Source organism: Rummeliibacillus pycnus (assembly GCF_044359855.1).
GTDB classification, from domain to species: Bacteria; Bacillota; Bacilli; order Bacillales_A; family Planococcaceae; genus Rummeliibacillus; species Rummeliibacillus pycnus_A.
This window is the reverse complement of the sequence record NZ_CP132291.1, coordinates 2,364,533-2,422,203: the sequence shown is the minus strand read 5'-3', so window position 1 is coordinate 2,422,203 and position 57,671 is coordinate 2,364,533. Positions and strand designations below refer to the sequence as shown.

Genomic DNA, 57,671 nt, shown 5'->3' with positions numbered 1-57,671 from the left:
AGAAGAAGAACAGGCTAGATTGATATCCGCCATGTCCAAATCAGTTAGTTACATGGCAAAACGACGAATTGGCGCGCTTATTTCAATCGAAAGAGAAACAGGTTTAAATGATTATATTGAAACAGGTATTCCTATGTTCTCTGAAATCTCATCAGAGTTAATTATCAATATTTTCATACCAAATACGCCGCTTCATGATGGAGCAGTAATTGTACAAAAAAATAAAGTAGCAGCTGCTGCCTGTTATTTGCCTCTCTCAGAAAGTCCATTTATTTCAAAGGAACTTGGAACACGTCATCGTGCAGCAATTGGTATTAGTGAAGTAACGGATGCTGTAACGATTATAGTGTCAGAGGAAACAGGCGCTATTAGTTTAACCATTAATGGTGATTTGCATCGTGATTTATCTATTGAAGAATTTGAGTCACGTTTACAGCGTGCATGGTTTGGCGAACCTACAGCTGCAGTCAGTACCTCCAAATGGAACTGGAGGGGGGATAAAAAGTGATGGATAAACTAGTTGATAGTCCTTGGTTTTTACGAATTACCGCACTCGTATTGGCATTGTTAATGTTCTTTACAGTGAGATCTGAAACAAGTCCAGGCAATAATACAACAACAACTTCTGACCGCCAAACTGAAGTAATTCATAACGTTCCTGTAAAAGTGCTTTATGATGACAAAAACTTAATTGTTACGGGTGTACCACAGACGGTTGATGTTTCCGTAAAGGGGCCATTAGCACTTGTATTACAAACGAAGGCGCTTAAGGATTATGAAGTTTACTTAGATCTAAGTAAAGAAACAATCGGAAAACACAAGGTTAAATTTAAATATAAGGGTTTTTCAGATAAGCTCCAAATTCAAATTGAACCATCTACAATAGATGTATCTATAGAAGAAAAAGTCACACGGACCTTTAAAGTAGATCCTGACTTTAACCAAAGTCAATTAGCACCTGATTATTTTGTAAAAACAATGACAGCGAATCCTAATGAAGTCACAGTTACGGGCGCTAAAAGTGTAGTCGACAGTATAGCTTATGTAAAAGCAATGTTATCAGGTGAATCCAGAGTGACAGAGTCCTTTACTAAGGAAGCACCTGTAAAAGTGCTAGATCGTGATATGAATAAATTAGATATTACAATTAGCCCTTCTACTGTGCAAGTAAAAGTTGACATTGGGGAGTATAATAAGGAAGTGCCAATTTCCTTAAATGTAAAGGGTAATCCAAAAGATAATTTAAAGGTAAAATCGTTGAAAGCTGATGCGAGCCATATTACGCTATTTGGACCAAAAGATGAACTTGAAAGAATAAGTTCATTACCTGTTGATGTAGATGTTTCGAAATTAAAGAAATCTGATGATGTCACAGTTAATTTGTCCAAGCCATCCGGCGTGACAAAGCTATCAACTAATCAATTAAAAGTCCATGTTACACTAGACGATTCATTAAGTAGCAACAAAAATGTATATGATGAAACAACTAATAATCAAGAAACTACTAGTGCGACGACATCTACAGCTATTGTTGATAATGTTAAAGTAAGTGTAAAAAATCTAGATAAAGAACAATTCGCCATTGATAATGAAACAAGTTATTATGTATCAGTATTTGTAACTGGCGATGACCAAGAGATTGCGAACATAACAGCATCGGATATTCAATTATATGTAGATGCAAAAGATGTGAAAGAAGGAACAAATACCTTGAAGATATTAGGTAGTAGTCCTACAGGAACAACATGGAAGGCCACTCCAAGTTCTATAAAATTAAAAATTAGTCAACTTTCATAAAAAGTTCGTCAAAAAATTGCAAACAGTTTTGAAGGAGAGAATGACAAAATGGGTAAATATTTCGGAACAGACGGCGTCCGCGGAGTCGCCAATAGTGAGCTAACGCCTGAGTTAGCGTTTAAATTGGGACGTTTTGGTGGATACGTTTTAACGAAAGAAACCACAGATCGTCCGAAAGTATTAATAGGACGAGATACTCGTATTTCTGGTGAAATGTTAGAAGGTGCACTTGTTGCAGGCCTATTATCAGTAGGAGCAGAAGTAATGCGTTTAGGTGTTATTAGTACACCAGGGGTTGCTTATTTAACAAGAGTAATGAGTGCTCAAGCAGGTGTGATGATTTCAGCATCTCACAATCCTGTAGCAGACAACGGCATTAAATTCTTTGGTCCAGATGGTTTTAAACTTTCAGATGCACAAGAAGAAGAAATTGAAGCTTTACTAGACCAAGAACATGATGATCTACCACGACCTACTGGAGCAGATTTAGGTTCGGTTAGCGATTACTTTGAAGGTGGCCAAAAATACATTCAATATTTAAAACAAACTGTATATGAAGATTTTACAGATATCCATATTGCATTAGACTGTGCTCATGGTGCAACATCATCATTGGCTACACATTTATTTGCAGATTTAGAGGCAGACTTATCAACAATGGGATCTTCTCCAAACGGTTTGAATATTAATGATGGTGTTGGTTCTACACATCCTGAAAAATTAGCAAATCTTGTAGTGGAAAAAGGTGCTAATGTAGGGTTAGCATTTGATGGCGATGGTGATCGTTTAATCGCAGTTGATGAAAATGGGCAAATTGTTGATGGCGACCAAATTATGTACATTTGTGCTAAGCATCTACACGAAAAAGGTATGCTCAAACAAGATACAGTCGTATCAACAGTTATGAGTAATATGGGTTTCTACAAAGGTTTAGAAGAACATGGCATGCATAGCGTGCAAACTAAAGTTGGCGATCGTTATGTAGTAGAAGCTATGCGTGAAGGTAATTATAACGTTGGTGGCGAACAATCAGGCCATATCGTATTTTTAGACTATAACACAACAGGTGATGGTTTACTTACAGGTTTACAGTTAGTCAATACGATGAAAGAGACAGGCAAAAAATTATCAGAACTTGCTTCTGAAATGACAATTTTCCCACAAAAACTAATTAACGTTCGAGTTACTGATAAATATACTGTGAAAGAAAATGAAAAAGTAGCTGCAATCATTGCACAAGTTGAACAAGAAATGAATGGCGATGGACGAGTATTAGTTAGACCTTCAGGTACAGAACCATTAGTTCGAGTTATGGTGGAAGCACCATCAAGTGAACTTTGCGAAACTTATTGCACACGAATTGCGGATGTCGTTCGTGAAGAAATGGAATTAAAGGATTAATTCATTCACAACAAGGAATAGAAATCACAAATGAACGATTCCTTGCATTAACATAGTTAAGGAGATATTCTCAAAGAACTTTTGAGGATATCTCTTTTTATGTTTGGCGCTTTTAAATTTGATTATTGGTATTTGAAAGGAATAGTTATTGTGCGCTTAGCGCGCTGGCACTGTGCAAAAAAGATTTTAACATAGATTTATGTTTAATAATTCTTTCTTGCGGAAAGATATAAAATGTGGGATAAAAATGAACTGAAACCGCAAAGGACTTATTTAATAGTAGATTAAGTAGGAATAGTAAAAAGGAATCTTTTTTATAAAAAGTGCAACAAAATTGGAATTTGTTGCGTATTATATAATGATTAATTATTTTTTGAAATTGTAAACCTTTTCAATGCATGTTTGTAATTGACTATGAATAGTGTTTTCAGTATGATGAAATTGCTGATGAATTTAAAAGGTCTAACCTTTTCATTCGATTAGTAAAATGCTAAGGAGGATCGTATCGAAGCATAAAATCGGAAAACAGTTATAGCGCCAGTACTGAAGAAATAGAGCGTACAATCTTCAGTAGACGAGGTGGAGGAGTATCGAAAATTTCGGCGGATGCCTCCCGATCGCCAATGCCCGATCGTTATCTTACTTTTAAATTACCTCAAGCAATTGAGTAGACAAAGGAGTAAGAAGGCAAAATAGCAGCTACAATATACGTGTACTTCGCCTATTAAGGGGAAGTGGATTTCTTGTGGCTAATTTTGCAAAGCTCGGAGGAAAAATATATGTGTGGAATTGTTGGATATAATGGCTTACTTGATGCCAAAGAAATTTTATTAAAAGGTTTAGAAAAACTAGAGTATCGCGGGTATGATTCTGCTGGTATTGCGTTAAGTAATGCTGAAGGTGTATCCGTTTTTAAAGAAAAAGGTCGTATTGCAGATTTACGTAAAGTAGTGGATCCTACAGTAGAAGCAACTGTTGGGATTGGACATACACGTTGGGCAACTCATGGTGTACCAAATCGTCGCAATGCTCACCCTCATCAAAGTGCTTCAGGTCGTTTCACTTTAGTACACAATGGGGTATTAGAAAATTATCACCTATTACAAGACGAATTTTTGCAAGGCGTTGAGATGCAATCTGAAACAGATACAGAAGTGCTAGTACAACTTGTAGAAAAATTTGTGAAAGACGGCATGACTACTGAAGATGCTTTCCGTCACACATTATCGCTTGTTCACGGTTCTTATGCACTTGCATTATTGGACGCAGAAGATCCAGAAACAATCTTTGTAGCAAAAAATAAAAGCCCATTACTTGTGGGTGTAGGTGAAGGCTTTAATGTTGTCGCATCAGATGCAATGGCAATGTTACAAGTCACAAACCAATTCATCGAACTAAATGACAAAGAAGTTGTTATCGTAACGAAAGAATCTGTAACGATTAAAAAACTAGATGGCACTGTAGTAGAACGTGCTCCATTTACAGCTGAATTAGATATGAGCGATATTGAAAAAGGCACATATCCTCACTACATGCTAAAAGAAATCGACGAACAACCGGTTGTTGTACGTAAAATTATCCAAGCTTATCAAAATGAAGAAGGTGAATTATCTATCCCTTCTGAAATTGCGAAAGCATTACATGAAGCAGATCGTTTATATATTATTGCAGCAGGCACAAGCTATCATGCTGGTCTTGTTGGGAAACAATATTTTGAAAAAATCGCAGGCATTCCTGTAGAAGTTCATATTTCAAGTGAATTTGGCTACAACATGCCACTTTTATCGAAAAAACCATTCTTCATCTTCATCTCACAATCAGGTGAAACTGCAGACAGTCGCCAAGTGCTAGTGAAGATTAAAGAACTTGGCTACCCAGCATTAACAATTACAAACGTACCTGGCTCTACTTTATCTCGTGAAGCAGATTACACATTGCTATTACATGCAGGTCCTGAAATTGCCGTAGCATCAACAAAGGCTTACGTAGCCCAAGTAGCAGTCCTTGCAATTGTTGCCTATGTAGAAGCACAATCACAAGGCAAACAACTAGACTTTGATCTGAAAGCGGAACTTGCAATTGTTGCAAATGGTATTCAATCAATGGTTGATGACAAGGATGGATTGAAAAAGATTTCAGATTCATTCTTAGCTACAACACGAAATGCATTCTTTATCGGTCGTATCGTAGACTTCTACGTAAGCCTTGAAGGTGCATTAAAACTAAAAGAAATCTCTTACATCCAAGCAGAAGGATTTGCAGGTGGCGAACTAAAACACGGTACAATCGCGCTAATTGAAGATGGTACGCCAGTATTCGCTCTAATCACTCAAAAAGACGTGAGCCTGAACCTTCGCGGAAACGTCAAAGAAGTAGTAGCACGTGGCGCCAACCCATGTATTATCTCAATGGAAGGTATGGAAGAAGCAGGCGACACAATCGTCCTACCACAAGTACACCAACTTCTAACACCACTTGTATCCGTAGTAGCCCTACAATTAATTAGCTACTATGCAGCACTATACCGTGGTTGCGATGTTGATAAACCACGTAACTTGGCTAAATCCGTTACTGTTGAGTAGTTTGGATTTTAAAGCTGAATTTTGAGTTATACCTAATACTGTCACTACTTATAATTATGTTTGTCATATAAATATAAGTTGTTGTGACACATAGATTCACCTTGATACCGCGGTAAACCACCCTGTATCAAGGTTTTCTATTTTTTATCTCCAATAGTATTTTGTAAGTGTAATTCACTAAAAATAATTAAAGTAACAGTTAAGGTTTATAATTTATATTGGCATTATTCTATTCGTCTTGGGTTTTGATAACTATATAGTGTCAGATACGATAAAAGATTCATTTCCAACAAAGGATAATAATAAACGATTTAATCCCCCGAATTGCTCCTCCTTGTATAGCATCAATTCAAGATTAGAACGTACACCTTCAAAATATGAAGATATTATCAATGAATTAGAAATGGTAATCAATAAAGTTGTAGCTACAAGTTACAACGAACAATTAATAATGTTTAGACGTCAAAATATCGTCAATATAATAAATAACAACCGTTTGCTAGGAAAAACAAAAGTTAACAATATAAATTTTAGAACATGTTTAATCCTGAACATGTTCTTTTTATTTGTAATTAAATTGAATTAAGGAAAAAACAGATTAGGTATTTCTATCTTTTTAACTGAGTAACAGGAGTGTTATTCTATTATTATCATCAATTAAAAAGGATCTTCATACGAAAGATCCCATCAATCTTATTCCTAACAATCCATGTCCTGATTGTTATTAGTAAAGTTACCCTATAATCATTAGGTAGTGTAAGGATTCTAATTATTTTAGTGTTCCTGATAAAAGTAAAATTAGTTGAGCTAAGTTTAAAAGGAGTTGGGTATTATGAATGCAAAGTATAAATTAAATAAATCTATTTCTCCATCCTTTAAAATATCCAAGTACAATAATCAAAAGTTGGCAAAATTTAAATTTCAAAAAGAAAAATTTACTAATTATTTAGAGAAAAAATATGCAATGCAACGAAATACGCTCGAAACACCAGCTATCAGAAGTATAAGAAGGCACGATAGATTGATAAATAACATTTTGGGCAGTACAAATAAGCAAATGGAAAAGTTACATGCCACAGAAAAACAATTGAACTATGCACAAAGTACTGTAGGTTTAGCGAGTATGCAAACGGAAAGCCTACGAGCAATAGAAGATAAATGGAAAATAGGACAACGTGCAACAGGCTTAGCAGGTATGAACACAGAAAGCCTACGAGCAATAGAAGATAAATGGCATTTTGAAAAAAGTGCAGCTGGGTTAGCAAGTAAGCAAATAGATGCTATGCGTGTCATACAAAATCATTGGAGTGGATCTTTTAAGACACTCCTTGTAGATTTGGATGATAAATCTGAAGCTTATCGTACAATGCAGTATGAACTTTTATCTAAAGCACAAGAAAACCAATGGTTTTTAGATGAAGAACTAGTAGACATATGCCTAGAAGATAAGATAGATGAAGAAGATACAGCATTTTAGGTTTCTGTTTTTTTAGATGATTGTTTAGTTACAGTAGATATTAATATGACAGGGAGTTCGATATTGAACAATCAAAAGTAAGTTAAACAGCAAGGAAAAAAGAAATTTGAGCGTAATTGTAAAGCAATCTTAGGATCATGTACTTATGAAACAATAGAGCAATTGAAAAAATCATGTACCCATAGAAAAGTTAGGCACTGCCTAACTTTTCACAGCAGCCGCTTTTTTTTTGCCGAAAAAATAAGGTTCGCTCTAAAAAAAACATAATTATAACCGATAGAAATAATTGTAAACAAAGAAAGTGTGTTATATTAAATGAAAAAATTGTTAATTACTGTTTTTAGCATGTTATGTTTCTTTTTATTATCATCAATTACATCTTCTGCTGATACATTACCGGAAAATGTAATTGATATTGAAAGAAATGATAGTACTAATTTCTCCACTCCGCTTAAATCTTATTACTCTGTTGTTGAAAATGAATCAGATATTAAAACTTATAAAATCTTTTTAGGTCAAAATGCTTCCGAAAAACTAACTTTAATGACATCTGATTTGAGTGGAACAAATCCTAAAAAAACATATGATGTTGAAATTACGGATGAAGAAGGAACTTTAATATCTGCCAAAAATGGTATGGGACGTTATCCCGAATATGATCCTAAAACAGTTTCAGTTGTATATACTCCTGGCGTGAGTCAACTACAGTTTAAAACTGAAACTGCTGGATATTATTATGTCCACGTTAAACCTTCTAATGATGGTAAAACACAATATCCTTATAACGTTCGCATTCTTGTGGGAGAACCTTTCTATTTGAATGCTAGTAAACCTTATGATGTTAAGTTAAACTCTATTTATTTAACTCAATCAGCTTCATCAAGTACTCAATCTTTCGATTTATCAAATACTTCTGCTATACCAGCAGACGCTATATTAACAGATTTTACTGTTTATGGAACAGAAACAAATAGAGTGATTGTTTCAAACCTCTATGGTATTACAAGAAGTTTAAAACCAAATTCTCAACTTTCATGGATCAATACATCTTATCCGTTTTATTCAACTAATGGTGTATTATGGGATCAGCCAAAAAATGCGCAAATTAAAATGCGCCAACCATTTACTTTTAAAAAATCTGCGCCAATTTTAGGTTCTGGAACGTATTCATTAACTAATGCTTATATTTCAATGAGTTATAAACATGAATTAAAATAAATGTGAAAAAGGGTGGTATCAGTTGATTAACAAAATGGGATTGATATCTTCTAATACATTAGGTGCCATAAATAGAAGTGGAATTGTAAAAAATAATATGCCAACGATGCCCAATACAAGTATAAAAAGTGCTGGTGTACAAGAAATTAATATGAGTAATTCAACCAATGGAAATCGATTATATGTAGATTCTAACTATAATTTATCCCTTGAAAATGGTCAGGTTTACAGTGTGCAAACAATCTATGGACTTACAAATTACAAATTCCATGCAGCAACAGCTACTACAGATGATTATGTACAGTTATTGTATTTTGACAACCATATATCAGATCAGAAACGAGTTGCTTTAGAACGGACGAGACAATTCTTGCAGGACTTACAAACTTTTGCAGAAACCGGTAATGCGGCTTATTTGGACACAGCACGAGACAATAGCGAAGTATTAGCTATGTTTGAAACATTTGGTATAACACCTGATACACCATTCACACTTAATGGGAATCCTCATCGATATCGAATTGATGATGCTGGGTTAATGCATGATGTAGATACAGAAACAAATATCGTAAAAGAGAAAGACTGGCGTAAATATGGTCATAATGAAGACACAATTTTTGTCGCAGATGGCGTAGAGTATCGAATGGACGAAAATGGAAAGCTTCCATTACCAGATGATTTTATCTACAAATATGAAAAGTTTAAGATTATTAAGCCTTCAAAATAATTCTGTATACTCATACATTCAAAACTAAAAATAGGCTCCAAAATGGCTGTTTGGGAGACGAACAAAAAGAAAAGCGACAAACCTAATAACAACAAGGTTTGTCGTTTTTTTCTGATGGCGTTTATGCACAATATTATTCATGTAACATAAAGTTGTGACTGCCAAAGGGGATACAGTGCTGAAAGTGTAAAATTTAATGAAAAATCATCTCGCAATTACTGTAGTATGATTATTGAGCCTCTGGGAATAATAGCGAAACATTTTAATTAAATGAAATAGTTGTAGAAGAGCCAACTCAAATTATCTGAATATCTCTTCGTAGATATACTGTTTCGTTTCCAACTTTATTCGCATTACTTTTTTTACCATTTTATTTTTTTTATTTGTACGTTTCCAACTTTTTTTGTACTATACATCTTTTGTTGAATGACAACAAAGTAGGATACTGACACGTTCGACCAAATTTAATAATCATGGGCACGATTCAATTTTATTGGATCGTGCTTTTTATTAGTTTGATAACAAATAATTGGAATTTTTAGTAAATACTTTTGGGATTGTTGGAGGTGAAAATAAGAGACTCCCCGTATTTTGATCAATCTGTAGCGTGCTTTTAATCAAAGTTTATTCCAAACCTACAATTTAGACAGGGAATTACTAGCCCTTTCAAGGTAAAGTCTAGTATAGTTATATCGATATTAAAATTACGTGTATTTCAAATGAATATTGTTACTTAATGCAACTAGTGAGTTTAATATACATGAAAAAGTGGTGATTTTATTTTGAATGAGAAGTATTCTAAAATAATCGGATTACTTGTTTATGGTTTAATTCTAAGTGGGATAATCGGTTGTATATCTTCTGTTTTTTTAATTTTAGTTAATGGCTTGGCAGATTTTTTATGGACTGATATATCCAATGAATTAAAAGTACCTGCTATTTATACATTATTATTATGTATTTTTGGAGGTGTTTTAGTAGGTGTTAGCAGGTATAAGTGGGGGAACCTACCTAAAACAGCTAATGATGCTATTGTTGAATTAAAAACAACTCAAAGAATGGACTATTCAAATATATATATCAATTTTTTAATTGCTTTTTTAATTTTAATCTTTGGTGCAAGTGTAGGTCCTGCAGCAGCCGTATTAAGTTCTGTTATTGCGTTATCGGTATGGCAGGGAGATAAAATGCGTTACTTTTATTTTTCCTACAACGAATTGAAAAAGGAATCTTGGTTAATTAGACTAAAAAAATTAGCTTTACCTCATAAATACCTTATTCCCTATAATCCTGATCAGGCTCCTAAAGAGAAAAAACTACTCTTATTTAAGAAATTATTCTATATGTTGTTTATCGTTAACGGTATAGTGACCTTTATGTTTTTTATAAAAATATCAGATCAACCCCCTTTTGTAACAAAGTTAGGGGAAACTAATTGGGGTTTGGATGAATTGTATCTTTTTATTCCTTTAGTTTTGATTGGTATTTTGTTTAGTAAACTTTATAAACTAATGGAAATAGCGATGAATAAACTCTTTTCTAAAATAAACAATAAAATTATTTTAAGTGCTGTTATCGGTGGTATTGGTATTGGTTTAATGTCTTTAATCGCTCCTAAACTACTTTTTTCGGGCCAACTTTCTATGCAAGATTTACCTAGTTTAGTACCGACACTTTCAGTTGCTACTTTAATTTTAGGTTCTGTTTTAAAATTGATTTTTATGGAGTTTTGTTTAAAGTCAGGTTGGATTGGTGGAAATGTTTTACCAGTTATATTTGCTTCCATTTTACAGGGCTACGCTATCGCGACTTTTTTCCCACAACTAGATATGCTCTTTATCGTAGCTGTTATAGGTTGTAGTGCTTCGATTGCTATTTTAAAGACACCATTACTAGTAGGAGTGGCTCTGATGCTATTTTTCCCGAAAGAGTTAGCCCCGGTTATATTAATCATTGTGGCTTTATTTATTTGGTTAAGTAGAATGAGAAAAAAATTTCCGCAAAAAGTAACTGCTTAATTTTAGTTGGAGATGCTGTTTTGAAAAATTAAAGAGGGGTGTTCCTTGATGACAAATAGTAGAATGAATCCTAAGGTTGATGAGTATTTAAGTAAATCAAAAAAGTGGAAAGAAGAATATGAGAAGTTGAGAAATATTGTTCTTGACTGTGAGCTGACCGAAGAATTTAAGTGGATGCACCCTTGTTATACGTTTGAGAATAAAAACATAGTGTTAATACATGGATTTAAAGAGTATTGTGCGTTTCTGTTTCACAAAGGTGCTTTGTTAAAGGATCCCAATGGAATTCTAATCCAACAAACGGAGAATGTGCAGGCAGCTCGCCAGATTCGCTTCACCAATGTGCAAGAAATAGTCGAGATGGAACCCATTTTAAAAGCCTATATTAATGAAGCTATTGAAATTGAAAAAGCAGGGTTGAAAGTGAATATGAACACAGATATCATAATCCCAGAAGAACTTCAAACTAAATTTGAGGAAATTCCTGAATTGAAAACTGCTTTTGAAGCATTGACGCCAGGACGACAACGAGCATACGTTTTTTATTTTTCGGGGGCCAAGCAAGCCAAAACTCGAGCGTCAAGGGTTGAAAAATATATTCAGCAAATCCTCGATGGAAAGGGATTAAATGATTAGATATTTTCTTTGAATAGGGGATTCCAAATTTAATCAATCTTTACTGACTTTGTACTCAAATAATAAAATAATTTAAAACATAATAAAGTCCATAGAAATTAAGAGCCGACACTGTAATAAATATAGTGTCGGCTTTTTTTATAAATGCACAAATGAATTAGAAACTCATAACATAATAACTGTTACGGCAGATTCTAAATGCGAAATGGTAAAAAGCTCCTTTTTGAATTCATTCAAATGAAAAGATGATCCATGAATAAGCTGTTACATTTAGTTGAAAAGGTTCTATATACAATATAAATAAAAATAAAATTACAAATTTGTTTTATTTTTATTTATATTGTATACAAAATGAAATCTTTGTAATATAATTGTAACATAAATAAGGGAATTATTTATCTAACTTAAAAAATAAGGTGGAATTTCAATGAATAATTTAACTAAAACAAAAAAAGTATTAATCGCTACTACACTTTCTGTAGCGCTGTTAAATGGAGTAAGTAATGTAAGTTTTGCATCTGCTGTTGATCATAAAACTACTAATTCTAATCATCAGACTAAAGCGTCTAAACAAGCAGCTAGTTTGAAACAAGTAATGAAACTAGCAAAAAAAGGTGAAAATAAAAACGATAAAGATGTGCTTGCAATTCGTTTAAACACAGTAAAAGCGACTCTAGGAAAACCAGCAAAAGAAATTGAATATAAGGGAGCACATTTTGTTACATATAAAGCTGGGAATTATGAACTGAATTTTGAATTCCCTAGTGTATACAGTTATACGAATGATAAAAATCCGAAAGTAACAAGTTACAATGTCCATCAAACTAAAGCATCTAAACAAGCAGCTAGTTTGAAACAAGTAATGAAACTAGCAAAAAAAGGTGAAAATAAAAACGATAAAGCTGTACTTGATATTCGTTTAAACACTGTAAAAGCGACTCTAGGAAAACCAGCAAAAGAAGTTGAATATAAGGGAGCGCATTTTGTTACTTATAAAGCAGGAAAGTATGAACTAAATTTTGAATTCCCTAGTGTATACAGCTATACGAATGATAAAAATCCGAAAGTAACAAGTTACAATGTCCATCAAACTAAAGCATCTAAACAAGCAACTAGTTTACAACAAGTAATGAAACTAGCAAAAAAAGGTGAAAATAAAAACGATAAAGCTATACTTGCAATTCGTTTAAACACTGTAAAAGCGACTCTAGGAAAACCAGCAAAAGAAATTGAATATAAAGGAGCGCATCTTGTTACATATAAAGCAGGGAATTATAAACTAACATTTGAATTCCCTAGTATATACAATGATGCCAATGACAAAAATCCAAAAGTAGATAGTTACAATGTTTATTAGTATTATTGAAATAAAGTTATGATGGATTCTCTCCCCTTTAGATAACCTTATCTAAAGGGGTTTTTATGTTTAACAGAAAAGAATTTTAAAAGGAGATACTAGGTTTTAAGTAGTATCTCCTTTGTGTTTTTGAGTGAAGAATTATCTTTTTTTCAAATTGGTTGTTTTTCTTCTATAACAAATGTATTTTGATTGTGGAAAATTAGGATAAAGTTAGGATGTTTCTATTAAATTAAAGGAGATAATGACAATAGAGTGGAATATAAAGGTGATGCGAAGTCGAAAGGTGGAATGAAATTGAACTTATTAAATAGGTTGATAGAACAAGCTAAGAATCCAAATGGAATCATAGGTTCATTTATGTTAAATATAATGAATACTGCTCATACTGAAATGAACAAATGGGCTTTCGAGAAGATGAAAATTAGTGGAAATGCGGTAATGTTGGACATAGGTTGTGGAGGAGGTAAAGCAATACAATTAATGTCCAAAATTAATACATACGGTAAAATATACGGTATAGATTATTCTGAACAGGCAGTAAAAGATTCAATAAGAGCAAATAAAACAGATGTAGCTACAGGTAAAGTATACGTTCAGCAAGCTAGTGTGACTGACATCCCATTTCCCGAAAATGAATTTGATATAATTACTGCATTTCAAACACATTACTTTTGGTCTGATTTAGAAAATGGTATAAAAGAAGTTTTTAGAGTATTGAAATCAGAAGGTAGTTTCTTAATCATTGCTGAGAAATATAAAATTAACTATCACATGAAATCCTATAAAACCAAGGAAGAATTAGAGCAATTGTTTAAAAAATCTGGGTTTAATAAAGTAGAATTTTATGAAAATGTAAATAAAAAGTGGATTTGTATGAAAGGATTTAAAATTGATAAAGTTTAGACATCGTTTAGTAATTTATATTTCATTAAGTAGCAGGGGAATCTCTTGATTTATTGTGACATAAAAATAAACCACGACACAGTTCTTACACCTGTAGCATGGTTTTTTGTTTTTTCTTAGCCCATTTATTATCGATACTCTTACGTTTTACCTAAAAATAATGAGAATAAACTTTATAATAAACAATAATATGCCAAATATCATTCCTGATATGATACCTAATTCCATTTCTTCTGCTCCTTAATTCATCTATTAATCAATTCCATCGTAACAAAAGTATCCAATGCAAGTTCTTTGATGAAAGGATCCGGATTCTTTACTTAATTTAAATCCATACGGTCAACATTCCGAATAGCTAACACAACAATACCAAGAGCAATTAATGCCAAGGCAAGAGGGATATAAATAATATTGGCTAATGAGAAATTCGGACCCATTGATTGGCATGTCACACCAACGATTAAAAGTGAAGAAACAATCGTTGCTGGTGTAGAATATTTTTTCATCCCGAAATAGAGAGGTACAAGTGCCGCTATTGCAGTCGTTAAGCTAAACATGATTACTTTTATGAATTCGGCCAAAAAATCACTTGAAGATAAACTTATTGCAGAAATAAAATGAAAAATTTGATTCAATCCAATAAAACCAGTAATTACTACTGTATGTGAAATTGTCATTGCAATGAATGTGATAAAAACGATAATAATCAATTTTGCGCTAAGGATTGTTTTTCGATTGATTGGATAGGAAAACATAATGAGAATTGTTCGATTCTTATACTCACTAATAATCATTTTTGAAATAAGAACAGCGGCAAATACTATAAAAACACCTCTAACCATTGCTCCACTTACCGTAAAAATTCCTGTCATATCTTTTAACATTTCAGTACCTTCACTTTTTTCAAGTACAGAAATCATACATAAACAAAACAGAATGAGTATAGTTGCAAGAATGGCACCTTTGATAAACCATCCTAATTTAAACTTTTTTGACTCAAGTCTTATTAATTGAAACAAAATGATCGGCTCCTTAACTTTTAATATGTTACTCCATTGTCCTATTCTCTTTGTAGAAAAGTTAACTCACTACCTGATCTAACTCAACTTTTTTTATGAAATACTCTTCTAATGTTGTCTGTTTTTTATCAATAGACTCAATGTCGATATCTTCAAGTATTAGTGTCTTAGAAATAGTCGATTGAGGCACTTCTGCTGCATAGATTCGAATGGTTTGATCATCAACGACCTTCAAGTTATTAATACCGAGTTTATCATGCAGAACCATGGTTGCCTTCCGCTGATTACTTGTCACTAACTCAATATAGTCTGTATTTCTCGCCTTTATCGCATCCATTGATGCCTCTTCAATCAGTTTGCCACTTTTAATGACACCGATCGTGTCTGCGATTTGCTCAATCTCACCAATAATGTGACTGGAGACGAGCAAGGTCATACCGTATTCTTGATTAAGCATCTTAAATAATTTTCTCATTGCCTTAATTCCAGCTGGATCTAGACCATTAATCGGCTCATCTAGAATCAAGAATTCTGGTTTTGTGATAATGGCTCTGGCGACACAAAGACGCTGTCTCATCCCTAGTGAAAAATCTTTAGGTAGCTTATTCTCCACATTTTCAAGTCCCACACGATCCAAAGCATCGCGAATTGCCTGCTTATTATGGTATCCCATATAAGTACAATGCATTTCTAAGTTTTCCCGTGCAGTCATTTTCTCATAAAAAATAGGGTATTCTATCATACTGCCTATTCTCTTCAAGTAATCGAAAGAATCATGTTTGAGTGGTTTTCCGAAGATTGTAATCTCGCCATGTGAAGGCTTAATCACATTGGTTAGCATCTTCATAATGGTCGATTTACCAGCACCATTCGGGCCAAGAAATCCGTAAATCTCACCTTGTCTAATATTCATTGTTACATCGGACACAACATCATGCCCTTGGAAAGTTTTTGTTAAATTTCTTGTCTGTACAACATAGTCCATGATGACCCTCCTCGTTTTCTACCTGTTTTCATTCTAGCAAGCGTCCCTTGCTTTTTTCTGTCTTAATTCTTACGAAAATCTTAAGAAACCAGATGGCTAAATATTCAGACGCTTCAATGAAAATGTAAATGATGTCTTTTCAAATGGTATGGATTGTATTGAAATGTTTCCTTGCATTTCTTCAACCAGTCTTTTTGTAATGGTTAAACCTAGACCACTGCCTTGGAAGGCTTTATTTCTTGATTCTTCAAGTGTGAACATACGTTCAAATACACGCTCCTGCTCCGTTTCATTAATTCCTTTTCCTTTATCAGAAACTTCGACATAGACTCTCGTTTCATCATAGAACACCCTTAAACCGATCATCTTGCCATCAGCACCATAGCGAAGACCATTTGAAATTAAGTTATTTAATATACGGTTTAATGCTTCTTCATTACCGAGAGCAAAAACGGGCTTTTCGGGTATCTCAATGATCACTTCTAATCCTTTTATTTGGATCCATTCATAGAACAATAGCATATTATTTTTACAAATTTCAGTTAGATTTACTTTTTCAAGCGGAATATCTTTATCACCGGATTCTAACATAGCCAAGTCGAAGAATGTGTTCATTAACGTAATGAGTTCTAATGTTTTACCTTGTACTTGTTCTAGTAAACGCACTCTTTCTTGTTCATTCATTTGAGGTTGGTTCTGAAGCATTTCAATATAGCCTGCGATCACTGTAAGTGGCGTTTTAAGATCATGAGAGACATTCGCCAACATCCGTTTCATGGAGGCTTCCATTTTTTTATACTGACGTACATTTTCTTGATAATCGTCGACAATTTGATTTAACATATCTAGCATCTCTATGAGGTGCTTATCATCCGTTACAATGAGAACTCTCTCATTTGATTGTGAGGCTTTCATCTGTTCAACTTTAGTTGTTATATAAGCGAGATTCTTGTTTCTTACCTTCTTAGATTGATATTGATAGCCTATAAAAATAAGAAGGACCACTATGACACAGCTTAATATAGTAATCATTTAAAATTCTCCCAGCTTGTACCCGATCCCCCATACTGTTTTGATATAGGTTTGTTTCGATGGGGTATCCTCGATTTTTTCTCTAAGTCGGCTTATGTGAACATTAATAATATTTTCATCACCAAAGTAGTCGTCCTCCCAAACGGAACGATAAATCTGTTCTTTTGTAAAAACCTTTTTTTGATTTTCAAAAAACAAACAAAGAATCTTCCATTCTTTAGATGTTAAGTTGATTTCAATGCCGTTCTTTGTCGCACTATGATTCTCCGTATCCAATTCAATCTCATGTACTTTGATTATTGATGTATTTCGTTCTATTTGAGGAACTATGTACTGTGTGGATCTTCTTATGGCAGCTTTCACTCTTGCTGCAAGCTCGACCATTGAAAACGGCTTAGTGATATAATCATCTGCTCCTAAACCAAGACCTAATGCTTTATCCACTTCGCTATCTTTTGCTGACATAATAATTACGGGAATGTAACTCTTAGTTCGCACCATTTGAAGAAAGTCCATACCATTTAACTTTGGCAACATTAAGTCTAATAAAACCAAATCATAATGCTCATGCTTAAAGGTATTCATGGCTTCCTCTCCATCAAAGGCACATGTAACATTAAAGGCCTCGTTAGTTAAATATGTTTTTACCATATTACTAATAGCCGGATCATCTTCAACAAGTAAAATAGTTTTTGTTTTCTGCATCAAAAACCAACGCCTTTCCTGTAATACTTACAATTACATTTATTTTCTAGTATTTATTTTCACATAATACAGAAAACTTTCAACTAAATTTAAAATTTTAAAAAATAAACAACTATATTTTCAACTATCAACCTTAATTGTAAAAGAAAAGATAATGGCATAAGGAAAAATCCAAATAGGTTATTCGTCTCCTTCTATTCAATTGGAAAAATCCGGCTATTATTATGAATGACTTTCCTTTTAAAAGATGAGGAAAAGAAACGTCAGGAGTAGAGAAAGAACCGTCTTTGGAATGTCTATGTGTTTAGACTTTGGAGGTGATGGAGAATGGAAAGAAGGTATTAAGTTAGAAATTCGTAAATCATTCAAAAAAATGTTGAATGAAAAAAGCCTGAAACTGGCACATTCAATTGGGAAATTAAAAGTAAAGCACGACTCAATTTTTATTGAATCGTGCTTTTTTGTGGGATAAAGGATTTTGCCCAGCTATTTTATTTGAACTTTAAGAAAATCGAGTTCCTGACTTTTACTTTTATAATGTGAAGAAGCGGGGGTGCAAGTTTGAAAGTATCTCAGCACCAAACTTTTTGTTTTAAAATATTTGTTATTTCACGTTTCTATTTAATCACAATGCTACCATCTTCCGTTTCAGTAGAAAGTATATTAGTGCCATCGCCAATAATATGTGTTTTCTTATCATATTTTGGTAGCTTAATCTTAATATCACCCGCACCTGAATTCTTTAGTTGAAGTGAAGTTGGTGTTTTTTTATATTGGATTCCAATGTCTCCTGAAACGCTTTTTACATGTAAACTTGGTTGTTCTGTAGCATCTGTCATTTTGATTTGGCCATCAACCGTTTGGATCGATTGGGTTGAGCCAGTACTCTCTTTTATAGCAACATCACCGGAACTTGTTGTAATCGATAAGTTTTCGATTGCACTTTTAACGATTGTCGCATTGCCATCTTTCATATGAAATTCAGCATTCGTTATATCTGTGTTTTTTAGATTGGCAGAGCCTGAAGACATTTCCGCTTGTACCTTATCCAATCTCAAATTTTGAATAGTGAAATCACCATCAGCATTGTTAAGTGTAAGTGTTTTACTTTGAGCTTTGGGTAATTGCACGACAATAGTTGGTGTTGGACGAAAGTGAATATAGTCTTTCCATTTTTTCTTATGTTGTGGTTCTTTAATGGAGAATTTATTGTTTTCTTCGGTGATTATCACCATTTTTTTATTTAATTTAGGTCCTTTTAATTGAACGTGTATTTTATCATCAGGTGAGTCGGCAATATCGATATTTAACTCATTAAGTGTCACATCAATATTTGGCATTGCTTCATACTTACCAATAGTTATTGTCTCAGTAGATTGTTTCATAAAAAGAATAGCAACTGTACTCATTATGACAAGTAACAATAGTATAAATAGCTTTTTCTGCATCACTATCCCACATCCTTTATATCGATATTGCGGAATGATAAATAGGCAATGGCAATTCCAAACAGTGATAAGATAATTGGAATAAATACAACATTCGTTAAGCTGAATGTCTCACTGCCATTTGAAACCGTTGAGTTAATTAAAAAGGCGATAATGACAGCAGAAGTAATAGTAGTAGCTGTCGATTTTTTTCGCATTCCGAAAATTAATGGAATTAAAGAAATTGCGCCCATCATTAGTGAGTTAGTTATCGTTGTTGGCAATGTAGCAAATAAATCTTGTAGTGTTACTGTCCCTTCAAATAATCCAAGTGAAGGCTGTAAAAAGTATGTAATAATTTGCATGATCCAAATGTTAGCAAATAAACTCCCTACAGTAAAAAGGTAAGCGAGTATTAACTTAGCAAATAAAAGCTTTTTACGTTGTATAGGGTAGGTAAACATTACTTGCATCGTTTTCGTACGAAATTCCGAAATGATCAGGCGAGATAATATAACACTACCAAAAATTATAAAAGTAATATTTGATATAATGTTAAATAGTGACATAAATTCTTGGAATGAGCTCATTGCCCCATCTACATCATTTTTTGAGCCGAGAGAAATTAAAGCCATAAAGGCATAAATGCCAATAATACAGAAGAGAAAGCTTTTAAAATAACGTGCCATATGATGCTTTTGCCATTCAAGTTTTAATAGATTAAGCATTTTGTTTACCTCCATTAATACGATTTACAAAGTATTCTTCTAGAGATTGATGCAAAGTTTCAACCTCATTTACATCAACACCATTTAGTACTAAATGTTTTGTTAATGTTGCCGGCTTTTCATATACTTTTTGAATATGCAGGGTTGTGGCGTCAATGATCTGAACATTAGCGTTGAACTCTTCTTCCAATAATTGTTTAGCTTTTGTAGTATCACTGACGACCATTTCAACCGTTGAGTGTGTTTTATTACGTAGGGAATGCATAGGAATTTCCTCAATCAGTTCACCGTGATTTAAAACCCCTATCGTATCTGCAATGGATTCGATTTCTGAGACGATATGGCTCGAAATTAAAATTGTCATACCATATTGTTGTTTTAGCATAACAAGTAGCTCCCTCACTTCTTTAATACCAATTGGGTCTAGACCATTAATGGGCTCATCTAAAATTAAAATTTTTGGTTTAGTAACAATGGCACGTGCAATAGCAAGACGTTGACGCATACCAAGAGAAAATTCTTGTACCTTTTTCTTTTTACTTTGTTGTAAACCTACAATATCTAACACTTTCTTTATATGATTCATGTCTTTATAACCCATATAAGAACAGTGCATTTGCAAATTTTTATATGCAGTAAGTTCTTCATAAAAAATCGGATATTCAATGAGACTGCCAATGCCTTTTAAATATTCGTATGAAGTAGCTATAATTGATTGATTTTGAATTTTTATTTCACCAGATGTTGGTTTTATTAAATTTAATAGCATTTTCATAATCGTAGTTTTACCAGCACCATTTGGCCCAAGAAAGCCATAAATTTCACCGGCTTTAATATTCATACTTACTTGGTTAATAACAGGTTCGAGTGTAAAGCGTTTTGTTAATTGATGTGTTTGAATAATATATTCCATAAAAAAGCCTCCCGTTTATATTGCTTAATTACATCGTAAAAGATGAAAGTAAAAATAAAGTAAAGAGACAGGAAAATGAAAATAATTTTTGCTTGGAAGATAGTATTACTTAGAAAATTAGATAAGATAGAAGGAGAAAAGAGGGAATAAAATGACATATGATGAAAGAATTTTAATTGTGGATGATGAAGTTGGCATTTTAAAAATGCTTGAAATCACATTGCAAAAAGAGCATTTTACATATATTGAAACTGCGTCGACGAAAACGGAAGCACTTCAGGCTTTAGGGAAGAAGGAGTTTGATATTATTTTATTGGATGTTATGTTGCCAGATGGTGATGGATTTGAGTTATGTTCATCTATCCGTCAACAAACAACAGCGCCAATTTTATTTATTAGTGCACGTTCTAGTGATTTTGATAAATTAACTGGCCTAAGTGTGGGGGGCGATGATTATATTACAAAGCCATTTAATCCACTTGAAGTTGTAGCAAGAATACGAGCAATTATACGACGCCAACGAGTGTATGAAAAAAAGTCAGTACATTCTGAAAGAAAGACATATACATATGACACGTTCGCATTTTCACCAGATGAGGCTTTATTAACTGTTCATGGGGAAGTAGTTCAAGCTACCGCAAAAGAATTAGAATTACTGCATTTCTTTTTCAAAAATCCAAACCGCGTATTTACGACTTCACAAATTTATGAGCTTGTTTGGGGAGAAGATTTGTTTGGCGAGGAAAAAACCGTAACAATTTATATTGCAAAGTTGCGTAAAAAATTGAGGGATAATACGAGAAAGCCAACAATTATTGTGAACTTACGAGGTATTGGCTATAAATTTATTCCGCCGACAGGTGATGCTAAATGAAAATTCAACAACGATTTATTCTGCATCTATTATTAGGCTTTATCGTTTGGCTATTACTTTTAACGTTTACAGTGCCACTTGTGATGGAGGGGATTTTGCCGAAGCTTGGGTTAAATGGTGAGCGCTATCAATGGTTTGTAATGATTATCATTGGTTTGGATACAATCTTATGCATTATATGGTTTGGCTGGTATTTTGGCAGCCCCTTATTACTTATAATGAAGTGGATTGATCAATTAGTGAATGAAGATTTTTCGCCGCTTAAAGACTGCGAAAAAATTTATTCACGTAAAGGGAAATTAAAAATGCGTTATCGTTTATATCAAGAAGTTATCACACATCTTGATCGTATGCGGGAACAATTGCAAAAGGCAAAGGTTGAGCGTGCCGAACTAGAGAAGGCAAAGCGTGATTGGATAGCTGGAATTTCACACGATTTAAAAACACCATTAACGTATATTAAAGGTTATTCAACATTATTATTAAATCCTGATTATGATTGGTCAAAAGAGGAACAGCGTAATTTTGTTCAAGAAATTGATGATAAGGGGACCCATATGGAGCAACTTGTACAAGACTTGAATTTAGCGTTGCGCCTTGAAGATTCACAGTCTCTACCCATTCGTAAAACAACTCAAAATATTGTAACGTTTGTCCAACAAGTTTTAGCTGATGTTAGCAATGATTTACGTGCACAAAAGCACCACTTTGAATTGCATGCGGAAGTAGATGATTTAGCTTTAGTGTTTGACCCGTATTTACTTAAACGATCACTGCAAAATATCTATATGAATGCAGTGATCTATAATGATATACCTGTTATGATTACAACCACACTCGAGATACAACAAAATTTTTTAACGATCATTATCCAAGACAATGGGATAGGTATGACAGAGGAAACACAACAAAATTTGTTTAATCGTTATTATCGAGGTACAACAACCGAACAAAAATCTGAAGGAACAGGCTTGGGTATGGCAATTGTGAAAAGTTTAATAGAGGCCCATGAAGGAATAATTACAGTAGAGAGTGCATTAAGGCAAGGAACAAAATTCACCATAACCTTACCTCTTTTAAAGTAGTTGCCAATATCATTCTTTCTTCAATGTAGGTAAACAGAAAAAACGCCACAATTTCAGAGGTTAATCAGGCTTCGGGAGGGAGCTTTTGCTTTAAGAATATGCAACGCGCTTTTATACGTATTCTTAAAGCTAGCAAAAAGACTTAGATAGTGAATTTTAGAAATTACTATATAATCTAGCTAGAATATTAAAGGTGGTATTAAATCGGAATTTAATGCCATCTTTTCTTTTTGTCTCATACAATTATAGTGATGATATTTTCTGATGTTTTTAGTTAAGAAAATAGCAGAAAATAATATAAGTAAAATAAGCTTTGGGGAGGAAAACATACTTTCCTAGAGAAGGTATATAATTCTTCGCCATTGTAGAAGAGATAAAAATTTTAATATAAAATGGAAAATGAAGGTTTATATGTATTAAAATAGAATGTTATAAGGTGTAAGAATTAAATTTTTGATAAAAAGGAGAATTTAATTGAGGAAAAAAACAAAAAATGTATTGGCTGTATTTGGAATTGGATGTTTATCTACAACTATTCTTCTCATCAGCTTAGTTTTCCTTGGCATAAACGTAGTAAAAGATCGCTTTGGATCTTCCGATAGAGAATTGATTCATTATGTGAAAGATAGATATGGTGTTAATGTGGAGATTGTCAGCAATACTGGGAGAATACCAGGCAGTGGTGGGCTGATGTTTGAAGATGCCCGTGTTCGTACATTGGATAAAGATCAACTGGAATTTGATATACATATTAACTTAACTAACATGATTACTGGTGATACATATAAACAAGTGAAGAAAAAACATGATTTATACGAAAAGTATCGAAGCTCTGATATTTTTCAAAAGTTAAAAACAATAGGTTTTAAAGATATCGAATTTGGAATTGAGGCAGATGATCCGCCCTTATCTCTATCCTTACCAGATGGAATGGATTTGGCTGATACTCGAAATTTTGCCATGCTGTTTGAGGCTTTACCTTTACTAAAACAGCTCAAAGAAGAAACAGCAAAAGAAGAAAATTATGTTTTGAATAGGGTATCAATTGATGCAGCTATATTGGATTTGAATAAGCAGTATAAATCATCGGAAGATTTAGGAAACCAATTAGCTGTTTCCAATGTTGAAGAATTTTCCTATCAATTTGATGGCATATCGGAACAAGAATTGAAGAAAATTAAGCCTCAATTATTGAACTATGGTTTTAGTAAAAACGGGATGCTTGAGTGCTATAAAATGGTTAATTATCATGATTGCCATTCCTATGCACTAACAGTACAAGCAAATAGTGAAGATGATTCTATTAGTTCTTTGCGCTATGACCGTGTCAAAGATAAGAAAATAATCCTTAAAGCGATTCATCAAGCAAGAGAACTTAAAATTCCAGTAAAGAAGATCATTATTAATAGTATTTACGTACCGAATAAACCTGAATATCAATATGAGTCAGAAAGTAAACTAAAAGAACAATATGAAGATGTGCATTTTTATTATACAAAAGTTGAGATAAGGGATTTAGACACGATTGATAAAATCGAGGATATTAAGTTTTTCTATTGAAATACTGAATATAGTACTGAATGGAGTATAGGTGCATTAATTGAATTGCAAAAAAAGGAATATATAAAATTAAGGCACCATTTCAAAAAGAATGGTGCCTTCCTAATTGTCTTAAGCGTTTTCCTTAATATAAGTTTTCACAGATGGTGGCTCATATGTAGATAATTGATCGAGCAGTTCCTTTGGCTCTTCATTTACAAGTGCCATTGAACGGTATTGTTCATGCAAAAATTTCTCATCAGCCATATGATTAAATAACGTGATAAGCGGATCATAATAGTGATTAATATTTAAGAGACCACATGGTTTACGATGAAGTCCTAATTGAGCCCAAGTAAAAACTTCAAAGAACTCTTCTAAAGTTCCTGGACCACCAGGCAAAGCTACGAATCCATCTGCCAAATCAGCCATTTTTGCTTTTCTCTCATGCATAGAATCTACGACGATCAACTCTGACAAGTTCTTATGAGATATCTCTCTCTTTTCCAAAAAACTGGGCATAACACCAATTACATATCCGCCTTCTTCTAAAACGGAATTTGCAACAGCGCCCATAACGCCAACATTAGCACCACCATAAACAAGCGCAATATTTCGTTTAGCTATTTCTTTACCAAGTTTTTTAGCACCTTCTATATAGGCATCTGATGCGCCATTACTTGATCCACAAAATACAGCTAACTTTTTCATAACATCGCCTCCTAAAAATACCAGACAATATTATACAAAACTTTCAGTACTTTGTTAAACTAATAATTGAATTGGGAGGTTAGATAAAAATGAATGTAACTGAATTTCAGCAATGGGTAAAGAGTTATTATGAAAGTAGAGGCTGGTCTGAGTTAGACATTTTTATTCGTATAGGCTTTTTAGCAGAAGAAACGGGTGAGGTTGCACGAGCAATAAGAGCTCTTGAGATAGGTAGGGATAGACCTGATGAAGTAAGTGGAACTTATGAGGAAAATCGACAGGAGTTAACTGAAGAGTTAGGTGATGTATTAGGTAATCTAATTGTGATTGCAAACAAGTACGATATTCCTCTAGAAGAAGTATTTCATTCACATAAAAAGAAACTATCAGAACGTTATTCTGATTGATAGATAAAGTTATGTATTTAAAAACTAGAAATGGATAGAGATTATCAATTGTTTAACTTAAACTAAAAGAGCGAATCTTTTTATATTAAATAATATAAGAGTTTTCTTATAAGAGTGAAAAATTAAAATATACTACACAATTAACTGTCTTATGTGGACAGTTTCTTTTTTTGCTCTTGTAGGGTTGTCGATTCGTAGAAATATTGATAAGATACTAAAATTACTATATAAAATAAAAAATTTAGGTAATAAGGAGTTATAGCCATGACATCGAAGATACCTTTTTCAACATATGCGGTAATTGGAACAATGCTTTTTGGAATGTTCTTTGGAGCAGGTAATTTAATTTTCCCAATCCAACTTGGTCAGTTATCGGGTACTCATTTTTGGCCAGCACTTATCGGTTTCTTAGTTACGGCAATCGGTCTACCATTTATGGGTATTCTAGCAATTGGTTTATCAGGTAGTAATGGTCTACGCGATTTGGGTAGTCGTGTTCATCCAGTGTTTGGGCTTGTTTTTTCATTAGCACTTTATTTAACAATTGGGCCATTCTTTGCGATTCCTCGTACAGCTACAGTACCATTTGCGGTTGGTATTGAACCCTATTTATCATCAGATCAGGTCACATTAACTCTCGGATTATTTAGCTTGGTGTTCTTTGCAATCGTGTATTACTTCTCGTTAAATCCAGCGAAAATTATGGATTATATAGGAAAATATTTAACACCTGCATTTTTAGTATTCTTATTTATTTTGATTATCACAAGTATTATATTCCCTATGGGTAGCTTCAAAAATCCGGTAGGCAATTATGTTGATCAAGCATTTATGACAGGTTTTAAAGAAGGGTACAATACCATGGATGCTCTTGCATCATTAGCTTTTGGTATTGTCGTGATTAATGCCATCAAGAGTAAGGGTATTACAAGTACGAAGGAAATTGCGAAGGCAACTTGGAAATCCGGAATCTTCGCTATGGTACTTATGATGCTTATTTATGGATTTATCACATTTATGGGCGCAACAAGTGTCCAAGCTGTTGGATCATTTGAAAACGGTGGCTTAATCTTTGCAGCTGTTGCGAAGCATTACTTCGGTTCATTTGGCGGTATTCTATTAGCAATTATTATTGTATTAGCATGTTTAAAAACAAGTATTGGTTTGATTACTGCATGTAGTGAATTCTTCCATGAAGTGTTTCCAAAAGTAAGTTATAAATGGTTTGTATTCATCCTATGTTTCGTATCATTTGTTATTGCAAACTTTGGTTTAGATAATATTATTAAATTTGCCGTTCCAGTCTTAATGTTCTTATATCCATTAGCAATCGTCATTATATTATTAACATTAATTGCACCTTTATTTAAAGCGCGCCGTAGTGTATATGCAGTTTCAATGTTCTTAACATTCTTTGTTAGTCTGATTGACGGGTATAACGCATTAGTAGCAAAGTTACCAGAAGCGCAAGTTGGCTTTTTAGATTCAATTGAAAAGTTTTATGCAAGTGTGTTGCCATTTTATGAAATTGGCTTAGGTTGGTTAATTCCTGCGATTGTCGGGGCGTTAATTGGATATATCTATGCACTTATAAAGAGAGCATAAATATGCAAACACCTTTTATATCGTTTCCTGTTGAAATTCTAAATGATGATCGTGAGATAAACTATTGATATTGAAAAAATAATAGGAACATAGAAAAAGCCTCTTGGAATGTACTTCTAAGAGGCTTTTCTTTTAGATTGCAAATACAAATCAAATATTCCTGCATTCTCTTCAAAGAATTAATCAAATTCAATCTTGTGTAACTGTTGATCTGCGAATTCACGGTACAAATTATGTGATTGATATAGTTCTTGATGAGTTCCGCTGCCCGTAATTTGACCCTTTTCGAGGAAAATAATTTGGTCTGAATCTATTACAGTTGATAAGCGATGAGCAATAACAATTGTCGTGCGACCTTCCATTAATTCATCTAATGCTTGTTGAACTACTTTTTCAGATTTACTATCAAGGCTTGAAGTTGCTTCATCAAGCATTAGTATTTTGGGATTTCTCAAAAATGCTCGAGCAATCGCTATTCTTTGTCGCTGTCCACCAGATAGTTTCATACCTCTTTCGCCAACTTCTGTGTCGTACCCATTTGGTAGGTCAGCGATAAATTGATCTGCATACGCCATTTTCGAAACGGTATTGATCTCTTCATCTGTTACTTCACGGTTCATACCATAGCATATATTATCTCGAATTGTTCCAGAAACGATAGGGCTCTCTTGTGAAACATAGCCAATTTGACTTCTCCAAGAAAACAGGGAGAAATCGTTGATTGATTTGCCACCGATTGAAATCTCCCCAGTATTAGGTCTGTAGAAGCGTTCAAATAGTGAAAATAGAGTCGTTTTACCACTACCGCTTGGCCCAACAATTGCAGTAACTTTACCCGCCTCAATGTTAAAGTTAATGTCTTTTAATATTGGATCTTTTGTATTATAGCTGTAGTTTACATGTTCCACTTTAATGGATTCGTTCATATGTTGCACTTCTTCAGTTGCATCTAGTTCCTGTTCAGATTCCAAAATAGAAATGATGCGTTCAGTTGCACCTGTTGCTTTTTGGAACTGAGTGAAGAAAGAAGCCATTTGTGCCATTGGCATAATGATTTGAAATAAATACATGATAAAAGCCACTAAAGAACCAGCAGTTAAAGCGCCAGACGAAACACGCATACCACCATAACCTAATAATAAAACAAGGAGTGTCATCATAACTAGGCTCATGATAGGACCAATCAATGACTGAACTTTCGCTTCTCTTAAACCAAAGTGAAATAGATTTGTAATACCTCGTCTCCCATTGTTGTACTCAATTTCTTCGGCATTAGAAGATTTAACAAGGCGAATTTCGGACAACACTTGTTGAAGTATAGCAGTAAACTTTGCCGCTTCATCTTGTGTACCTTTTGAGATTTTGTACATTGTTTTCCCAAGCGGTACTAAGATTAATGCCGCTATAGGAATAGCGATGAACATCATTAATGTCATCTTCCAGTCAAGAATGAATAATACAATAATCGAACCAATTATTGAAATAATTCCTGAAACAAAGGTAGCTAAATGCTCTGATATTAATTCTTTTACGACAGAAGTATCATTTGTCATACGACTAACCGTTTCACCTGAAGGATGTTCGTCAAAATAACTAACCGGTAATACAAGTAACTTCTTCCAAAGCCTATCGCGAATACCTGCGACAACTGATTGACCGATTCGATTTAATAAATAAATTGAGAATCCACTCGCCAATGCTTGTGCAAGAATCGCAATGACTAAAATCGAAATGCTTTTAGCGTTTATTGCACTCATAGAAAAACCATTAACGAGGTCTTTAGTAAAAAGTGGCACTAATAAACCAACGCCTGTGGTAGCTAAGCTCAATAGTAGAGCGATTCCTATCATTAATTTGGAAGGTTTCGTTTGCTTGACTAATTGCAAAAACTGGCGCCACCCTTTTTGCGCTTTATCTTGTTTCATAGTTATATACTTCCTTTCTAACTCTGTTATAAATAGTATACAAAAAAGTTATGAACTGAATATGAATTGGTAAATATTTTAATTTTTTACTTTATTGCAGATCTCATTTATTAGAAAATGATGAAAGAGAAGGATTATGTATAATTAGTAAAGTGAGACACAAATCATATGATATCGGGATGGTGAATTATTCATGATTAAACGATGCACGTGGGCAAAAACAAAAGAACCATTATATATTGAGTATCATGATAAAGAATGGGGAGTCCCTGTTTATGATGATCGGGTATTGTTTGAAATGTTATGCCTTGAAGGGGCACAAGCAGGACTTAGTTGGTGGACGATCTTACAAAAAAGAGAAAATTATCGAAATGCCTTTGATCAATTTGAAGCAGAAAAAATTGTAATGTATACAGAAGAAAAATTACAATCATTGGTGGAAAATAAGGGGATTGTCCGTAACAAAATGAAAATCCGAAGCGTGGTAACAAATGCACAGGCATTTTTGAAAATCCAAGAAGAGTACGGTTCATTTTCTAATTATATTTGGAGCTTTGTAGATAACAAGCCAATTATAAATAATTGGGAAACAGAAAAAAACGTACCTACTTCAAATGAAATAAGTGATAAAATGAGCAAACAGTTAAAAAAAGATGGATTTAAGTTTGTTGGAAGTACAATTTGCTATTCCTATATGCAAGCTGTTGGAATGATAAATGATCACACAGTTGAATGTTACTGTCATCCATCTTCTCGTTCAAAAGAAAATAACCCAGCTATTTGAAAAAAATCTATTTAACAATGAAAAAAGCAGAATGAAGAGAAAATCTTCGTTCTGCTTTCTAATATAATAATCATAAGTATTGAAGCTGTTCCAAAGGTATTCTTGCAACGATTTCATAGCCATTTCCCTTTCCAAGAGGTTTTACAACAACAGTTCCCATATAGGGGATATTACCTAAACCAACGCCTTTTGGAAAACTATGTGCAATAATAACTTTATTTTTCCCCATGCTTGGTGGTATTTCTAGTACTGATTGAAGATTGTTTAAAATCCTTTCTTGGTCCCACCAGTTTAAATGACCGCCTAATTGATTAATTTCATAACCTATTGGATCTAGTTGGACATTCATTCCACCAAAGGCTAGTGAAGCCGTTTCACTTGTTCTACACAAAGGGCTGGCATGGACGGGATACTCAATGGGTATTTGCAAACGCCGTATTGCATCCCCATAAAGTATTGCTTGTCTCCTTCCTGTATCACTCAGATTTCTTTGCGTGTAGCAATTATTGAGATCTAGGTATGGTTGATCCATGCCTACGTTAGCTTCACCGTGTCTGGCATACAAAATATATCCACCTTGTTGGAGAGAATTCAGTAACGAATGTTCTCCGCCTACATATTGTGGGTAGTTCAATTTTAGTTCTCCCTCCGATTAAATGCATATCATAATATATTACCTTCGCCCCGATTTGTTCATTATGAATGCCTATTTAGGAAGTTTTCTCGCTAATAAAAGGAGCTACTTACATAAGAACACGTTATAATGGCTTATATATTAATTGAAGCTTTAAGGAAGTGTATGAAATGTTTAATGCAATACTATTATTTATTTTAGCTGGTCTAGCAGAAATAGGTGGAGGCTACTTAATCTGGCTATCGTTAAGAGAAGGAAAGCCTTTATCTTGGGGACTTTTAGGAGGAATTATTTTAGCCATATACGGAATCATCGCTACATTTCAAAGTTTCCCATCTTTCGGCAGAGTTTACGCCGCATATGGAGGGGTATTTATTGTTCTATCTATTTTGTGGGGATGGGGAATTGATCGAAAAACGCCTGATCTATATGACTGGGTTGGAGCTGCTATCTGTTTAATTGGTGCTACTGTTATATTATTTGCACCGCGTCATTAAAAATTTTTAGGCTAAAAAAGAGGGTACATTTCATATGCCAGAAACACCAGAGAATAAGAAATCTGACTCTAAAAAAGATAAGGTAAATAACAATATAAAAGATTTGCTAAGCAGTATTGGTGAATCAATATTAAGCGATTTTATTTTCAATTTATTGATGTTCATCCCAAGAATGATTGGTAAATTGTTAAAGGTGATATTTTCATAAATATATATTTCATTAAATTCGAAAGTCGACACGCAAATAAGTAGTGTCGACTTTTTATTACTTAAGTTACAATAATAGGTAGATAAATATTTCTCTAAGAAAAATATTATTTAATACCCTTGATGACGAACAGAAATAATAATGAGTAAGAAAAAACACATAACAATATGATGTGAAAAGTGAATCTTGTTAAACAGGATTTTCCCGTTGAATATTCTAGATGTTATTATCAGAATTATTAAAATAAATAAGGGCGAAGAAGTATTCTTGTGTAAGATTGTTATAGCTAAAAATAGACAATGTACGATTACAAAATAAGAAATAGCAACAAGCTTAATAATAGTCAATTTTGAGATCTTTTGTTGATAACAGTAAACAAAAATTGAAACTATGCTTATACAGCAATAAGTAAGAATTATGAAAGTACTAATCATGATATATCCCCCTTAGACCTTGTTTTAGACAGCATAAAGTATGGGGTTAGCCCCACAGCAATAAGAAAAGGAGAATTTCATGAAAATAAGTGAATTTATCGAGAGGGTAAGTACTACAAAAGATACTGTTCGTTATTATGAAGAGCTAGAAATACTTAGACCATCCTGGAAAGATCATAGAAGAAACTATACCGAACAAGATGTCACTGACTTTGAAGTGATAAAGGAAATGAAGTGTTTAGGATTATCAATGATGGATATTCAAATGATATTTAAAATAAAACGAGAAACTGCGTGTAACTCTAAAGAATTAACATCTAGTATCTTACTAAAACTAAATTCTAGTAAGGAATTTTTTGAAGCGGAAGTATTAGATATTCAAAACAAGCTTCAAATGATTGAAGAGTTAATTGCTCAAATTAAGAAATTAACAAATGCTTAGTTAGGAAGATGCAAATCGCAGTATTAACCTACAATTCAGACGAAAAGGAGATTTTTTTCTATGATTATTCGTAATTATGAAGATAGAGATGAAGAAGGCTGGGTTCGATGTAGAACGTTATCATTTTTGCATACTGCTTATTTTGATGATGTATTTAATAAGAAAGAGCACTATGCAAATCCGGCAATCGAGTTAGTTGCAGAAATGAATAACCAAATTGTTGGTCTCGTTGATGTGGAATATGAAAGGCAAGAGAAGACAGTTTGTTCAAGGGGCGAAGGTTTAGGCGGGATGATTTGGCATATCGCCGTCCATCCAGATTTCTATCGACAAGGAATTGGGGAACAATTACTGAAAAACGCTGAAATACTTGCAAAAAATCTAGGATTAAATCGTTTTGAAGCATGGACGAGAGATGACCAGTGGGTACAAAACTGGTATGAAAAAATGAATTTTCAAAAGGTTGATTCCTATTATCATATTTATTTCGAAGAAAATGAAATGAAGGGGAAAATCAAAGGAGAAGTTCCTAATTTATATCCTGTAAAAAGTTTTGCTCATTATGAAGGAAAGAACATAGAGCAATTCCGCGGTAATCAGCGTGTTCATGAATGTGTGTGCTATGAAAAATATTTTGAATAGTGGTATTTATATTAAATAACTTTGTTCATCTAAAAAGTATAGGAGAATGATAGATGCGCTCTAAAATAGATCGAGCAGTTTTAAATAATATTGCTTGGTGTCAAATTGTATGTGTTACACATGGGATTGTTGGGATTTCAAAAGAAAACATCTGGGGGCTTCATTCAAAAGCTCCAACGTTTTACCCTGAAGTCATTATTTCAGATAAACGTGCAACAATTGAAGAAGTAAAGTACTTTATTGAAAATGGAAAGGTATCAAGCATTAAAGATAGCTATGCAAATCTTAATTTAACACTATTAGGTTTTGATATTTTATTTGATGCCGAATGGATTGTTCATGAACCGGTTTTGGATTTCGAACCTATTCAAAAAAACTGGAGAATAATTGCATCAGAAAAGGATTTTAAAAAATGGACTGATGCAAGTGGATTAGAAAATGTTATTAAATCCGAGCTATTAAAGCAACCGGATGTGAAGATTTTTATATGTGAGACAAAGGCTGGGATTTCAGGATTTATCGCTAATTTAAGTGAAAGTGTTGTAGGAATATCAAATGTATTTTCAGTGGGTGATGAAGAGAAAAAACTATGGAAGGACATTCCTAATATCATATCAAAAGAATTTCCAAAGCTATTAATGGTAGGGTATGAGCACAATAGCAGTCTAATAGTAGCCAAATCTTCAGGGTGGGAAGCAATAGGTCCATTACGTGTATGGATAAATTAGATAAATGATTTAAAAGGGGAAGATTATTTTGGAGCAAGCTTTACTTGTAATTGACGCACAACAAGAGTTAATGGATGGTGGGTTAGAACACCAAGGCGTTTTTGAAAAAGATAAAGTCATCCATAATATCAATGTTGTAATTGAGAAGGCATTAAAGGAAAAAGCGTATATTGTTTTTATTAGAGACAAAGATGTTTCAAACGGAAAAGGTAGCGGATTTCAAGTACACAAGGATATTAAAGTACCTTCTGATGCTGTAATCTTTGATAAACTAGCAACAAATTCTTTTTATGGTACACCGTTACTTGAATATTTAAAAGATAAGAATATAGAACATCTTGTGATTATGGGATGTCAGACCGAATATTGTATTGATACGGCAGTTAGGACTGCAACTATTAATGGTTTTGATGTGACATTAGTTAGTGACGGACATTCCACAACAGACTCGAAGATATTATCCGCAGAGCAAATCATTCGTCATCACAATGCAACACTACATGGGCATTATAATGTAGATCATTTTTCGATTGTTAGAAATGCTATGGAAGACTTGTTTGAACCTACTCATGATGGCTACCGATAAGAAGCAACCACTTTAATAATTGGAGGACTCTTAATGAAAATTAAAGTAGATGATTTGTCTAGTGTGGAAGTGGCAGAATTAATAGGAGGACATCTTCAAAATATGGCATTACATTCTCCTCTTGAAAGTATTCATGCTTTAGGTCTTGAGGAATTGAAGAAACCTGAAATCACATTTTGGAGTGCGTGGGAACAAGATGAATTAGTTGGGTGCGGTGCATTGAAAGAATTGGATTCTAGTCATGGGGAAATCAAATCAATGAAAACCTCTCCACTTCATTTAAGAAAAGGTGTTGCCAAGAAAATCCTGCAACACATTATAGAAGAAGCTAAAATGCGTAGTTATGAACGATTAAGTTTGGAAACAGGTTCAATGGCAACATTTGATCCTGCTAGACATCTATATGAGAAATTTGAATTTCAGTATTGTAAACCCTTTGCCGATTACAAGGAAGACCCTAATAGTGTATTTATGACAAAAGAATTATAAGGTAATGTTGATTAGTAATTTAAAAAACTCGGGTAGAAAATTTTCTACCCGAGTTTTTTGAATCTATTCAATTTCTTTTTTGTTAATCCTTAACGATAAATGGTTCAATACTCTCTTTGGTGTGCGAAGATAACACGATATTAGTAGATGGAGTACCATATGGCATCGATGCATCGATAAATTGTTCTAATGTCTCAACAGAATGTGTTGCCAATTTTACGATATAACTTATTTCTCCTGCGACACGGTAACATTCCAATACATCAGGATGGTTATAGCAAAATGCAGCTAATCCTTTACAATCTTTTGACTCAAATAAAATAAGTGCACAAATCGGACGATCTATTTTGTTCAAGTTTAGATGAGCATGATAACCTTCAATCACCTGTTGCTCTTCAAGTTTGCGTACTCGTTCAATGACGGCTGGAGAAGATAAGTGGACTTTTTCAGCTAATTCCTTCATTGAAACTTTAGCGTTTAACTGTAACTCTTTAACAATTTGTTTATCAATTTGATCCATATTTATCAACGCCTTTTTTTATTAATTAGATTAAATAAATTTCTTTATAATTTAAAGTGGAATTAGGAAATATTCTTTTTCAGCTTATGTAATAATCCTTAATACTTTAATAAAATGATGCATAAGGAGGGATTGAACAATGAAAAAAATATTATTACTTCTAGTGGATGGCTTTGAAGCAGTAGAAGCTAGCGTTTTTACAGATGTACTTGGATGGAACAAATGGGAAGGTGATGGTTCAACGGAGGTCGTGACAGTTGGACTACGAGACAAATTAACTTGTACATGGAATTTCACAGTAGTACCAGAAAAAACAATAGATGATATTCAATTAGAGGAATTTGATGCTCTTGCTATTCCTGGAGGGTTTGAAGAAGCTGGATTTTATGAAGATGCATATAATGAGCAGTTTCTAAATGTGATAAGGCACTTCAACGAACAACAAAAGCCGATAGCTAGTATTTGCGTTGCATCCCTTGTACTAGGTAAAAGTGGCATTCTTGAAGGGCGAAATGCCACTACCTACAATCATCCGACTAGTTTTAGAATAGAACAACTAAAGAATTTTGGAGCAAATCTACAACAAAAGAGAATTGTTCAAGATGGACATATTATCACATCTTCAAATCCAGGTACGGCTTTCGAAGTCGCATTTTTATTACTAGAAATATTAACTTCTAAAGAAAACGTTAGACATGTAAAAGACTTGATGGGATTTATTTAAATCTTATGCACTGTTATATGATATTGTTGATATTTTAATTGAACCAAGGTTGGCGACTCCCCAAAAATGCATTCGCATTTCCTTCGTCGATGTTAATTCAGTGATGTTCATTCATAGTCCTGAGGGAAAGCCAACTAGACAACACCCCGCAGGTTAAGGTCTTTATGACAAAGGAATTATAAGGTGAATTTCAAAAAGCTCGGGTGAAAATAAACTATTTTCTACCCGGATTTTTTTGAGAATAATTTTGTATCATTTTGTTCATTGTGGAGCGGAAGACGGCGAGTCCTCGAAAATGCATTCGCATTTCCTTCGTGCGATGTAAATTCAGTGAAGCCATTCAAAGTCCTACGGGAAAAGCTTGAGCTGTAAGCCCCACAAGAACGATTTTAAGGAACAAAGCCTAAGAACGCCACGTCCTGTGGCAACGGCTTCGTGACCAACATCGTGTTGGCCCGAGGAGATTGAAGCCAAACCCGTGGAAAGCGCCGTCTGTAGCGGAACATCCAAATCTGAATATTAAAAAGTTAATGCGTTAACGTTCGTATTTAATAACCGAAAATGTATTTATGAAATTGATTCATTTTATAATTTATAGCGATAGGAGTTTGCCTTTGGTGCTTTTTTCTGAATTTTATCAAACCATATTCTATCTTTTTCTTCTTGCTTAAGTGTATGAGTAATTGATTGAGTGCATTCCCTACAGATTTTTGAATGATTTGTTAGATTTCCGCATTTTTCGCATGGTGCTCCAAGATTAGGAAAAAGGGATGGATTTAATTTCCCTGATTTTACCCATTTAAAAATTAAGTCAGAAGAAATTCCTGTTTTTTCGATTAATTGATCATTTGAAAAAAGACGATGGTTTTTTCTAAGTAGAAAATGGATCACATCTGAAAAAATATCTTCTTCTTTTACACCTAATTGAATTTTTGAGTTTGATATCATAAAAATATCCCCTTTAAAAAATGATGTGATTATCCTTCGTTCACATTCTCTTTCTCTATTTTATCCGAATTATATTTATAATCTTCCCAACGATTACGAGCTAATCGTTGATATTTATCTGAAACAGCTCGGCCTGAGATTAAATGAGAAAATCCTTTTTTAGCTTCATCTGTCTCACCAATGCGAAGGCTTAATTCAGCAAACAGAAATTGAATTCTTTCTTCTCCTTCCTTATTTGACGCAAATGATTGGCTGTAAAAATCCCTAGCAGAACGTAGGTAATGAATTTCTGATTTATTTTCTTCTTTTAAGCGGTAAAGCCATGCAATTTTAATCGCAATGTTGGCCATAACAAGTGGTTCTTCCATTGAAGCTTTAGCCACTAGATATGCTAGCTTAAAACTGGCAATCGCATCATCTAATGTTCTTTCATGGCAAATGGACATTGGTTTTTGTAGCGGTTTAATATAAATTTCTCTAACAAATTCCATAAAAGGTCCATATGTGCGAACCATTGATTTATGATAGGCATATCCACAATGAGGACAAACTGCAACTTCATATAACATCGGATTTAATCCCTCGTAGATAGGCATAAAGTCTGTATCCTGATCAACTACTTTATAACGATTTGGGCGTACTTTATATGAAGTAAATTTTTTTTTGCAATACTGACATTCAAGTTTACTTTCATAATAATAGATATTAATTCCCATATAATACCTCTCCTTTTGGTATAGAAGTATGAATTTATTTTACAATACTTTTGTTATTAATAGGCGAAAAGGACTTTAAAATAATAGATATTTTTTTAGATTCTTTTTTATAGAAGTATGTTGTCTATGGACCATTTATTATAGTTTCTTGTGCATAGAAAAATATTAATAGAAGTACTCTTTACAAATTCTACTTTAAGCTATATATTCATATAATAGTATATTCAAATAATCAGATATTCAGTTATTAAAAGATAAAGGAAGAAGGATAATTATGCTGAAAAAATTAAATTTTTCAGGAAGATATGCAGACTACTCCTTAAAGAGTTTTCAAAAGGATTTACTATCAGGGCTAATAGTAGCTGTCATTGCAATTCCATTAGGGATGGGTTTTGCAATTGCTTCAGGAGTAAAACCTGAGTATGGAATATACACAACTATTATTGCGGGAATTTTAGTATCACTTTTGGGTGGTTCAAAATTTCAAATTGGTGGTCCTACGGGAGCGTTTATACCAATCTTATTTGGTATTGTCATATCATATGGTTATAAAGATTTATTAATAGCGGGGTTTTTAGCAGGGATTTTGCTCATTTTAATGGGAGTTTTTAAACTAGGATCCTTAATAAAATATATTCCAAGACCAGTGACAATCGGGTTTACAACAGGAATTGCTGTAACTATTTTTGTCGGGCAAATTGCCAACTTTTTAGGACTTGAAAATGTTAAAAGCAAAGAATTATTTATCGATAATTTGAAAGAAATTGCCGTTCATTTATACACAATGAATATTTATAGTATTTTAACTGGCTGTATTTGCTTGTTTTTGATTCTATTCATACCAAAATTGGCTCCCAAAGTACCTGGGCCTTTAATAGGTATTGTAGTTTCTACGATTATTGCAACAATTTTCTACCCATCAGAAGTTGCAACAATCGGTTCAAAGTATGGGGATATCCAAAACTCTTTACCTCAGTTCCAATTTCCTGATATGAGTTGGGAAAAAATTGTCCATCTTTTAAAACCGGCTTTCGTAATTGCTATTCTTGGTAGTATCGAATCATTATTATCTGCAGTTGTGGCTGACGGTATGACAAATAGTAAACATAACAGTAATCGAGAGCTTATAGGACAAGGGGTAGCCAATATGGTAACACCACTATTTGGTGGTATTCCGGCAACAGGTGCTATTGCAAGAACAGCAACGAATATTAAAACTGGTGCTGTATCACCTATTTCCGGTATTGTTCATGGCTTGGTTGTATTAATAATATTAATACTTTTTGCACCATATGCTTCTAACATTCCACTTGCCAGTATGGCGCCAGTTTTAATGGTAGTTGCATGGAATATGAGCGAAAAAAAAGTATTTTACCATGTGCTAAAAACTAAAACAGGCGATTCGCTAGTTTTAGCTGTTACGTTTATATTAACGGTTTTCATCAATTTAACAGTTGCAGTAGAATTCGGTCTTCTACTAGCAGTTATTTTATTTATAAAGAATATGAATTATCATATGGTTACGAAAAAAGCTATACCTAATCGCTCTAGAAAACATGCGAAAGTTGAAGCGCAAAAGGCAACTTCTCAACACGGTTGCCCACAAATTAGTATTTTCAATATTGAAGGACCACTATTCTTTGGTGCTGCACAATCTTTTGCAGAAGATATTATGAATTCTATTAACTACAAGCCAAAAGTATTGCTTTTAAGAATGAATAAAGTACCTTTTATCGATACAACGGGAAATTATTATTTAACAAGCATTGTAAAAGATTTCTCAAAACATGGAATCATCTTGGTAACGGGTTTAAAAGATGAGCCTAAAATGTTTTTCAAAAAAACGGGATTATATAACCTTATAGGCGAAGAACATTTCTTTGATCATACAGGTGAAGCTATCGATTATGCTCTATTACAATTAGATAAAAATAAATGTATGGGTTGTAAGAAATTTGTTTTTAATGAATGTAAAGCATTATCTTGTGAAGATAAGCAGAAGAGAAAATTAATATTACGCATGGAAGATAGTTATAATTACAAGTAAAATAGAATTTAGTGTGGTTTTTAAAGATTCACTTATTAAAATTTACTCTATTTGAAAGCATCTAGAGAATATGTTTTATGTGTAGGAAGTGAGGAATTACATTGAATAAAGGATTACATGAGTTTAAAGCAGATTTTTTTAAAGCACTTGCCCACCCATTAAGAATTCAAATTCTCGAAGTTTTATCAGAAGGTAATCGGAGTGTCAATGAAATTCAAACCCAGCTAGGCAGTGAAGGATCTGCCGTTTCTCAACAATTAACAGTACTGCGGGCAAAAAATATTGTTTATGGGACAAAAGATGGGAATCGTGTAATATACTCTTTAAGAGATCCTATGATTATCGAATTGTTAGAAGTCGCTAAGCAAATTTTCAACAATCACCTTGTAGATGCAATAACATTGCTTGATCAAATGAAAGAAGAATAGTGTAATAGCAATACAAAAAACTCAGATAGAAATGCATTGATATTCTACCTGAGTTTTTTGTGTGGAAAATTTAAATTTATTATGCTTTGAAATCTATATTTTAGGCAATAAGAAATTCTTTTATTAGAATGCCCAATCTCCATTACGGAAGATTGGAACAACTGTACCGTCTTGTTTAATACCATCTATATCCATCTTGTCAGAACCAATCATAAAGTCAACGTGAACGGTAGAAGTATTCATACCATGTGCAAGCAATTCTTCTTGGCTCATTTTTGTACCACCTTGAATCGTAGTAGGGTAAGCTGAGCCGATTGCTAAATGGTTAGATGCATTTTCATCATAAAGTGTTGTAAAGAATGTAATGCCAGATTGAGAAATTGGCGATGGATCTGGGACAAGGGCGACTTCACCCAAACCTGTTGCACCTTCATTGTCATGGACTAATTTTTTAATAGTTTCATCGCCTTTTTCAGCGGAAATATCCACGATTTTACCGTCTTTAAATTGCACTTCAATACCTTCAATTAATGTACCGGCATAGCTTAATGGTTTTGTGCTACGTACAACACCTTCCATACGATGTGTATCTGGTGCAGTGAATACTTCTTCTGTCGGCATATTGGCGATAAATTCATCGCCTTTTGGACTGTAACTTTCTGCACTAGCCCAAATGTGGTTCTTTGGCAATCCTAAAGTTAAATCAGTACCGGGAGCAGTATAGTGTAATGCGTCAAATTGGATTTCATTTAATTTAGCTGCTTTTTCATTTAATGTTTTTTTGTGTTCATCCCAAGCTACGATTGGATCTTCTTCATAGACACGGCAAGTTTTGAAGATTTGATCCCATAATGCATCAACTTGTTCTTCTGATGTAGCTAAGTCAGGAAATACGTGTGCAGCCCAACCAGCTCCAGCCGCCGCTGCAACAGTCCACTTCAAATCGTCATTTTGAGTTGCCTTACGTTGTGCAATGAATGCTTTACCAGCCTTATTTTGATAAGCAGCTACTTTTGTAGGATCTACTTCATTTAACAACCCAGGATCACTTGATACAATTGAAAGACGACTTACATGATGATTTAATACATGATCTTCGGACTCTTGAATTTCGTACTCTGGAATATCAGTCAATACTTCTACAGGTTGATGTAAATAATGAAGCTTGCTTATTTCATCATCAGACCACTTTACAATGACCTTTTCTGCACCTAATGCATAGGCCTCTTGAGTAATTAAACGAGCTAAAGGGGCTTGGTCAACAGTAATTGTCATTTTCACCCAATCACCAGGTTGAACGTTGATTCCTTTCGCTACTAAAAGTTTCGCATATTTCAACAGATTTCCCTCAAAATTAGATAACATTTCCTCTACCCCCAATTATTATTTCCTTTGATTATATTATCATAATAAAATGTAAATTCCGAAATATAAATCCTATCTAATTATTCGAATAAATACACCTTGTATATGAGTATGCTCTTTATTTCGAATGATTCACCAAACGATTGTATTCCTCATCTATTAAACAGGTATCCAATCTTTCAAACAGTGGGATGACGTGACTAATACGAGGTGGAATGTTCGTTTGCTCTTTCCATTCAATTACATCTATACCTAACATTTTTTTGATCTTATCAGTTGAGAAGGGTAAGAATGGTTGTAAGAGTTGAGATAGGTTCAAAATAATATAGCAGCATGTATATAATGTATTCTTTCCTTCGATAAGGTTTTGTTTTATTTGAATCCATGGCTGCTTTTCATCGAAGAATTTATTGGCACGACGAATATATTCGAAAATTTCCTCTAAAGCTCGTTTAAAATGTCCATCCTCGATCTGTCTTCCCACTTCGGTATAGAGTTTTAGGGTCTGATTTTGAATTTCTAAATCAATCACACCTACTGGGATGTTACCTTCAAATGATTTTTCGATAAATTTAAGTGTTCTATTGACGAAGTTTCCATAAGCACCAAGCAATTCACCATTATGACTATAGATAAATTCTCTCCATGAGAAATCGGTATCTCGATTTTCTGGCGCATTTATTGTAAGGAAATAGCGTAAAGAATCCGGATTATATTTTTCTAAAATATAAGGCACCCAAACTGCCCAATTTTGACTTGTTGAAAGCTTGCGTTTTTCTAAAGTCAGATACTCATTTGAAATAATATGAGTAGGTAAAGCTTGATTACCAATTCCCATTAATAGGGATGGCCAAATAACAGAGTGGAAAGGAATATTATCTTTTCCATGAATATAATAAGAAATTGTTTGATCATTCCACCAAGTTTCAATGTCTTCTCCATGTTGTTTTGCCCACTCAAGGCTGGCTGTTAAGTAACCTGCAACGGCTTCAATCCATACATAAATTTTTTTGCCCTCAAAACCTTCAACTGGGACTGAGATGCCATTTGGTAAATCGCGCGTAACTGCACGGTCAGGTACACCTTCAGCAAGATAACGTTTTGTTAGTTGGATCGCATTATCACGCCAGCGATGTTCTTCTTCAGCCATCTGAAGAAAATCTTCTAATGCATGTTGAAAGCGACTAAACGCAAAGTAAAAATGTTCCGTTTCTCGAATGATAGGCTCATTTCCGCAAATTTTACATTTTTTATCGATTAAATCGAGTGGATCAAGTATCGTAGAACAATGATCACATTGATCTCCGCGAGCTTTTGCCCCACAATTTGGACAAATTCCCTCAACAAATCGATCAGGTAAAAACTGTTTGTCATGCTCACAATATGCCTGCTCAATTCTTTTTCTATATAGATAACCATTATGAAGTAATTGCTTGAATATATTTTGCACAGACTGATGATGATGATTCGCATCCGTTCGGGTATAAAAATCGTAAGTAAAACCAAGTTGTTTAAAGCAGTTTTTAAACTCTTGATGATAACGATTTGCTATGGCTTCAGGTGTCGTATTTTCTTGGTTAGCTCTGATTGAAATCGGTGTACCATTGCAGTCACTACCTGAAACATAGAGGACCTTTTCGCCTTTTTGTCTGTAATATCTTGCTAAAATATCACCTGGTAAAAGTGCAGCAATATGTCCTAAATGTAGAGAGCCATTTGCATATGGCCAAGCGCCACCAATAACTATAGTCATTTGAAATTCCTCCTTAATTTAAAAAACGCGCTAGAAAGTTTTGCTTTAATAGGGGATTGAGTAAAGCTCAGGGTTGTGCATTTAGCGTGAATAGCCAAAATAAAAAACGCCCTAATCTATGAAAGATTAGGACGAGTATAATCGTGTTACCACCTAGTTTTACAAATAGCTCACACTATTTGCCTCTATCAGTACGTCTTTAAAAGAGATACTGTTCCCGTTGTAACGAGTGTCATCTCGGCATATTCTACTCAGCTTCGCTTTTCGATACGCAGCTCAAAGGCCATTTTCAACCAGGTTCAAAATGCTCCATTTCCACCGTCAGAAGCTCTCTATAATTATTCCCTCATTTACTTTCCCTTATCAACGCTTTTTTCTGAATTTACAGTTATTATAGTGGAGGAATTATCAATATGCAAATCCTTTTGAAGATTATTGTCACTCAAAATAGATTTTTTATTTATAAAAATTTAATTGGCAATGCTTCCAAAACAATAAATGTAAACGGTTTTGAAGGCATAATTTATCGTGTTCAGCAAATATTAAAGTCATCAATGTTCTTTAGAAAGCAAAAAAAGTTGGGGGTGATATTTTGAAACGAAACAAAATAATAATTTTGACTGTTTGCGTTTTAGTCATCTCCATTTTTTACGCAAGCTTTAGTAATGCTGCGGATAAGGGAAGGTACTATTATGAGCAGACTGGACAGGTATTGTGGGATATTCAAACAGAAGAAAAAGTGATCGCATTAACATTTGATGATGGTCCAGATCCAAGGTATACACCCGAAATTTTAGACTTATTGGAAAAATATGATGCAAAAGCGACCTTTTTTGTGTTAGGGAGAAGTGCTGAGAAATATCCAAAGATTATTGAAAGAGCGTATGATGAAGGACATGAACTTGCAAATCACACATATTCCCATCCATTTAAAGCAAGAGGAAAGAAATTGGTAGATGAATTAAAAAAGACAAATGACATTATTCAAGGTATTACCGGTTATTCTCCAGTACTATTTAGACCTGTCGGTGGCATTTATACAGATGAAATGATTAACACTGCACAAAAGAGTGGTTTTAAAGTCGTAATTTGGTCTTGGCATCTTGATACACAAGATTGGAAAAGCCCAGGTGTTAGAAAAATTGTAAGAAAAGTATTGAAAGGTACAACCCCTGGTGACGTTATTCTATTCCATGATGGAGGCGGCAATCGTACGCAAACCATTAAAGCGCTAGAACAAATATTGCCTGTACTGCAAAAGCAGGGGTATAAATTTGTAACCATTTCGGAGCTAATGGGAGACGTAAGTCCACGAATTAAAAAATAACACTACACTAATGTTTAGAGTAAGGGAATAAAAAATTCCTTACTCTTTTAGTGTGTAAAAAATTTTAGCTAAAATACGGAGGATTTTTAATGAAAAGCTAATAGTTTGATATTATCTCGAATTAATAATATTCTTAAATTGAAATACATAATTCCATTTAGGGGGTAACGATAATGAAAGTAGTAGCAATTGTAGGAAGTATTCGTAAAGAATCTTATAATCTGAAATTAGCAAAATTTGTACAACATCATTATACTGATAAATTTGACTTAGAAATCCTGAGCTTAAATGATATCCCTATGTATAATCAAGATATCGAAAATAATGCACCTCAAGTTGTACTTGATTTTAAAGCAAAAGTTAAAGCAGCGGATGCTGTTCTTTGGGTAACACCAGAATATAATTCATCAATCCCAGGTGTTCTAGGAAATACTATTGACTGGTTATCACGAGTGGACAAAGTCATGATTGGTAAACCATCTTGGATTATGGGAGCTTCAATGGGTAATCTTGGTACAGTAAAAGCACAAATGCATTTACGTGATATTCTTTTTGCATCTGGTCTAGGCTCACCTGTCCTACAAGGAAACGAAGTGTATGTAGGTGCAGCTCATACTAAATTTGATGCTGAAGGAAACTTAACAGATGAAGGTACAGTAAAATTCTTAGATTCAGTAGTCGATAACTTTATGAATTGGATGAAATTATATATTTAATAATTGATATCTAAGAGATTATGGCTCCTGTCAATTGCAGGGGTCATTTTTATATTGCTTGGTTTATTTTTTATGCATTTTTATTTGAGGGAAAGGCAGCTTCTTGGGAAAGCCTTAAGTTATGAAAGTAAAGACAAAGTTGCAAGTAAATTATCTAATTTCACAAGAAAAACATCCAACTTCGCAAGTATTATTTTTCCTGAGGTTAGAGGAGAAGATGAAAAGTTATTTCGTTACTATCAAAAAAGGGGATTTGTTACAATAGAAATAGATTTAATATTCAGAATGATAGAAGGGGAATAACTATATGAAAATTTCTTCACTCCAAGAATATCCAAAGATAAAGGTAATCAGCTTCTTTATTCAACATTGGGGAACTACAGAAATGGTTATTTCATCAGGGATATATGATTGCAGCCAATTAGATGGATATGTTTTTCTTAATGATCAACACGAGATCATTGGACTCATCACATATATTCTTCGAGGTGAAAAATGTGAGATTATTTCTTTAGATAGCATCGAAGAGAATCATGGAATTGGCACAATACTTGTTCAAGAGGTTGAAAAAACAACTCTAGCAAAGGGCTGCAAACTCGTTACGTTAATTACGACAAATGATAATTTGCATGCATTAAAGTTTTACCAAAAGAGAGGATACCATTTAACAAAGGTTTACCCCAATGCAGTACAAATAGCAAGAAAATACAAACCAGAAATTCCGCTTGTAGGAAATGACGGTATTCCAATTAGAGATGAAATTGAGCTTCAAAAAGTTTTATAGTTTGAATACTGTTGATGGGAGAAGTGCTTATGGAAACTGAATGGTTAAGGACTTTTTTAGTTGCAGCCAAAACAGAGAATTTCGGGGAAGCGGCAGAAAAACGCTTTTTAACACAATCGACTGTAACAAAACATATTCACCATTTAGAAAAAGAACTAAAAACACTCTTATTTGAACGAAGTGGTAAAAAAGTACGGTTAAATATAGCGGGTGCTTACTTCTTTGGAAAAGCTGAAAAGTTGATTGAAATGCTTGATGATTCGCTAAGAAGTACCCAAGACTTTTTGGAAGGTTATACGTCTAATTTAACAATTGGTGTAGCCCCACAGATTGCCAACTCAACTTTGCCTAGGATCATCGAGCATTTTAATGCAAATAAACCTCATATTCAGTTATCGATTGAATTATTAAATTCAAATGAAATAGCGGAAGCTGCTTATCGTGGTGCCATTGATATCGGTCTATCGAAAATAGAAACTACACGTGATTTACAAATTGAAATGATTGCTGATGAATCTATTCAATTAGTCATCTCACCCTCTAGAAGTGAAGTAGAGCCAGCCGAATTATTAAAAAGCGAGACAATTTTAACACATGAGTACGCACCTTATTGGGAAGCCGTCCAACATGTGCTTATAAGCCAATTTCCTTCACATAAAAGTATGAAAGTTAACCAAACAGAAGTTATCAAAAACTTTGTTAAGCAAGGACTGGGCATTGCATTTTTACCACAAAGTATTGTGCAAAAAGAGGGAGAAGAAGGCACACTTTGTATCCGGTCTTTAAATTTATTTCAACATATCACTTCGCAAACTTACTTTATTTCTAAATACATATCTAGTGATATTCAGGCTTTTTTAGAAAGTAGTAAGGAAATTTATACCTCATTACCGGATTGTAAAACCCCCACTGATGGAAGTGTCACTTCATAAAGGAAAGGCATTTCAAATTAATAGAAATGCCTTTCCTTTCGACTATTTAACTGCAACAAAACGGAGTCTCCAATAATCAGCAATCCAAGTATGCTCTTTATAAAGCTGAGGTTTTAAAATCTTTTCACATAATTGAACAACACTATTTTTTTGATATTCAGACAAATGCTGAAAAATGTTATCACTAAACATTTGAAGCCAATTTTTGATGCCATCATCTCCAATGAGTGGCGTTGGGCGTTCGTATATTGTCATCATCTTTACTTGAAAACCTGCATGTTGTAATAATTCACTATATTCCTCTGCAGTTGGAAAGTACCATGGAAAATAATCCTCAATATACGTATAACCCAATTCATCCATACTTTGTTTAATGGCATTTACGATTGAAGAAATATTTCCTTTCCCACCCATCTCAGCAATAAAACGACCATTTGTCTTTAAAGCATTGTAAACATTTTGGACAACCATTTCAGGTTGTTTGATCCAATGTAAAGCGGCGTTGGAGAAAACTGCATCGAATTGATGATGTGCATCAATTTGTGTAGCATCCTGTACAGAAAATTGAATTTGTGGATATTTTGTTTGTGCTTGATGAATCATTGTTTCCGATGCATCTATGCCATGCACAATCGCTCCTTGATTTGCGATTTCACTTGCTAAATCTCCTGTACCACAGCCTAAATCTAAGATAGTTTCCCCTTTCTGCGGTGCTAGTAATTCGACTAAACTCCCGCCAAATTTTGAAACGAAATCATGCTTTTGATCATATAAAACTGCATTCCATTCACTCATTTGATCATCTCCTTTAGATGAGCATAACAGAGAATTTGATAGTAGAGATATGACTGATAAAGGGTGTATTAATTCCAAAATGGAATATCGACTTAAATGGTTTAATTCAGATTCAGTCTAATTACTTAAGGTATGTTCGATTACCTTCTTGTTATAATTATGGTAGTAATTAGTAAGTTTAGAGTGTAAATAAGGGGATGAAGGAATGGAAAGAAATTGGCCAAATGAGATGAAAGTAGCTCAAATTAGGGTTGCACGTCCTACAGATCAACTTGACAAGATTGTAGAGTTCTATTGTAGAGGATTAGGGTTGAAAAAGATTGGCTCATTTGAGGGACATAGGGGATATACAGGGGTAATGATTGGCCTTCCTGGTTTTGACTATCATTTGGAATTTACTCAACACATAGATGGTAGTCCTTGTCCAGCTCCAACAAATGATAATCTTCTAGTCTTCTATATGCCTGATCGTAAACAAATTGAAGAAATTACAGATCGATTAAAAAGTATGGGCTATGATACGGTTAGACCAGAGAATGGCTATTGGGGAGAATTAGGAGTTACCATTGAAGATCCTGATGGATGGAGAATTGTTTTAATGAACACCTCTGGTATTAACGATAAGTAATAGGTAAATTTATCCTTGAGCAGTTGATTAAGAAATGCTACGATAAAAGCAACTTAAATATTTGCGGGGGGACGCTTATGCGTTGAGAAGGTAGAACCTGACCCTTAGAACCTGACAGTTAACACTGACGTAGGGAGCAAAGTACATAGCATAATAATGCATGATTTTTGTACAGTAGCTCTCCGATTTGGAGAGCTTTTTTGTTACCAACCAAATATTTTTGTGCGGGGGGACACTTTTGTGTTGAGAAGGTTAAAACCTGACCCTTAGAACCTGACAGTTAATACTGACGTAGGGAGCAATATTCACTATGAAGTCTCTATGTTTAGCATGGAGACTTTTTTGCGTCTACGTCCACTACAAGGAGGACTTAGGATGACATTTTGTGAAGAGGTAAGAAAAGAAACAGCTTTTTATTGGGAAGGTAGTTTTGAACATCCATTTGTAAAGGGATTAGTTGGAGGAACTCTGCCAATTGAGAAATTCAAATTTTATATGATGCAGGATGCTTATTATTTAAAGCATTATACAAAAGTGTTAGCGATTGCTGCATCAAAGGCAATTACGAATGAGGATATCGCTTATTTTTTAGAAACAGCGCGTCATATTAATGAAGCTGAGCTTGAATTGCATCGGACAGTTTTCCATGAGCTTGGTGTAACTGAACAAGAATTAGAAACATTTGAACCTGCACCAGCCGCATACAATTACGTTAGTCATATGTATAATGCAGCTCATAATGGTGATGTTGCTGAAGCCTTTGCAGCCATGTTCCCATGCCCTTGGTTGTATCAAGAAATTGGAGAAAAATACAAAGACGCCAAACCAGGTGTCAAACTCTATGAAGAATGGATTACGATGTACAGTGATCCGGATTATAAAGAAAAAATTGAATTGCAAAAGTCGATGATGAATCGATTTGCAAAAGAACAACCTGAAAAAGTATCTTTATTGAAATCTCATTTCAAAAAAAGTTGCTATTATGAATGGAAGTTTTGGGAAATGCCTTGGACTTTAGAAGATTGGAAAGGTGAAGTGGTCAATTATGAGTATATCTAAAATTCGAATGACAGGTCCTCTTGTCCATTGTATTACGAATTATGTTGTAGCGAACTTTACAGCTAATGGGCTTCTTGCAATTGGTGCTTCACCTGTAATGGCAGACGAAGCATCGGAGGTCGAAGAAATGGTATCCAATGCCTCTGCATTATTGCTTAATATTGGAACGATTAACAGTCGAACTAAGGAAGCAATGATTCTCGCAGGTCGTAAAGCAAACGAGAAAGAAATACCCGTTGTCCTTGACCCTGTTGGTGTAGGTGCTACAGCATTTCGTAAACAAACGGTTCAAGAATTACTGGAAGCAGTGAAATTTGACTTAATCCGTTGTAATGCCGGGGAACTAGCAAGTATTGCAGGTGTTAAATGGCAAGCAAAAGGTGTAGACAGTGGAGAAGGAGAAATCGATGTTGAACAAGTAGCGAAACAAGTAGCACGTCAATATCATTGTCTTGTCATTGTAACGGGCCCTTCAGATATCTTAACAAATGGCGAGCAAACTCATACCATTGGTGGAGGCAATGAAATAATGACGCAGGTGACAGGAACAGGCTGCTTACTTAGTACCGTTTGTAGTGCGGCATTAGCTGTAGAAGGCAATCCTTTAACTGTTCTTCATGATGTATTACAAGATTATAAAGCTGTTGCAGAGCGTGCGGCATCAGCAAATTTACTAGGCTCTTTCCAGGTGGAAGTGTTAAATGCATTGCATGAGATTTCTAGAGGTGGACAATGATGAATATTGTGATGACGATAGCTGGCTCGGATAGCGGTGGTGGTGCAGGAATCCAAGCGGATTTAAAAACATTTCAAGAGTTAGGCGTTTTCGGTACATCTGCTATTACCGCACTAACTGCACAAAATACATTAGGCGTAGAAGGGATTTTCCCTTCATCAGCTGAATTTGTACAGCAACAAATTGAAGTGGTAATGAGAGATTTACCTGTAAAAGCTGCCAAAACAGGTATGCTTTTTTCTGCAGAAATAATTGAAGGCGTTGCTCAAAGCTTAAAGGATAAAGACATCCGGCTTGTTGTTGATCCAGTCATGATTGCAAAAGGTGGTGCATCTCTCCTTCAATTAGAAGCCATCAAAGCTTTGAAAAGTTCGCTATTGCCACTTGCTACTGTACTTACGCCAAATATTCCAGAAGCAGAAGTAATAAGTGGGAACACGATCAGAACTGCTGCAGATATAGAGAAAGCTGCAAAGATTATTCTTAATATGGGCGTTGTTAGCGTTGTGATGAAAGGTGGTCATTTAGAAGGTGAAGAAGCGATTGATACAGTTTATTTCCAAGATGGCACATCATTCTCAATGCAAACGAAGCGTATTGATACAAAGCAGACACATGGAACAGGTTGCACATTTTCATCTGCAATAACAGCATTTTTAGGTCAGGGTTATGATTTACGTAACGCGATTATTGAAGCCAAGAAATTTGTACAATTAGCGATACAAAATCCTTTAAATATCGGACACGGCCATGGCCCAACGAATCACTTTGCATATAAAAAGGAAAATGGAGTTTGCGAGGTGACAATCATTGAAGCGAACTGATTTAGCTGTTTACTTTATTATGGGAACATCAAATTGTATTGATAGCCCCATAGAGGTACTTGAGGAAGCATTAAAGGCAGGAGTAACTATTTTTCAACTACGAGAAAAAGGAGAGGATGCGTTAAAAGGTTATGATTTAGAACACTTTGCCATAGCGTGTCAAATGTTATGTAAGAGTTACAATGTTCCTTTTATTGTGAATGATGATGTTGATCTTGCTTTGAAGATTAATGCAGATGGTGTGCATGTAGGACAAGATGATATAGCTCTTGAAGCAATTCGAACAAAATTTAAAGGCAAAATTGTAGGGATCTCTGTGCATACGAAAGAGGAAATGGAGAAGGCAGTGATAGGTGGAGCGGATTATGTTGGCATTGGACCAATTTATGAAACAAAATCAAAACCAGATGCGAAAAAGCCAGCAGGTGTAACATTTTTACACCAAGCAAGAGTCATATATCCTGATTTCCCAATTGTTGCGATTGGTGGAATTACAGAGCAAAATGCACATGAAGTACGGCAAGCAGGAGCAGATGGAGTTGCGGTCATATCAGCGATTAGTGAAAGTCCCGATAGAAAGGCGACTATTCAGTCTTTTTCTTCTTTATAAAAGAAAACAGCTTCAAAAAATGATTATTATCCATTTCAATAACACTTTGAATTATATAGATTCAAAGTGTTATTAAATGTTGTAAGTAAGTATTTATTATTCATGAATGCCAAAATACAAGTAATATCTTATTTAGTATGAATATTCCTCCGTATACACGCGCTACTGCTACTTTTCCTAAGCTAATTAATAACAGGACGGGCAATAAGAAAATTATCATTTCTAATATGAAATGAGCAGTTGCAGGGAGAGGAATATTGGCTTTTGGAGAACCAAACAAAGCCCAGATAACTGCGATGATTAAAGGAATTGAAATACTGAGTATCCCTTTTTGAATAGGGGTATTCCCCGTTTGAAATCCCCAGTAACCATAAAGTATAAGACCAGTAAGTTCTAATATAAATCGTAATCCTAAGTTCATCATCTCAAGAATTGCTAACAAGACCATTCTCATGACCTCTTTCTATTTAGTCTTCAGAACATTAAGCTATCGAGTGAATTCCTTCAATAAAAGTATTGATTAAAATAGATAGACTTTCATTAATATCCAATGGCATCCCAAAGCCACCCATGTGTTCGATTGACGCAAAACCATGCAGAATACTACGTAATCCTCTAACCATATGAATTGCCATTTCTTTTTGTAAATCATAGGCTTCAAGAACTTGCATCACTAGATCAACGATTAATTGTTGATGATGCTGTAGTTCTGGATCTTCAGGATTTGGAAATCGAGTTGTAGCATCATAGAGACCTGGGTGTGTTCGTACAAATTGAACATACGCTTCACTAATTTTGCGGATTGCATCGTCTCCTGATTTTCCTATTGCAGCATGTAACATGTATTGATAAAGCTTTTTAAGCCCTTGAATAGCTAAAGCCTGTTTCAATTCTGAAAGACTATTCACATGATTGTATAAGGAAGGTGGACGGATTTGCAATTCTTTAGCTAATAAACTCAGAGATAGTTCATCTAACCCTTTTTCATCAATGATGTCAGTTGCTTTTTGAAGTACAATATTAAAATCTATCTTCATGCGAGGGGCCATTTTTTCTTCACTTCCTATTATTTGGTTGCTAATGATCGCGAAGCATCATCGATTGCTTGCATCATCGCTTGTATAGGTTTTTCAATCATTTGCCCATGTCCAACAGCTAGTAAACTTGGATTTAGGTCCATTAGTTTTTTTGCACTGTCGATCGCAACTTGTTTATTCCAAGTAGCGAGTGCAGGAAATGGGAAGGAAGGTTTTAAAACACCTGAAACTGCTATTCCACCTCTTATTTGAAAAGCATCCCCAGCGATTAGATTACCATTACGAGTATCCAATAATGCAATGGAGCCAGGTGTATGCCCTGGAGCAGTAACGACTTCGAGCGAACCTATCAGATTCCCATCTTTCAACAATATATCTGGCTTCGTTTGAATTTTCTTTGGAATCCCTCCCCGAATTGGAGAAGAAGGCTCATCTTCTAAAAGTTTTGTATCTCCTTTTAGCAAGAGTGCATCACGTGCAGAAATACTTACTTGAACATTTGGCAATGAAGCTTTTAATGCATCCAAGGAACCTACATGGTCATTGTGAGCATGCGTCAAAACGATATTTGCTATAGGTTTTCCAATCTTTTGTGCAGTTTTTATAATACTTTTTGCACTATAAGGAAGCCCTGCATCAATTAGAGTAAGGCGATCCGTCTCTTCAATCAGATAACAGTTCACCGGAAATACTCGAGGCATAAAAGACAATTGAAATATATAATCATTTTTATTGATTTTCATTACGTACTCCCTCCAAAAAAACTAATTTAATTCGTTAATTAACTAATAACATTAGTTTATGCTATTTTAAATAAAAAAGATACATAAATGGTAAAAGTTAACGATAATAAAATAAGCAAAATACATATAGATTTTAAATGATTATAAATTGCGGAAATATATCATTGTTAATGAAATCATTTTAATGGAGGTCACTATGAGAGAAATCATTTTATCCAATGGAAAAGCTGTTCAAGTAGAATGTTTAAGCTGTGCACTTACAAGTGGAAAGATTATGCCTGATGGAGGTGTCATAACAGAAACTAAATATTTTCATGCGCATCAAGACGTTGCTTATCCGATTAAAGGTTTAGTTATTTTAGCATCTAAGCGTCACATTAAATGCTTTGATGAATTAACGGAAGAAGAAAAAATTGATTATATTTACTTATTATCTAAGATAAGAAAAGCTCAAAGAGAAGTCTTAGGAATCGAATACGTTTATTATTTTTATAACGAAGATACAACACATCATTTTCACACATGGATGGTTCCGCGATATGACTGGATGTACGATTTCGGCCGTTCCGTAGAATCAGTTAGACCAGTTCTTCTTCATGCTAGAAACAATATGAACAATGAAGAAAATATGAAAGAAGTAATGGATGCAATCAACGTATTAACGTTAGCTTTAAATAAAAGGGAAGCGTTCTGATGATTTCTATTAGAGGGATTTTTATCCTTTTTAAAATCATTAAAGCAAACTTTTATTTAATCGTAATGAGAACGTGTGATGAAGACAGCTAAGAACATTAACCAAAACATTATACAGATTAAGCCTAATATAAAAGTAAACTCATAATGAGGACCAATCCAACAAACGAATATTGTATAAACAAAAGTGGCAACAAAACTAAGCATAAGATTCTCTTCATACTTACACTTACATGAAAAAGTATAAATCCAAAGGAAATAAATAAGGGCAGATATATAAGCATAATTCTTTCGATCCCCCCTTAAAAAATGATTAGCCAGTCTTCAATAAAATATAAAATTAGTTTCTATTTTGAAATCTATGACTTTTTGATAAATCTACTTCTAAACGTAATACTACGAGACTATGATATGTAGTAGAAAGTAATATATGATAAAGGAGGAGCTGCTATTTTAAAGAAGTCTTCATTTGGTCTAATTCAATTTTTGCTGGGTCTTGCGTTTATGTATTTTGGTTATATGAAGTTAACTGCCAATCCAATTCATGTAGAAAATTTTACTGAAGTGTATGGCTATGGAAAGATCATCATGTATGGGGTAGGAGCAGTTGAAGTAACATCAGCTATAGGTTTATTAATAGGTTTTTGGAAGAAAGGTTTTGTGCCAATTTCTAGTGGAGCATTAGCAGTTGTGATGGTTGGAGCTACATCCACACACTTAATGGTTGGACAAGGTCTAGAGATCGCTATGAAGCCCTTTATATTCTTCGTGCTAAACTCAGTTATATTTTTGGTATCAACTAGTGAAAGTGTAGAAGACTAAATTAGATATGTAAAAGAAAAACTAGAGTTTACTTATTAAATAAATAGAATTGAAGTGATAATTACTTCGATAAAGGGCTGTCTAGAAAATCTCTTTCTAAGATAGCCTATTTTGTTTCTGAATTTTTAGTTATTTATCATTCACGAAAATACAATGGTGTATAATTAGTGAAAATAGAAAAGAGTGTATAGACATGCTAAAGAGGAAGTACGGAAATCGACCTGATTGGAAAAGCATTTTACAGAAGAATTATACACAATCCTATCTTGATACGGAAGAATTTAAAGGCTATATTGCAATACTCGATATGGTTAAGAGATTTTAGAGATATTAAAGCTAGAAAGAGAGGGGAAAGATAAATGATCAATGAAAGATACCCAATTGGACAGTTCGAATATGATGATATTATTTCAAAAGAACAAGTTGCGCAGTGGATTGAAGAAATCTACTATTTACCACAACAGCTAAAAGAAGTTGTTAAAGATTTAAGCGAAGAAGATTTCAATCGGACATATCGCCAAAATAGCTGGACAGTACGCCAGCTTGTGCATCACCTCGCGGATAGCCATATGAATGCTTATATTCGAATGAAACTTGCCATTACAGAGGAAATGCCAACGATTAAACCCTATGAAGAGGCGAAATGGGCAGAGCTACCGGATTACAGTTTGCCTATAACTGTATCATTACATCTTATCGAAAGCCTTCATGAGAGATGGGCTTATTTGCTTCAAAAGTTAACTGAAGGACAGTTGAAAAGAACATTCCTTCATCCTGTTTCAGGCATGACAACGGTGGAAAAGAGTATTGGCATTTATGCATGGCATGGTAAACATCACCTAGCACATATTCAAAATGCTTTAGCCTAAAATTACACTTAACACATGGAGAGAGTAATTTAAATGGTATAAAAAAATAAAATTATATTCATATAGGAGTGGAATGTATGTATCGTAAAGTAGAGGATTTTCTAGAAGATTGGACAGTTTCTTCATTAGGAACATTGAAAGTATTTAAAGCTATTACAAATGATAAGTTTAATCAGTCCATTGTAGAAGGGCATAATACACTAGGTTGGTTAGCGTGGCACCTTGTTAGTGTGGGTGCAGCATTTGGCCATTTGGCTGAACTTCAAGTACCTGGACCAGGGCGCAATCAAGAAATGCCAACAGATATGGCTGAAATCATTGATGCTTATGAACAGCTTGCAGAAGCCTATAAAAAAGAAGTAGCAAAACTAACTGATGCGGATTTGTTGGAAGAGGTAAATGGTTTCGGTGGGCCAACTTTGCGCGGTAAGCTTTTACGTGCATTAATCGACCATCAAACACATCATCGTGGACAAATGACGGTATTATTACGTCAAGCTGGATTACCAGTACCAGGTGTTATGGGTCCAACAAGAGAAATGCAATAATAGAAATTAAGTTCTAAAGATTTTAAGGTCTTCTCTACTGATATTGGTCTTACGAAGACGAGTAATGGTGTTCTGGTCAAGTTTAACTATATATTTCAATTTTTTCTATTGACATACAAATAATTAAATAATAAGATACATACATATAAATGTATGTAAAAGGGGTGGTATTTTGCCACGCAATAAACATCCAGAAATAACAGAACAGCGTATATTAGATACTGCAACTAAACTTTTCCTTGAAAAAGGATGGGAACAGACGACAATTCAAAATATTGTTGATGAATTAGGTGATTTGACTAGAGGTGCCTTTTATCATCATTTTAATTCTAAAGAAGATATTATCAATGCAGTTCTCGATCGATTGGCTTTAGAAAATAATCCGTTTGAAAAAACAAAGAAAATGACTGAATTAAATGGTTTAGAAAAACTAAAAAGTGCTTTAATGCTATCCTTTACTAATGAAGGGCAGCTTGATGCAATCAAGTCTATTCCAACTATTTTAAAAAGCCCTCAAATTATTGCCAACCAATTAAAGGACTGTATCAACACAGGAGCTCCTGATATACAATCGTTTATTGAAGAAGGCGTGATGGATGGCTCACTTTCCATCCACTACCCAAAGCAGGCTGCTGAAACTCTTATGCTACTGACAAATATTTGGTTGAGCCCAATTATTTTTTCAGTAGATACAGAAGAATACATGAAAAAGGTAAAACACTTACAGGAATTGTTTAACGGTATTGGCCTACCAATTATTGATGAAGAAATACTAAGAGTTCTTGAAACTTTTCATAAAGAAATCTGCAATTTAAATAGACTGTCATAAGGCAGTTTATTTTTTTGATAAAATACATACATATATATGTATGTAAGTTAAATTTCTGGCATTTGGAGGGATACAAATAACAATAATAGCTGGAATCATTGTTGCAAGCATTGTAATGAAAAAAAATTGCTGTATGGAGGTCTAACAGATATGGAACAAAAAATTGAAAGATATATAGACAATACCCTTGATAATATGGCTTCTCAATTTTTTTTGGGTAATATTATTTTAGGTATCATCCTGATTTTTTTAGGCATTATTTTTATTGTGAAAAAGTCTTCGAAAAGAAATTTGAAAACAGTTGGATTGTTTTGCGTTGGATTCGGTGGAGTCTCAATTGTAAGTGGTTTGGCGCAGATTTGATTTTTGGGTTGATATGGATTTTAGAAGGGAGGCTACCATAAAGTTGTGGTAGCCTTCTTCTTTTTAGACTAGAGGATTATATGTGAATTGCCACGAAATACCGAAACGATCCTGTATCCAAGTAAATAATTCAGAGAAACCGTAGTTGTTTAATTCCATCAGTGTCATACCACCATCAGAAACTACTGTAGCATATCGTTCAATTTCTTCTTTTGTTTCACATACGATAAAAAGTGAGAAAGAAGGTGTAAAGTCAAAATTATGTTTTATAGTACTATCGTTCATTAAAATCCGATAGCCTTTGAAATCTAGCTCTGCCATTGCAACTTGAGTTGAA

General features: G+C 34.1%; 63 protein-coding genes, 2 riboswitches and 1 other annotated feature (2 of these 66 running past the window's edge). Of the genes, 43 read left to right on the top strand and 20 right to left on the bottom strand.

What is annotated here, in order from left to right:
- The 11 genes from cdaA to Q8X41_RS11785 form a co-directional block, all read left to right on the top strand.
- Positions 1 to 508: the 3' portion of a diadenylate cyclase CdaA gene (cdaA, locus tag Q8X41_RS11835; RefSeq protein ID WP_397536542.1), read on the top strand. It extends 335 nt beyond the left edge of the window; the window shows 508 of its 843 coding nt (coding positions 336-843); the start codon falls outside the window, past its left edge; its stop codon occupies positions 506 to 508.
- Positions 508 to 1,797 carry a YbbR-like domain-containing protein gene (locus tag Q8X41_RS11830; RefSeq protein WP_397540261.1) on the top strand — a complete coding sequence of 430 codons (1,290 nt, stop codon included), beginning with the start codon at positions 508 to 510 and terminating at the stop codon, positions 1,795 to 1,797. The genes cdaA and Q8X41_RS11830 overlap by 1 nt, the downstream gene beginning before the upstream one ends.
- Before the next feature lie 48 nt (positions 1,798 to 1,845).
- Positions 1,846 to 3,198, top strand: a complete 1,353-nt coding sequence (gene glmM, locus Q8X41_RS11825; RefSeq protein WP_397536541.1) for a phosphoglucosamine mutase — start codon at positions 1,846 to 1,848, stop codon at positions 3,196 to 3,198.
- A gap of 779 nt (positions 3,199 to 3,977) precedes the next feature.
- The gene (glmS, locus tag Q8X41_RS11820; RefSeq protein ID WP_397536540.1) at positions 3,978 to 5,780 is read left to right on the top strand and encodes a glutamine--fructose-6-phosphate transaminase (isomerizing); all 1,803 of its coding nucleotides are present in this window, start codon (positions 3,978 to 3,980) and stop codon (positions 5,778 to 5,780) included.
- Between the two features lie 832 nt (positions 5,781 to 6,612).
- Positions 6,613 to 7,257, top strand: coding sequence for a hypothetical protein (locus Q8X41_RS11815; RefSeq protein WP_397536539.1), 645 nt, complete (start codon positions 6,613 to 6,615; stop codon positions 7,255 to 7,257).
- A gap of 315 nt (positions 7,258 to 7,572) precedes the next feature.
- Positions 7,573 to 8,475 carry a hypothetical protein gene (locus tag Q8X41_RS11810; protein WP_397536538.1) on the top strand — a complete coding sequence of 301 codons (903 nt, stop codon included), beginning with the start codon at positions 7,573 to 7,575 and terminating at the stop codon, positions 8,473 to 8,475.
- 22 nt (positions 8,476 to 8,497) lie between these two features.
- Positions 8,498 to 9,202 carry a hypothetical protein gene (locus tag Q8X41_RS11805; protein ID WP_397536537.1) on the top strand — a complete coding sequence of 235 codons (705 nt, stop codon included), beginning with the start codon at positions 8,498 to 8,500 and terminating at the stop codon, positions 9,200 to 9,202.
- Positions 9,203 to 9,984: 782 nt separating this feature from the next.
- On the top strand, positions 9,985 to 11,220 hold the full coding sequence (locus tag Q8X41_RS11800) for a chloride channel protein (protein ID WP_397536536.1): 1,236 nt from the start codon (positions 9,985 to 9,987) through the stop codon (positions 11,218 to 11,220).
- A gap of 48 nt (positions 11,221 to 11,268) precedes the next feature.
- Positions 11,269 to 11,856: a YdeI family protein gene (locus Q8X41_RS11795; RefSeq protein ID WP_397536535.1), complete on the top strand. Its 588-nt coding sequence runs from the start codon at positions 11,269 to 11,271 to the stop codon at positions 11,854 to 11,856.
- 427 nt (positions 11,857 to 12,283) lie between these two features.
- The gene (locus Q8X41_RS11790) at positions 12,284 to 13,213 is read left to right on the top strand and encodes a DUF4309 domain-containing protein (RefSeq protein WP_397536534.1); all 930 of its coding nucleotides are present in this window, start codon (positions 12,284 to 12,286) and stop codon (positions 13,211 to 13,213) included.
- A 297-nt stretch (positions 13,214 to 13,510) separates the two neighbouring features.
- Entirely contained in the window at positions 13,511 to 14,119 is a 609-nt protein-coding gene (locus Q8X41_RS11785; protein WP_397540260.1) for a class I SAM-dependent methyltransferase, read from the top strand.
- Between the two features lie 320 nt (positions 14,120 to 14,439).
- Here the strand turns inward: Q8X41_RS11785 and Q8X41_RS11780 are convergent, their stop codons facing one another.
- The 7 genes from Q8X41_RS11780 to Q8X41_RS11750 form a co-directional block, all read right to left on the bottom strand.
- On the bottom strand, positions 14,440 to 15,138 hold the full coding sequence (locus Q8X41_RS11780; RefSeq protein WP_397536533.1) for an ABC transporter permease: 699 nt from the start codon (positions 15,136 to 15,138) through the stop codon (positions 14,440 to 14,442).
- Between the two features lie 61 nt (positions 15,139 to 15,199).
- Positions 15,200 to 16,123 carry an ABC transporter ATP-binding protein gene (locus tag Q8X41_RS11775; protein WP_397536532.1) on the bottom strand — a complete coding sequence of 308 codons (924 nt, stop codon included), beginning with the start codon at positions 16,121 to 16,123 and terminating at the stop codon, positions 15,200 to 15,202.
- Between the two features lie 96 nt (positions 16,124 to 16,219).
- Positions 16,220 to 17,155 (bottom strand): sensor histidine kinase, encoded by a 936-nt coding sequence (locus Q8X41_RS11770; RefSeq protein ID WP_397536531.1) that lies wholly within the window; start codon positions 17,153 to 17,155, stop codon positions 16,220 to 16,222.
- Entirely contained in the window at positions 17,156 to 17,860 is a 705-nt protein-coding gene (locus Q8X41_RS11765) for a response regulator transcription factor (RefSeq protein WP_397536530.1), read from the bottom strand.
- A gap of 617 nt (positions 17,861 to 18,477) precedes the next feature.
- Complete coding sequence (locus Q8X41_RS11760; protein ID WP_397540259.1) at positions 18,478 to 19,308, bottom strand: DUF4097 family beta strand repeat-containing protein; 831 nt, start codon at positions 19,306 to 19,308, stop codon at positions 18,478 to 18,480.
- 2 nt (positions 19,309 to 19,310) lie between these two features.
- Positions 19,311 to 20,015, bottom strand: a complete 705-nt coding sequence (locus Q8X41_RS11755; protein ID WP_397536529.1) for an ABC transporter permease — start codon at positions 20,013 to 20,015, stop codon at positions 19,311 to 19,313.
- On the bottom strand, positions 20,008 to 20,928 hold the full coding sequence (locus tag Q8X41_RS11750; RefSeq protein ID WP_397536528.1) for an ABC transporter ATP-binding protein: 921 nt from the start codon (positions 20,926 to 20,928) through the stop codon (positions 20,008 to 20,010). Before Q8X41_RS11750 ends, Q8X41_RS11755 begins: the two co-directional genes overlap by 8 nt.
- Positions 20,929 to 21,079: 151 nt before the next feature.
- Between Q8X41_RS11750 and Q8X41_RS11745 the strand changes: the two genes are divergently transcribed.
- The 3 genes from Q8X41_RS11745 (at position 21,080) to Q8X41_RS11735 (ending at position 24,447) form a co-directional block, all read left to right on the top strand.
- Positions 21,080 to 21,802: a response regulator transcription factor gene (locus Q8X41_RS11745; protein WP_397536527.1), complete on the top strand. Its 723-nt coding sequence runs from the start codon at positions 21,080 to 21,082 to the stop codon at positions 21,800 to 21,802.
- Positions 21,799 to 22,887, top strand: coding sequence for a sensor histidine kinase (locus Q8X41_RS11740; RefSeq protein ID WP_397536526.1), 1,089 nt, complete (start codon positions 21,799 to 21,801; stop codon positions 22,885 to 22,887). The genes Q8X41_RS11745 and Q8X41_RS11740 overlap by 4 nt, the downstream gene beginning before the upstream one ends.
- A gap of 474 nt (positions 22,888 to 23,361) precedes the next feature.
- Entirely contained in the window at positions 23,362 to 24,447 is a 1,086-nt protein-coding gene (locus tag Q8X41_RS11735; RefSeq protein ID WP_397536525.1) for a hypothetical protein, read from the top strand.
- Positions 24,448 to 24,558: 111 nt separating this feature from the next.
- Here Q8X41_RS11735 and Q8X41_RS11730 read toward each other — a convergent pair whose 3' ends face one another.
- A complete protein-coding gene (locus tag Q8X41_RS11730) occupies positions 24,559 to 25,137 on the bottom strand; it encodes a TIGR00730 family Rossman fold protein (protein WP_397536524.1) in 579 nt (192 codons plus the stop codon).
- Between the two features lie 89 nt (positions 25,138 to 25,226).
- Here Q8X41_RS11730 and Q8X41_RS11725 point away from each other — a divergent pair, with 89 nt between their 5' ends.
- Positions 25,227 to 25,544, top strand: coding sequence for a MazG nucleotide pyrophosphohydrolase domain-containing protein (locus tag Q8X41_RS11725; protein ID WP_397536523.1), 318 nt, complete (start codon positions 25,227 to 25,229; stop codon positions 25,542 to 25,544).
- Positions 25,545 to 25,808: 264 nt separating this feature from the next.
- The gene (gene brnQ, locus Q8X41_RS11720; protein ID WP_397536522.1) at positions 25,809 to 27,149 is read left to right on the top strand and encodes a branched-chain amino acid transport system II carrier protein; all 1,341 of its coding nucleotides are present in this window, start codon (positions 25,809 to 25,811) and stop codon (positions 27,147 to 27,149) included.
- A gap of 179 nt (positions 27,150 to 27,328) precedes the next feature.
- On the opposite strand, the gene Q8X41_RS11715 is transcribed toward brnQ, so the two are convergent.
- Positions 27,329 to 29,074: an ABC transporter ATP-binding protein gene (locus Q8X41_RS11715; protein ID WP_397536521.1), complete on the bottom strand. Its 1,746-nt coding sequence runs from the start codon at positions 29,072 to 29,074 to the stop codon at positions 27,329 to 27,331.
- Positions 29,075 to 29,270: 196 nt separating this feature from the next.
- Here Q8X41_RS11715 and Q8X41_RS11710 point away from each other — a divergent pair, with 196 nt between their 5' ends.
- Complete coding sequence (locus tag Q8X41_RS11710; RefSeq protein ID WP_397540258.1) at positions 29,271 to 29,858, top strand: DNA-3-methyladenine glycosylase I; 588 nt, start codon at positions 29,271 to 29,273, stop codon at positions 29,856 to 29,858.
- Between the two features lie 70 nt (positions 29,859 to 29,928).
- Here Q8X41_RS11710 and Q8X41_RS11705 read toward each other — a convergent pair whose 3' ends face one another.
- Positions 29,929 to 30,492: a histidine phosphatase family protein gene (locus tag Q8X41_RS11705; RefSeq protein WP_397536520.1), complete on the bottom strand. Its 564-nt coding sequence runs from the start codon at positions 30,490 to 30,492 to the stop codon at positions 29,929 to 29,931.
- Between the two features lie 170 nt (positions 30,493 to 30,662).
- On the opposite strand from Q8X41_RS11705, the gene Q8X41_RS11700 reads away from it, so the two are divergent.
- From Q8X41_RS11700 to Q8X41_RS11670, 7 genes are all read left to right on the top strand, one after another.
- Entirely contained in the window at positions 30,663 to 30,989 is a 327-nt protein-coding gene (locus Q8X41_RS11700) for a YnfA family protein (RefSeq protein ID WP_397536519.1), read from the top strand.
- Positions 30,990 to 31,023: 34 nt separating this feature from the next.
- Positions 31,024 to 31,197 (top strand): hypothetical protein, encoded by a 174-nt coding sequence (locus Q8X41_RS11695; protein ID WP_397536518.1) that lies wholly within the window; start codon positions 31,024 to 31,026, stop codon positions 31,195 to 31,197.
- 513 nt (positions 31,198 to 31,710) lie between these two features.
- The gene (locus Q8X41_RS11690) at positions 31,711 to 32,073 is read left to right on the top strand and encodes a MerR family transcriptional regulator (RefSeq protein ID WP_397536517.1); all 363 of its coding nucleotides are present in this window, start codon (positions 31,711 to 31,713) and stop codon (positions 32,071 to 32,073) included.
- Positions 32,074 to 32,133: 60 nt separating this feature from the next.
- Positions 32,134 to 32,715 carry a GNAT family N-acetyltransferase gene (locus Q8X41_RS11685; RefSeq protein WP_397536516.1) on the top strand — a complete coding sequence of 194 codons (582 nt, stop codon included), beginning with the start codon at positions 32,134 to 32,136 and terminating at the stop codon, positions 32,713 to 32,715.
- A 53-nt stretch (positions 32,716 to 32,768) separates the two neighbouring features.
- Entirely contained in the window at positions 32,769 to 33,443 is a 675-nt protein-coding gene (locus Q8X41_RS11680; RefSeq protein WP_397536515.1) for a hypothetical protein, read from the top strand.
- 28 nt (positions 33,444 to 33,471) lie between these two features.
- On the top strand, positions 33,472 to 34,029 hold the full coding sequence (locus Q8X41_RS11675; protein ID WP_397536514.1) for a cysteine hydrolase family protein: 558 nt from the start codon (positions 33,472 to 33,474) through the stop codon (positions 34,027 to 34,029).
- Between the two features lie 33 nt (positions 34,030 to 34,062).
- Complete coding sequence (locus Q8X41_RS11670; RefSeq protein WP_397536513.1) at positions 34,063 to 34,518, top strand: GNAT family N-acetyltransferase; 456 nt, start codon at positions 34,063 to 34,065, stop codon at positions 34,516 to 34,518.
- Between the two features lie 82 nt (positions 34,519 to 34,600).
- Here Q8X41_RS11670 and Q8X41_RS11665 read toward each other — a convergent pair whose 3' ends face one another.
- Complete coding sequence (locus tag Q8X41_RS11665; RefSeq protein ID WP_397536512.1) at positions 34,601 to 35,038, bottom strand: Lrp/AsnC family transcriptional regulator; 438 nt, start codon at positions 35,036 to 35,038, stop codon at positions 34,601 to 34,603.
- A gap of 139 nt (positions 35,039 to 35,177) precedes the next feature.
- Between Q8X41_RS11665 and Q8X41_RS11660 the strand changes: the two genes are divergently transcribed.
- Complete coding sequence (locus Q8X41_RS11660) at positions 35,178 to 35,762, top strand: DJ-1/PfpI family protein (protein ID WP_397536511.1); 585 nt, start codon at positions 35,178 to 35,180, stop codon at positions 35,760 to 35,762.
- A gap of 585 nt (positions 35,763 to 36,347) precedes the next feature.
- Here Q8X41_RS11660 and Q8X41_RS11655 read toward each other — a convergent pair.
- Together Q8X41_RS11655 and Q8X41_RS11650 are read right to left on the bottom strand one after the other, a co-directional pair.
- Positions 36,348 to 36,710, bottom strand: coding sequence for a hypothetical protein (locus tag Q8X41_RS11655; protein ID WP_397536510.1), 363 nt, complete (start codon positions 36,708 to 36,710; stop codon positions 36,348 to 36,350).
- A gap of 29 nt (positions 36,711 to 36,739) precedes the next feature.
- Positions 36,740 to 37,426 carry a DUF2225 domain-containing protein gene (locus Q8X41_RS11650; RefSeq protein WP_397536509.1) on the bottom strand — a complete coding sequence of 229 codons (687 nt, stop codon included), beginning with the start codon at positions 37,424 to 37,426 and terminating at the stop codon, positions 36,740 to 36,742.
- A gap of 277 nt (positions 37,427 to 37,703) precedes the next feature.
- On the opposite strand from Q8X41_RS11650, the gene Q8X41_RS11645 reads away from it, so the two are divergent.
- Positions 37,704 to 39,473 carry a SulP family inorganic anion transporter gene (locus tag Q8X41_RS11645; RefSeq protein ID WP_397540257.1) on the top strand — a complete coding sequence of 590 codons (1,770 nt, stop codon included), beginning with the start codon at positions 37,704 to 37,706 and terminating at the stop codon, positions 39,471 to 39,473.
- Positions 39,474 to 39,574: 101 nt separating this feature from the next.
- Positions 39,575 to 39,901: an ArsR/SmtB family transcription factor gene (locus Q8X41_RS11640; RefSeq protein WP_397536508.1), complete on the top strand. Its 327-nt coding sequence runs from the start codon at positions 39,575 to 39,577 to the stop codon at positions 39,899 to 39,901.
- 123 nt (positions 39,902 to 40,024) lie between these two features.
- Here the strand turns inward: Q8X41_RS11640 and Q8X41_RS11635 are convergent, their stop codons facing one another.
- Complete coding sequence (locus Q8X41_RS11635; protein ID WP_397536507.1) at positions 40,025 to 41,266, bottom strand: aminopeptidase; 1,242 nt, start codon at positions 41,264 to 41,266, stop codon at positions 40,025 to 40,027.
- A 118-nt stretch (positions 41,267 to 41,384) separates the two neighbouring features.
- The gene (gene metG, locus Q8X41_RS11630; RefSeq protein ID WP_397536506.1) at positions 41,385 to 43,019 is read right to left on the bottom strand and encodes a methionine--tRNA ligase; all 1,635 of its coding nucleotides are present in this window, start codon (positions 43,017 to 43,019) and stop codon (positions 41,385 to 41,387) included.
- A gap of 124 nt (positions 43,020 to 43,143) precedes the next feature.
- Positions 43,144 to 43,395: a binding site (T-box leader), on the bottom strand.
- Positions 43,396 to 43,611: 216 nt separating this feature from the next.
- On the opposite strand from metG, the gene Q8X41_RS11625 reads away from it, so the two are divergent.
- The 5 genes from Q8X41_RS11625 (at position 43,612) to Q8X41_RS11605 (ending at position 46,778) form a co-directional block, all read left to right on the top strand.
- The gene (locus Q8X41_RS11625; protein ID WP_397536505.1) at positions 43,612 to 44,346 is read left to right on the top strand and encodes a polysaccharide deacetylase family protein; all 735 of its coding nucleotides are present in this window, start codon (positions 43,612 to 43,614) and stop codon (positions 44,344 to 44,346) included.
- Positions 44,347 to 44,519: 173 nt separating this feature from the next.
- Positions 44,520 to 45,062 (top strand): NADPH-dependent FMN reductase, encoded by a 543-nt coding sequence (locus Q8X41_RS11620; protein ID WP_397536504.1) that lies wholly within the window; start codon positions 44,520 to 44,522, stop codon positions 45,060 to 45,062.
- Positions 45,063 to 45,116: 54 nt separating this feature from the next.
- Positions 45,117 to 45,365, top strand: a complete 249-nt coding sequence (locus tag Q8X41_RS11615; protein ID WP_397536503.1) for a hypothetical protein — start codon at positions 45,117 to 45,119, stop codon at positions 45,363 to 45,365.
- Positions 45,366 to 45,369: 4 nt separating this feature from the next.
- Positions 45,370 to 45,846, top strand: a complete 477-nt coding sequence (locus tag Q8X41_RS11610) for a GNAT family N-acetyltransferase (RefSeq protein WP_397536502.1) — start codon at positions 45,370 to 45,372, stop codon at positions 45,844 to 45,846.
- A gap of 29 nt (positions 45,847 to 45,875) precedes the next feature.
- The gene (locus Q8X41_RS11605) at positions 45,876 to 46,778 is read left to right on the top strand and encodes a LysR family transcriptional regulator (protein ID WP_397536501.1); all 903 of its coding nucleotides are present in this window, start codon (positions 45,876 to 45,878) and stop codon (positions 46,776 to 46,778) included.
- Between the two features lie 42 nt (positions 46,779 to 46,820).
- Here Q8X41_RS11605 and Q8X41_RS11600 read toward each other — a convergent pair whose 3' ends face one another.
- Positions 46,821 to 47,573 (bottom strand): methyltransferase domain-containing protein, encoded by a 753-nt coding sequence (locus Q8X41_RS11600; RefSeq protein ID WP_397536500.1) that lies wholly within the window; start codon positions 47,571 to 47,573, stop codon positions 46,821 to 46,823.
- 205 nt (positions 47,574 to 47,778) lie between these two features.
- On the opposite strand from Q8X41_RS11600, the gene Q8X41_RS11595 reads away from it, so the two are divergent.
- The 5 genes from Q8X41_RS11595 to thiE all read left to right on the top strand — a co-directional run bounded on the left by Q8X41_RS11595 (position 47,779) and on the right by thiE (position 51,430).
- Complete coding sequence (locus tag Q8X41_RS11595; RefSeq protein ID WP_397536499.1) at positions 47,779 to 48,201, top strand: VOC family protein; 423 nt, start codon at positions 47,779 to 47,781, stop codon at positions 48,199 to 48,201.
- Positions 48,202 to 48,256: 55 nt separating this feature from the next.
- Positions 48,257 to 48,354, top strand: a riboswitch (TPP riboswitch).
- A gap of 63 nt (positions 48,355 to 48,417) precedes the next feature.
- Positions 48,418 to 48,516: riboswitch (TPP riboswitch) on the top strand.
- A 60-nt stretch (positions 48,517 to 48,576) separates the two neighbouring features.
- Complete coding sequence (tenA, locus tag Q8X41_RS11590; RefSeq protein WP_397536498.1) at positions 48,577 to 49,260, top strand: thiaminase II; 684 nt, start codon at positions 48,577 to 48,579, stop codon at positions 49,258 to 49,260.
- Positions 49,247 to 49,996 carry a hydroxyethylthiazole kinase gene (thiM, locus tag Q8X41_RS11585; protein WP_397536497.1) on the top strand — a complete coding sequence of 250 codons (750 nt, stop codon included), beginning with the start codon at positions 49,247 to 49,249 and terminating at the stop codon, positions 49,994 to 49,996. Before tenA ends, thiM begins: the two co-directional genes overlap by 14 nt.
- Positions 49,996 to 50,820: a bifunctional hydroxymethylpyrimidine kinase/phosphomethylpyrimidine kinase gene (thiD, locus tag Q8X41_RS11580; RefSeq protein WP_397536496.1), complete on the top strand. Its 825-nt coding sequence runs from the start codon at positions 49,996 to 49,998 to the stop codon at positions 50,818 to 50,820. Before thiM ends, thiD begins: the two co-directional genes overlap by 1 nt.
- Positions 50,807 to 51,430 carry a thiamine phosphate synthase gene (gene thiE / locus Q8X41_RS11575; RefSeq protein WP_397536495.1) on the top strand — a complete coding sequence of 208 codons (624 nt, stop codon included), beginning with the start codon at positions 50,807 to 50,809 and terminating at the stop codon, positions 51,428 to 51,430. Before thiD ends, thiE begins: the two co-directional genes overlap by 14 nt.
- A 100-nt stretch (positions 51,431 to 51,530) precedes the next feature.
- Here thiE and Q8X41_RS11570 read toward each other — a convergent pair whose 3' ends face one another.
- Genes Q8X41_RS11570 through Q8X41_RS11560 form a run of 3 tightly spaced genes read right to left on the bottom strand, consistent with a single transcriptional unit; the run spans position 51,531 to position 53,210 of the window.
- On the bottom strand, positions 51,531 to 51,878 hold the full coding sequence (locus tag Q8X41_RS11570) for a YrdB family protein (protein ID WP_397536494.1): 348 nt from the start codon (positions 51,876 to 51,878) through the stop codon (positions 51,531 to 51,533).
- Positions 51,879 to 51,912: 34 nt separating this feature from the next.
- A complete protein-coding gene (locus tag Q8X41_RS11565; RefSeq protein ID WP_397536493.1) occupies positions 51,913 to 52,467 on the bottom strand; it encodes a WHG domain-containing protein in 555 nt (184 codons plus the stop codon).
- A 29-nt stretch (positions 52,468 to 52,496) separates the two neighbouring features.
- Positions 52,497 to 53,210, bottom strand: coding sequence for an MBL fold metallo-hydrolase (locus Q8X41_RS11560; protein WP_397536492.1), 714 nt, complete (start codon positions 53,208 to 53,210; stop codon positions 52,497 to 52,499).
- Positions 53,211 to 53,406: 196 nt separating this feature from the next.
- Here Q8X41_RS11560 and Q8X41_RS11555 point away from each other — a divergent pair, with 196 nt between their 5' ends.
- The 6 genes from Q8X41_RS11555 to Q8X41_RS11530 all read left to right on the top strand — a co-directional run bounded on the left by Q8X41_RS11555 (position 53,407) and on the right by Q8X41_RS11530 (position 57,334).
- Positions 53,407 to 53,904, top strand: a complete 498-nt coding sequence (locus Q8X41_RS11555; RefSeq protein WP_397536491.1) for an HIT family protein — start codon at positions 53,407 to 53,409, stop codon at positions 53,902 to 53,904.
- 485 nt (positions 53,905 to 54,389) lie between these two features.
- On the top strand, positions 54,390 to 54,725 hold the full coding sequence (locus Q8X41_RS11550; protein ID WP_397536490.1) for a DoxX family protein: 336 nt from the start codon (positions 54,390 to 54,392) through the stop codon (positions 54,723 to 54,725).
- 359 nt (positions 54,726 to 55,084) lie between these two features.
- Complete coding sequence (locus tag Q8X41_RS11545) at positions 55,085 to 55,594, top strand: YfiT family bacillithiol transferase (RefSeq protein WP_397536489.1); 510 nt, start codon at positions 55,085 to 55,087, stop codon at positions 55,592 to 55,594.
- 77 nt (positions 55,595 to 55,671) lie between these two features.
- Positions 55,672 to 56,142, top strand: coding sequence for a DinB family protein (locus Q8X41_RS11540; protein WP_397536488.1), 471 nt, complete (start codon positions 55,672 to 55,674; stop codon positions 56,140 to 56,142).
- A gap of 172 nt (positions 56,143 to 56,314) precedes the next feature.
- Positions 56,315 to 56,971 carry a TetR/AcrR family transcriptional regulator gene (locus Q8X41_RS11535; RefSeq protein ID WP_397536487.1) on the top strand — a complete coding sequence of 219 codons (657 nt, stop codon included), beginning with the start codon at positions 56,315 to 56,317 and terminating at the stop codon, positions 56,969 to 56,971.
- A gap of 150 nt (positions 56,972 to 57,121) precedes the next feature.
- Positions 57,122 to 57,334, top strand: coding sequence for a hypothetical protein (locus Q8X41_RS11530; protein ID WP_397536486.1), 213 nt, complete (start codon positions 57,122 to 57,124; stop codon positions 57,332 to 57,334).
- A gap of 63 nt (positions 57,335 to 57,397) precedes the next feature.
- Here Q8X41_RS11530 and Q8X41_RS11525 read toward each other — a convergent pair whose 3' ends face one another.
- Positions 57,398 to 57,671, bottom strand: partial view of a VOC family protein gene (locus Q8X41_RS11525; protein ID WP_397536485.1) — the 3' portion only. It continues 113 nt past the right edge of the window; only the last 274 of its 387 coding nucleotides appear in the window; the start codon falls outside the window, past its right edge; its stop codon occupies positions 57,398 to 57,400.

What these genes read in the sequence shown, in the direction of transcription:
- Q8X41_RS11690 (WP_397536517.1), top strand. Translation starts at nt 31,711, where the DNA reads ATGAAAATAAGTGAATTTATCGAGAGGGTAAGTACTACAAAAGATACT.
- glmS (WP_397536540.1), top strand. Translation starts at nt 3,978, where the DNA reads ATGTGTGGAATTGTTGGATATAATGGCTTACTTGATGCCAAAGAAATT.
- Q8X41_RS11745 (WP_397536527.1), top strand. Translation starts at nt 21,080, where the DNA reads ATGACATATGATGAAAGAATTTTAATTGTGGATGATGAAGTTGGCATT.
- Q8X41_RS11540 (WP_397536488.1), top strand. Translation starts at nt 55,672, where the DNA reads ATGTATCGTAAAGTAGAGGATTTTCTAGAAGATTGGACAGTTTCTTCA.
- brnQ (WP_397536522.1), top strand. Translation starts at nt 25,809, where the DNA reads ATGACATCGAAGATACCTTTTTCAACATATGCGGTAATTGGAACAATG.
- Q8X41_RS11760 (WP_397540259.1), bottom strand. Translation starts at nt 19,308, where the DNA reads ATGCAGAAAAAGCTATTTATACTATTGTTACTTGTCATAATGAGTACA.
- Q8X41_RS11620 (WP_397536504.1), top strand. Translation starts at nt 44,520, where the DNA reads ATGAAAGTAGTAGCAATTGTAGGAAGTATTCGTAAAGAATCTTATAAT.
- Q8X41_RS11605 (WP_397536501.1), top strand. Translation starts at nt 45,876, where the DNA reads ATGGAAACTGAATGGTTAAGGACTTTTTTAGTTGCAGCCAAAACAGAG.
- Q8X41_RS11700 (WP_397536519.1), top strand. Translation starts at nt 30,663, where the DNA reads ATGTTTAATGCAATACTATTATTTATTTTAGCTGGTCTAGCAGAAATA.
- Q8X41_RS11610 (WP_397536502.1), top strand. Translation starts at nt 45,370, where the DNA reads ATGAAAATTTCTTCACTCCAAGAATATCCAAAGATAAAGGTAATCAGC.
- thiM (WP_397536497.1), top strand. Translation starts at nt 49,247, where the DNA reads ATGAGTATATCTAAAATTCGAATGACAGGTCCTCTTGTCCATTGTATT.
- Q8X41_RS11830 (WP_397540261.1), top strand. Translation starts at nt 508, where the DNA reads ATGGATAAACTAGTTGATAGTCCTTGGTTTTTACGAATTACCGCACTC.
- Q8X41_RS11790 (WP_397536534.1), top strand. Translation starts at nt 12,284, where the DNA reads ATGAATAATTTAACTAAAACAAAAAAAGTATTAATCGCTACTACACTT.
- Q8X41_RS11595 (WP_397536499.1), top strand. Translation starts at nt 47,779, where the DNA reads ATGGAAAGAAATTGGCCAAATGAGATGAAAGTAGCTCAAATTAGGGTT.
- Q8X41_RS11545 (WP_397536489.1), top strand. Translation starts at nt 55,085, where the DNA reads ATGATCAATGAAAGATACCCAATTGGACAGTTCGAATATGATGATATT.
- Q8X41_RS11665 (WP_397536512.1), bottom strand. Translation starts at nt 35,038, where the DNA reads ATGGATCAAATTGATAAACAAATTGTTAAAGAGTTACAGTTAAACGCT.
- Q8X41_RS11670 (WP_397536513.1), top strand. Translation starts at nt 34,063, where the DNA reads ATGAAAATTAAAGTAGATGATTTGTCTAGTGTGGAAGTGGCAGAATTA.
- Q8X41_RS11795 (WP_397536535.1), top strand. Translation starts at nt 11,269, where the DNA reads ATGACAAATAGTAGAATGAATCCTAAGGTTGATGAGTATTTAAGTAAA.
- Q8X41_RS11775 (WP_397536532.1), bottom strand. Translation starts at nt 16,123, where the DNA reads ATGGACTATGTTGTACAGACAAGAAATTTAACAAAAACTTTCCAAGGG.
- Q8X41_RS11570 (WP_397536494.1), bottom strand. Translation starts at nt 51,878, where the DNA reads ATGGTCTTGTTAGCAATTCTTGAGATGATGAACTTAGGATTACGATTT.
- Q8X41_RS11635 (WP_397536507.1), bottom strand. Translation starts at nt 41,266, where the DNA reads ATGTTATCTAATTTTGAGGGAAATCTGTTGAAATATGCGAAACTTTTA.
- Q8X41_RS11680 (WP_397536515.1), top strand. Translation starts at nt 32,769, where the DNA reads ATGCGCTCTAAAATAGATCGAGCAGTTTTAAATAATATTGCTTGGTGT.
- Q8X41_RS11555 (WP_397536491.1), top strand. Translation starts at nt 53,407, where the DNA reads ATGAGAGAAATCATTTTATCCAATGGAAAAGCTGTTCAAGTAGAATGT.
- Q8X41_RS11815 (WP_397536539.1), top strand. Translation starts at nt 6,613, where the DNA reads ATGAATGCAAAGTATAAATTAAATAAATCTATTTCTCCATCCTTTAAA.
- metG (WP_397536506.1), bottom strand. Translation starts at nt 43,019, where the DNA reads ATGACTATAGTTATTGGTGGCGCTTGGCCATATGCAAATGGCTCTCTA.
- Q8X41_RS11740 (WP_397536526.1), top strand. Translation starts at nt 21,799, where the DNA reads ATGAAAATTCAACAACGATTTATTCTGCATCTATTATTAGGCTTTATC.
- Q8X41_RS11810 (WP_397536538.1), top strand. Translation starts at nt 7,573, where the DNA reads ATGAAAAAATTGTTAATTACTGTTTTTAGCATGTTATGTTTCTTTTTA.
- Q8X41_RS11650 (WP_397536509.1), bottom strand. Translation starts at nt 37,426, where the DNA reads ATGGGAATTAATATCTATTATTATGAAAGTAAACTTGAATGTCAGTAT.
- Q8X41_RS11770 (WP_397536531.1), bottom strand. Translation starts at nt 17,155, where the DNA reads ATGATTACTATATTAAGCTGTGTCATAGTGGTCCTTCTTATTTTTATA.
- Q8X41_RS11530 (WP_397536486.1), top strand. Translation starts at nt 57,122, where the DNA reads ATGGAACAAAAAATTGAAAGATATATAGACAATACCCTTGATAATATG.
- thiD (WP_397536496.1), top strand. Translation starts at nt 49,996, where the DNA reads ATGAATATTGTGATGACGATAGCTGGCTCGGATAGCGGTGGTGGTGCA.
- Q8X41_RS11750 (WP_397536528.1), bottom strand. Translation starts at nt 20,928, where the DNA reads ATGGAATATATTATTCAAACACATCAATTAACAAAACGCTTTACACTC.
- Q8X41_RS11600 (WP_397536500.1), bottom strand. Translation starts at nt 47,573, where the DNA reads ATGAGTGAATGGAATGCAGTTTTATATGATCAAAAGCATGATTTCGTT.
- Q8X41_RS11565 (WP_397536493.1), bottom strand. Translation starts at nt 52,467, where the DNA reads ATGAAGATAGATTTTAATATTGTACTTCAAAAAGCAACTGACATCATT.
- Q8X41_RS11765 (WP_397536530.1), bottom strand. Translation starts at nt 17,860, where the DNA reads ATGCAGAAAACAAAAACTATTTTACTTGTTGAAGATGATCCGGCTATT.
- Q8X41_RS11730 (WP_397536524.1), bottom strand. Translation starts at nt 25,137, where the DNA reads ATGAAAAAGTTAGCTGTATTTTGTGGATCAAGTAATGGCGCATCAGAT.
- Q8X41_RS11685 (WP_397536516.1), top strand. Translation starts at nt 32,134, where the DNA reads ATGATTATTCGTAATTATGAAGATAGAGATGAAGAAGGCTGGGTTCGA.
- glmM (WP_397536541.1), top strand. Translation starts at nt 1,846, where the DNA reads ATGGGTAAATATTTCGGAACAGACGGCGTCCGCGGAGTCGCCAATAGT.
- Q8X41_RS11655 (WP_397536510.1), bottom strand. Translation starts at nt 36,710, where the DNA reads ATGATATCAAACTCAAAAATTCAATTAGGTGTAAAAGAAGAAGATATT.
- Q8X41_RS11560 (WP_397536492.1), bottom strand. Translation starts at nt 53,210, where the DNA reads ATGAAAATCAATAAAAATGATTATATATTTCAATTGTCTTTTATGCCT.
- Q8X41_RS11660 (WP_397536511.1), top strand. Translation starts at nt 35,178, where the DNA reads ATGAAAAAAATATTATTACTTCTAGTGGATGGCTTTGAAGCAGTAGAA.
- Q8X41_RS11755 (WP_397536529.1), bottom strand. Translation starts at nt 20,015, where the DNA reads ATGCTTAATCTATTAAAACTTGAATGGCAAAAGCATCATATGGCACGT.
- Q8X41_RS11725 (WP_397536523.1), top strand. Translation starts at nt 25,227, where the DNA reads ATGAATGTAACTGAATTTCAGCAATGGGTAAAGAGTTATTATGAAAGT.
- tenA (WP_397536498.1), top strand. Translation starts at nt 48,577, where the DNA reads ATGACATTTTGTGAAGAGGTAAGAAAAGAAACAGCTTTTTATTGGGAA.
- Q8X41_RS11695 (WP_397536518.1), top strand. Translation starts at nt 31,024, where the DNA reads ATGCCAGAAACACCAGAGAATAAGAAATCTGACTCTAAAAAAGATAAG.
- Q8X41_RS11715 (WP_397536521.1), bottom strand. Translation starts at nt 29,074, where the DNA reads ATGAAACAAGATAAAGCGCAAAAAGGGTGGCGCCAGTTTTTGCAATTA.